Annotated in this window: 40 protein-coding genes (2 of these 40 cut by a window edge); 13 read left to right on the forward strand and 27 right to left on the reverse strand. The window is 62.1% G+C overall.

All coding sequences use genetic code 11. The features are described 5' to 3' along the window. On the forward strand, nucleotides 1-586 hold the 3' portion of the coding sequence (locus tag IF199_RS13900; RefSeq protein ID WP_192560781.1) for a hypothetical protein. The gene continues 389 nt to the left of window position 1, outside the view; the window shows 586 of its 975 coding nt (coding positions 390-975); its start codon lies off the left edge, out of view; its stop codon occupies nucleotides 584-586. Nucleotides 587-628: 42 nt separating this feature from the next. Here IF199_RS13900 and IF199_RS13905 read toward each other — a convergent pair whose 3' ends face one another. Beyond that, entirely contained in the window at nucleotides 629-2,977 is a 2,349-nt protein-coding gene (locus IF199_RS13905; protein ID WP_192560782.1) for a tetratricopeptide repeat protein, read from the reverse strand. A gap of 212 nt (nucleotides 2,978-3,189) precedes the next feature. On the opposite strand from IF199_RS13905, the gene IF199_RS13910 reads away from it, so the two are divergent. Beyond that, nucleotides 3,190-3,861: a DUF3313 domain-containing protein gene (locus IF199_RS13910; RefSeq protein WP_096820241.1), complete on the forward strand. Its 672-nt coding sequence runs from the start codon at nucleotides 3,190-3,192 to the stop codon at nucleotides 3,859-3,861. Nucleotides 3,862-3,911: 50 nt separating this feature from the next. Here IF199_RS13910 and IF199_RS13915 read toward each other — a convergent pair whose 3' ends face one another. The 13 genes from IF199_RS13915 to IF199_RS13975 all read right to left on the reverse strand — a co-directional run bounded on the left by IF199_RS13915 (nucleotide 3,912) and on the right by IF199_RS13975 (nucleotide 19,605). Continuing rightward, on the reverse strand, nucleotides 3,912-6,416 hold the full coding sequence (locus IF199_RS13915; protein WP_192560783.1) for a fused MFS/spermidine synthase: 2,505 nt from the start codon (nucleotides 6,414-6,416) through the stop codon (nucleotides 3,912-3,914). A 107-nt stretch (nucleotides 6,417-6,523) separates the two neighbouring features. Next, nucleotides 6,524-8,110, reverse strand: a complete 1,587-nt coding sequence (locus IF199_RS13920; protein ID WP_096820242.1) for an arylsulfatase — start codon at nucleotides 8,108-8,110, stop codon at nucleotides 6,524-6,526. Between the two features lie 72 nt (nucleotides 8,111-8,182). Next, on the reverse strand, nucleotides 8,183-9,205 hold the full coding sequence (locus IF199_RS13925) for an HAD family hydrolase (RefSeq protein WP_096820243.1): 1,023 nt from the start codon (nucleotides 9,203-9,205) through the stop codon (nucleotides 8,183-8,185). After that, complete coding sequence (locus tag IF199_RS13930) at nucleotides 9,202-10,506, reverse strand: BatD family protein (protein WP_192560784.1); 1,305 nt, start codon at nucleotides 10,504-10,506, stop codon at nucleotides 9,202-9,204. Before IF199_RS13930 ends, IF199_RS13925 begins: the two co-directional genes overlap by 4 nt. Next, entirely contained in the window at nucleotides 10,503-12,068 is a 1,566-nt protein-coding gene (locus IF199_RS13935; protein ID WP_192560785.1) for a VWA domain-containing protein, read from the reverse strand. Before IF199_RS13935 ends, IF199_RS13930 begins: the two co-directional genes overlap by 4 nt. Nucleotide 12,069: 1 nt before the next feature. Then, nucleotides 12,070-13,062, reverse strand: a complete 993-nt coding sequence (locus IF199_RS13940; RefSeq protein WP_192560786.1) for a vWA domain-containing protein — start codon at nucleotides 13,060-13,062, stop codon at nucleotides 12,070-12,072. After that, on the reverse strand, nucleotides 13,049-13,537 hold the full coding sequence (locus IF199_RS13945; protein WP_192560787.1) for a DUF4381 domain-containing protein: 489 nt from the start codon (nucleotides 13,535-13,537) through the stop codon (nucleotides 13,049-13,051). The genes IF199_RS13940 and IF199_RS13945 overlap by 14 nt, the downstream gene beginning before the upstream one ends. Further along, nucleotides 13,534-14,472 carry a DUF58 domain-containing protein gene (locus tag IF199_RS13950; RefSeq protein WP_192560788.1) on the reverse strand — a complete coding sequence of 313 codons (939 nt, stop codon included), beginning with the start codon at nucleotides 14,470-14,472 and terminating at the stop codon, nucleotides 13,534-13,536. Before IF199_RS13950 ends, IF199_RS13945 begins: the two co-directional genes overlap by 4 nt. An 8-nt stretch (nucleotides 14,473-14,480) precedes the next feature. Next, complete coding sequence (locus IF199_RS13955) at nucleotides 14,481-15,461, reverse strand: AAA family ATPase (RefSeq protein WP_192560789.1); 981 nt, start codon at nucleotides 15,459-15,461, stop codon at nucleotides 14,481-14,483. A 15-nt stretch (nucleotides 15,462-15,476) separates the two neighbouring features. Continuing rightward, nucleotides 15,477-16,520 (reverse strand): hypothetical protein, encoded by a 1,044-nt coding sequence (locus IF199_RS13960; RefSeq protein WP_192560790.1) that lies wholly within the window; start codon nucleotides 16,518-16,520, stop codon nucleotides 15,477-15,479. A 13-nt stretch (nucleotides 16,521-16,533) separates the two neighbouring features. Continuing rightward, nucleotides 16,534-17,484: a SphA family protein gene (locus IF199_RS13965; protein ID WP_096820251.1), complete on the reverse strand. Its 951-nt coding sequence runs from the start codon at nucleotides 17,482-17,484 to the stop codon at nucleotides 16,534-16,536. A gap of 12 nt (nucleotides 17,485-17,496) precedes the next feature. Further along, a complete protein-coding gene (locus IF199_RS13970; RefSeq protein WP_192560791.1) occupies nucleotides 17,497-18,873 on the reverse strand; it encodes a DUF1254 domain-containing protein in 1,377 nt (458 codons plus the stop codon). A 306-nt stretch (nucleotides 18,874-19,179) separates the two neighbouring features. Then, nucleotides 19,180-19,605, reverse strand: a complete 426-nt coding sequence (locus tag IF199_RS13975; protein WP_096820252.1) for a YciI family protein — start codon at nucleotides 19,603-19,605, stop codon at nucleotides 19,180-19,182. Between the two features lie 132 nt (nucleotides 19,606-19,737). On the opposite strand from IF199_RS13975, the gene IF199_RS13980 reads away from it, so the two are divergent. The 8 genes from IF199_RS13980 to IF199_RS14015 all read left to right on the forward strand — a co-directional run bounded on the left by IF199_RS13980 (nucleotide 19,738) and on the right by IF199_RS14015 (nucleotide 33,099). Then, the gene (locus IF199_RS13980; RefSeq protein ID WP_192560792.1) at nucleotides 19,738-20,181 is read left to right on the forward strand and encodes an SRPBCC family protein; all 444 of its coding nucleotides are present in this window, start codon (nucleotides 19,738-19,740) and stop codon (nucleotides 20,179-20,181) included. Nucleotides 20,182-20,313: 132 nt separating this feature from the next. Continuing rightward, complete coding sequence (tpx, locus tag IF199_RS13985) at nucleotides 20,314-20,814, forward strand: thiol peroxidase (RefSeq protein WP_102621372.1); 501 nt, start codon at nucleotides 20,314-20,316, stop codon at nucleotides 20,812-20,814. 188 nt (nucleotides 20,815-21,002) lie between these two features. Beyond that, a complete protein-coding gene (locus tag IF199_RS13990) occupies nucleotides 21,003-22,310 on the forward strand; it encodes an MdtA/MuxA family multidrug efflux RND transporter periplasmic adaptor subunit (protein ID WP_096820255.1) in 1,308 nt (435 codons plus the stop codon). Continuing rightward, entirely contained in the window at nucleotides 22,307-25,411 is a 3,105-nt protein-coding gene (locus IF199_RS13995; protein WP_102621371.1) for an MdtB/MuxB family multidrug efflux RND transporter permease subunit, read from the forward strand. The genes IF199_RS13990 and IF199_RS13995 overlap by 4 nt, the downstream gene beginning before the upstream one ends. Continuing rightward, the gene (locus IF199_RS14000) at nucleotides 25,408-28,515 is read left to right on the forward strand and encodes an efflux RND transporter permease subunit (protein ID WP_192560793.1); all 3,108 of its coding nucleotides are present in this window, start codon (nucleotides 25,408-25,410) and stop codon (nucleotides 28,513-28,515) included. Before IF199_RS13995 ends, IF199_RS14000 begins: the two co-directional genes overlap by 4 nt. Continuing rightward, on the forward strand, nucleotides 28,512-29,981 hold the full coding sequence (locus IF199_RS14005; protein ID WP_192560794.1) for an efflux transporter outer membrane subunit: 1,470 nt from the start codon (nucleotides 28,512-28,514) through the stop codon (nucleotides 29,979-29,981). The genes IF199_RS14000 and IF199_RS14005 overlap by 4 nt, the downstream gene beginning before the upstream one ends. Nucleotides 29,982-30,186: 205 nt before the next feature. Beyond that, nucleotides 30,187-32,268, forward strand: a complete 2,082-nt coding sequence (locus IF199_RS14010; RefSeq protein ID WP_192560795.1) for a putative bifunctional diguanylate cyclase/phosphodiesterase — start codon at nucleotides 30,187-30,189, stop codon at nucleotides 32,266-32,268. An 84-nt stretch (nucleotides 32,269-32,352) separates the two neighbouring features. Further along, nucleotides 32,353-33,099, forward strand: coding sequence for an SDR family oxidoreductase (locus IF199_RS14015; RefSeq protein ID WP_096820260.1), 747 nt, complete (start codon nucleotides 32,353-32,355; stop codon nucleotides 33,097-33,099). A 67-nt stretch (nucleotides 33,100-33,166) separates the two neighbouring features. Here IF199_RS14015 and mapR read toward each other — a convergent pair whose 3' ends face one another. The 4 genes from mapR to IF199_RS14035 form a co-directional block, all read right to left on the reverse strand. Then, nucleotides 33,167-34,576, reverse strand: coding sequence for a GntR family transcriptional regulator MpaR (mapR, locus tag IF199_RS14020; RefSeq protein ID WP_096820262.1), 1,410 nt, complete (start codon nucleotides 34,574-34,576; stop codon nucleotides 33,167-33,169). A gap of 85 nt (nucleotides 34,577-34,661) precedes the next feature. After that, nucleotides 34,662-36,092 (reverse strand): cytochrome c oxidase accessory protein CcoG, encoded by a 1,431-nt coding sequence (gene ccoG, locus IF199_RS14025; protein WP_192560796.1) that lies wholly within the window; start codon nucleotides 36,090-36,092, stop codon nucleotides 34,662-34,664. Between the two features lie 195 nt (nucleotides 36,093-36,287). Then, complete coding sequence (locus IF199_RS14030) at nucleotides 36,288-36,521, reverse strand: DUF3203 family protein (RefSeq protein WP_096820264.1); 234 nt, start codon at nucleotides 36,519-36,521, stop codon at nucleotides 36,288-36,290. Nucleotides 36,522-36,601: 80 nt separating this feature from the next. Further along, nucleotides 36,602-36,760 carry a hypothetical protein gene (locus IF199_RS14035; protein ID WP_173861372.1) on the reverse strand — a complete coding sequence of 53 codons (159 nt, stop codon included), beginning with the start codon at nucleotides 36,758-36,760 and terminating at the stop codon, nucleotides 36,602-36,604. 218 nt (nucleotides 36,761-36,978) lie between these two features. Here IF199_RS14035 and IF199_RS14040 point away from each other — a divergent pair, with 218 nt between their 5' ends. Genes IF199_RS14040 through glgB form a run of 3 tightly spaced genes read left to right on the forward strand, consistent with a single transcriptional unit; the run spans nucleotide 36,979 to nucleotide 44,591 of the window. Beyond that, nucleotides 36,979-38,976: an alpha-1,4-glucan--maltose-1-phosphate maltosyltransferase gene (locus tag IF199_RS14040; protein WP_192560797.1), complete on the forward strand. Its 1,998-nt coding sequence runs from the start codon at nucleotides 36,979-36,981 to the stop codon at nucleotides 38,974-38,976. Nucleotides 38,977-39,015: 39 nt separating this feature from the next. Beyond that, entirely contained in the window at nucleotides 39,016-42,357 is a 3,342-nt protein-coding gene (gene treS, locus IF199_RS14045; protein ID WP_192560798.1) for a maltose alpha-D-glucosyltransferase, read from the forward strand. A 2-nt stretch (nucleotides 42,358-42,359) separates the two neighbouring features. Then, entirely contained in the window at nucleotides 42,360-44,591 is a 2,232-nt protein-coding gene (gene glgB, locus IF199_RS14050) for a 1,4-alpha-glucan branching protein GlgB (protein ID WP_102621365.1), read from the forward strand. Nucleotides 44,592-44,645: 54 nt separating this feature from the next. Here the strand turns inward: glgB and IF199_RS14055 are convergent, their stop codons facing one another. The 9 genes from IF199_RS14055 to glgA form a co-directional block, all read right to left on the reverse strand. Then, nucleotides 44,646-45,716, reverse strand: coding sequence for an autotransporter domain-containing protein (locus IF199_RS14055; RefSeq protein ID WP_192560799.1), 1,071 nt, complete (start codon nucleotides 45,714-45,716; stop codon nucleotides 44,646-44,648). Nucleotides 45,717-46,147: 431 nt separating this feature from the next. Continuing rightward, nucleotides 46,148-46,945 carry an endonuclease/exonuclease/phosphatase family protein gene (locus tag IF199_RS14060; protein WP_096820269.1) on the reverse strand — a complete coding sequence of 266 codons (798 nt, stop codon included), beginning with the start codon at nucleotides 46,943-46,945 and terminating at the stop codon, nucleotides 46,148-46,150. A gap of 87 nt (nucleotides 46,946-47,032) precedes the next feature. Continuing rightward, nucleotides 47,033-47,794 carry a PIG-L deacetylase family protein gene (locus IF199_RS14065; protein WP_096820270.1) on the reverse strand — a complete coding sequence of 254 codons (762 nt, stop codon included), beginning with the start codon at nucleotides 47,792-47,794 and terminating at the stop codon, nucleotides 47,033-47,035. A 251-nt stretch (nucleotides 47,795-48,045) separates the two neighbouring features. Continuing rightward, nucleotides 48,046-50,205 carry a glycogen debranching protein GlgX gene (glgX, locus tag IF199_RS14070; protein WP_192560800.1) on the reverse strand — a complete coding sequence of 720 codons (2,160 nt, stop codon included), beginning with the start codon at nucleotides 50,203-50,205 and terminating at the stop codon, nucleotides 48,046-48,048. A gap of 103 nt (nucleotides 50,206-50,308) precedes the next feature. Beyond that, a complete protein-coding gene (locus IF199_RS14075; RefSeq protein WP_192560801.1) occupies nucleotides 50,309-50,629 on the reverse strand; it encodes a DUF2934 domain-containing protein in 321 nt (106 codons plus the stop codon). Between the two features lie 29 nt (nucleotides 50,630-50,658). Then, nucleotides 50,659-53,433, reverse strand: coding sequence for a malto-oligosyltrehalose synthase (locus IF199_RS14080; RefSeq protein WP_192560802.1), 2,775 nt, complete (start codon nucleotides 53,431-53,433; stop codon nucleotides 50,659-50,661). Continuing rightward, a complete protein-coding gene (gene malQ / locus IF199_RS14085; protein ID WP_192560803.1) occupies nucleotides 53,430-55,508 on the reverse strand; it encodes a 4-alpha-glucanotransferase in 2,079 nt (692 codons plus the stop codon). Before malQ ends, IF199_RS14080 begins: the two co-directional genes overlap by 4 nt. Continuing rightward, the gene (treZ, locus tag IF199_RS14090; RefSeq protein WP_192560804.1) at nucleotides 55,505-57,307 is read right to left on the reverse strand and encodes a malto-oligosyltrehalose trehalohydrolase; all 1,803 of its coding nucleotides are present in this window, start codon (nucleotides 57,305-57,307) and stop codon (nucleotides 55,505-55,507) included. Before treZ ends, malQ begins: the two co-directional genes overlap by 4 nt. 18 nt (nucleotides 57,308-57,325) lie before the next feature. Further along, nucleotides 57,326-57,671 carry the final stretch of a glycogen synthase GlgA gene (gene glgA / locus IF199_RS14095; RefSeq protein WP_096820276.1) on the reverse strand. 1,241 nt of this gene lie beyond the right edge of the window, so 346 of the gene's 1,587 nt are visible here — the last part of the coding sequence; its start codon lies beyond the right edge, outside the window; it ends in the stop codon at nucleotides 57,326-57,328.

Genomic DNA, 57,671 nt, shown 5'->3' on the forward strand with positions numbered 1-57,671 from the left:
CAAGAGTGCCTTCGCTCAACTCGAATCGCGCCCGATCGGCGTTCAGGGGCGGGTCACCGAGTTTCCTTTCGACACTTATCGCTACGGCTACAAGCCAGTCCTGTACTACCTCAAGGGCAACGAGCGTGTCGACCTGCGCTTCAAGAACATCACCACGCTGATGGAGATGTCCAACACCTTTACGCCGATCCAGAAGTACAACCGCGCCGACTACATCAACGAGAAAAACGTGTTGGTCCGCGACGAGGACTACAAAGCCTACGGCCACCACGAATGCGCCTTCAGCGTCGAGCGCAAAGGCGCGTTCAAGGTTGTGGTGTTGTTGATGCTGCTGGTGTTGTGCCTGCCGTTGCTGCTGGTGTTCTACCGCGATGAGCCGGGGATCGACTTCCTGGCCACGCTGGTGGGGATCGGCGTGGTGCGCACGGTGCTGGTGGGGCCGGTGCAGGATTTCCAGCTGTACAACATCGACTTCCTGTTTGGCGCGGCGCTGCTGCTGGTGGGCACGGTGTCGCTGATCAAGGCGATGCGGATTAACAGTCGGCGGGAGATGGCGTTGCGCAGTGGAGAGACTTCGACCTGGTAACGCAATCAGGCGGGAGCAACCAAGCGTTGCTCCCGCCCGTTTTCATTTCAACGCCGGATCCCCCATATTCATCCTCTTCCACCCCTGCAACAGCACCTGCGCCTTCGGCTCCTGCCCACTGTCCAGATACCACTGAATCAGCGACAACCGCGCATTGCGGTTCGCAGGCTGCACCTTGAGCAGTTTCTCCAGTTGCTCGCTCGCCTGATCCACCTTGCCGCTGTCATGCAGCGCCACCGCCAGCACGTAACCGTATTGCGCGTTCTGCGGTTCCAGTTGTGCGGCTTTGCCAAGCGCCGACATGGCCTCGGCGGTCTTGCCCGCGCGAATCAGTGACAGGCCTCGGGTGTGCTGCAGCAGGGCCGTGTCAGGGTGTTCCTTGAGGCTGGCATCGAGCAGTTGCTGCACCTCCGAGCCACGACCGTTGGCCTCCAGCCATTGCACCAGCGTGACCAGCGCCGGGTAGAAGTCCGGGTCACGTTTCAGGGCTGTCCGCAACGAGCCTTCAACCTCCGAGCCGCGACCGCTGGCCTGGTAGAGCATCGCCAGGTTCAGGTTGGCTTCGGCGCGTTCGGCCAGGCTCTTCTGCACGGCTTCGTACTCGGCAATCGCCGCGTCCCAATTGGCCTGAGCCGGGCCCAGGCCATTGCGGGCGACACTCAGCAGATCCCGCGCAGCGACGATTCGTACTGCTTTCACCGGATCACCGAGCAACGGCGTCAACAGCGGCAAGCGCTCTGGCGGTGGCAGGAACGCGCTGATCGCCCGTACCGCGCTTTCGCGTACCTGTGGCGCCGGGTGCTTCAGGTCCGTGGTCGCCAGTTTAAGCGCCTGTTCACTTGGATAGAGTGGCAATTCCGCGAGCAATGTCGCTCGCTGGATTGCCGGCAGGTTGCTGCGCTGCAATTGCTCGTACAACGCTTGTGCGGCGCCGGGCTGGCCGTTGCGAATCAGCCACAGGCTCTCGTCGTAACGCGGCGCTTGAGGTTCGGTCGAGGCAGTCCACAGTTTGAATTGCGCGGTGACCTTGTCGCCGGCCTTGCCCTGATGACAGGTCAGGCAGGCGTCTGGCGTGCCGAGCTTTTGCGCACGCTCCGGGTTGGGGATGCTGAAGCTGTGGTCATGCCGGAAGTCGTTGCCCATGTAGAACTTGCCGGGCATGTGGCAATCCACGCATTGCGAGCCGGGCTGACCCATGGTGTGGCGGGTGTGTTCAATACTGTCGTAGTTCTTCGCTTGCAGGCCCTGGCCATCGACGCCTTCGACCGAGGTCTTGCCGGCGCTGTTGTGGCATTGCAGGCACACCGCGTTGCCCGGCGCTTTCAGCTCGGTGCTGTGGGGGTTGTGGCAGTTGCTGCAGCGCACGCCCTTGTCGAACATTTTGCTTTGGGCGAAGGAGCCGTGTTCGAACACTTCGTCCTTGATCTTGCCGTCCAGCGCATACAGTTCGCGGGTCAGGGTGCTGGGCAGGTAATCGTCCATCAGCCGTTTGCCGACGGTGTAGCCATCGCCCAGCGGCGCGCGGCGAGCGTGGCAGCGGGCGCAGGTTTCGATCTCGACGGTGGCGTTCTTGTCCTTGAGATCGACGTCGAAGCCGGCGTGGATCAGGTCAGTCTTTTTCGCAGTCCACTCCAGGTGATTCGATGCCGGCCCATGACAGGCCTGGCAACCGATGCCGAGGCTGTTCCAGTGGCTGGCGAAGGTGTTGCTGGCCGCGTCGAAATTGCGCTTGAACCCGGTGGTGTGGCACTCGACGCACATGAAGTTGGCGTTCTGGCTCGGCTTGCTCCAGTGCAGCGGATTCTTGAAGTTCACGCCCTGGCCGGGGTAGAGGTGAAACCAGCGGTTTTTCTCGGTATCCCAGGCGACGCCAAGGGCCTGCAAGCGGCCTTCACCGACTTCGATCAGGTATTGCTGAAGCGGCGCGATGCCGAAGGTGTAGGCGACTTTGAAGTCGGCGTTCCTGCCGTCGACGCCAGGTGTATTGACCCAGAACTCGTCGCCCTTGCGCGCGAAACGGGTGGATTCGTTTTCGGCCTTGAAGGTGACATTGTTGAAGTCACCGAGCATGGTTTCGGCATTCGCCGGTTGCATCGCCAACTGATGATGGGAGCCTTGCCAGTCCTTGACCTGTTCCTGGTGACAGCCCTGACATTGCTGTTCATCAACCATGGTCGCGGGCAGTGTTGCTGCAGGTTTGGCCGCTACTGCAACAGGCGTGCTGACCGGCACGACTTTGACCGGAGCTGGAGCGGGGCTGAACAGAAACCAGCCGATCCCCGCCACGGCCGCGAGCAGCAGACCAATGGTGACAGGAAACAGGTAGCGTGAAATCGAGGTCGGTGAAGCATCAGGCTGGCGCGGTGCATCGTTATTTTTATGCTTGGGCATTGCGACTTCCGTAGTCCAGGTGCATTTGCCTTCTGGCGTGCGTTCAAGCTCGATGCAGCTTTGCCGGATGCCCGGCATCTGTCAAATGACCGTTGTGAACCGGTACACGGCACCGCGCCAATATTGTGTGTTCTGATCGCAATTCGCGGGTTTTTAGCTATACCTGTAACTCCCCAATGCAACAAATCAGGCCTTCTGACAGGAGTTACAGCATGAAGCTAGCCGTGATGATGAGCACCCTGTGCATTGCCACTCTTGGCGTGGTGGGTTGCTCCAGCAAAACCGTCGCTCCAGATGAGTACTCCGGGTTTCTCAAGGACTACAGCCAACTCAAGGAGGCCAAGTCACCGTCCGGGGCCGAGGTGATGCGCTGGGTCGATCCCAAGCTCGATATCAACAAGTTCACCAGCGTCTATATCGAACCGACGCAGCTCTACCCAAAACCTCAACCGACCGTGAAGATTCCGCAACAGACCCTCAATGGCATCACCGCTTACTACGATCAGGCGCTCAAGCGTGAAGTGGGCAAATCCTTGCCTTTGGCCAGTGGCCCCGGCCCGGGCGTGATTGTGGTGCGTGCGGCGATCACCGCCGTGAGCAGCAAGACCGAAGGCCTGCATGCCTATGAAGTGATCCCGATTGCGCTGGTGGCGGCAGCGGTCAGTACCGCCAGCGGTATCCGCGATCAGGAAACCACCCTGGCCACCGAAGCGGTGTTCCTCGATGGCGGCAATAACAAGGTCGTGGCCCAGGTCGTGCGCAAAGGCACCGGCAAACCGCTGCAGAACGACTCCCAGGTGATGAAGGCCGATGACGTGAAAGCCGTGATCGATGGCTGGGCGTCGGACATGCATCAGTCGTATCTGAAGATGAAAGCCAAATAGTCCCGGAAATCATTCCCACGCACCGCGTGGGAATGATCGGATGACGAGAGTCACTGCCCGACAAACCAGCGGAAATACGGATTCCCTCCATCTCTCTGCATCACCTCGCGAATATCCCGGCCCCAGGCATCCCGATCTCCGTCATAGGCGTGCAGGCTTGCGCGATAGAACTGCATCAGGCGCTGTCTGTGCCCCTGCATCCGTTCAGCGAACCCGGCATCGGCATTCACCAGCGGCGGTGCGACATACAGATCCAGCAGCGCAGGCAGCACCCGGGTGATCTCTTTGGACCGGACCCACGGCGCGTATTCGATGCGCGGCTGATCGTCAGTCACCGCCGGTGCGTCGGCGGCAAAACGTTCCAGACCGGCGCGATCGGTGACCCAGGTCGACAGCAACGCCGGCGCCGAACCGATGCCGACGTCCTGCAAGGTGCTGCGTACGCTGTCCTGTTGCAAGCGTCGGGTGATTTTTTCGGCATCCAGTTCGATGGGTGTCAGCGAGCCTACCAGCAGCATCTCGTGGAACTCGCTGGTCCACAGCGTCGCGTACGGGAAGACGTCGAGGAAGCTGCGCACCAGTGAACGCGAGTCGTCGATGTTCTGGGTCGGCAGCGGCAGCCACTGTGCGACCAGACCCTGTTTCTCCAGACGGCTGGCGGCCAGTTGATAGAAGTCCCGGGAATACAGATTCACCACGCCGGCCGCGGAGGGTGGTGGCGGCTCGAGGGTGATCAGGTCGTAGGTCTGCGGGCTGCGCAGCAGTTCCTGACGACCGTCGCGCAGCCGCACATCGACGCCGGGATCGCTGGCGGCGTTGAAGTTGCCCTTGAACAACGGCGCAGCCTTGATCACCGACGGCAGCAGCTCGGCCACGACCCGATGTTCAAGCCCCGGATAGCGCAGCAACGCGCCGGCAGTGATGCCGGTACCGAAACCGATGACCAGCGCCGAGCGCGGCTCGCCGTTGTGGATCAGCAGTGGCAGCAGCGCCTGAATCCGCATGTAACGCAGTGACGGCATGGCATCGCCGGTATTCGACACGCCCTGGATGTACAGGCGCTGGAACGCGTTCTGGCCCCGGCCTTGAGTGACCACCGCGACCGTGCCGCCGCGTCCTTCCTCGTAGAAGGCCAGCTCGCCGTTGCGCGCACCGGGGAGCAGGCTGGCGAGTTTGTCGACCGGCGTCAGCACGGCCAGTGCAACGGACAGCAAGCCCAGCGCGGCCACTGCCTGACGCCGGCCTTTCTTCACGCCATGGCCCTTGCGCACGGCGAACCAGCCGACGCCGGCGGCAATGATCGCCAGCAGGCCCAGCGTGCGTACCAACCCCAGCAACGGAATCAGCAGGAAACCGCAGAGCATCACGCCGATGATCCCGCCCAACGTGTTGAACGCCACCACCGCGCCGACATCGCGGCCGACATGCTCGTGGCCGACACTCAAACGCAGGGCCAACGGAAACGCCGCGCCCAGCAGCAAGGTCGGCAGGAACACAATGCACAACGCCGCAACAGCGAAACGTGCGCTCATGCCGGCCAGTTCACTGGCGCCTTGAGTCACGAGCCAGATTTCCGCCTGACTCTGGGCGATCACCAGCCAGCGACCGAGCAGGGCGATTTCCAGCAGGGCGATCAGTCCCGCGCCAGCGATCAGCAAGCCGAACACGCCCCACGGATCGCGAATTCGTTCGACCCGGCGAGCGAGCAGGGCGCTGCCGATAAACAGCCCGGTCAGGTAGGTCGCCAGCACCACGGCGAACGCGTAAGTGCGGGTACTCATGAATTGCACGATTGACTGCGACCACACCACTTCGTAGCCGAGGGCCACGCCGCCGGCGATGGAATACAGCCAGAGGGCGGTGCGATCCGGAGCTTTTTCAGTGTGATGCTTGAGCGGGGCTTTGACCGGCATCGGATGCTGGCGCTGCCAACCCAATGCGCCGGCGGTGGCCAGCAGATTGAGCATCGCTGCGGCCAACGCACTGCCGCGCACGCCGAGGGTGGCGATCAGCACGAACGCCGCGAGCAGGGTGCCGACAATCGCTCCCAGGGTGTTCGCCGCATACAACTGGCCGCCGCTCTTGCCCGGCGTACTGCCCAGCGAGCGCACCAGCACCGGCAGCGTGCCACCCATCAACACGGCTGGAGCGCCCACCAGCATGAACGGCAGCAACCAGGCCAACAGGCCGACGTGATCCTGCAACCAGGCAAACGGACTGGCCGCAACGCTCATGGCAAACGTCGCACCGACGCCCAGCACGGCCACCAGCACTTCCAGCCCGGCATACAGCAAAACCGGTTGCGCCAGGCGATCCGCCCAACGCCCGAACAGCCAGCCACCGATAGCCAGCCCGGCAAAGAAGGCACTGATGCCGGTGGTGATCGCGTAGACCTCGACCCCGACCACCAGCGACAGCTGCTTGATCCACAACACCTGATACACCAGCGCCGCCGCGCCGGAAATGCACAGCAGCAGGGCGGGGATCAGCAACGCCGGGGCGGCGGTGTGCGGGAGGGGATGGGCCGACGACTTGCTGGCGACACGTGAGGACATTGCGACTGCCTTGTTCCGGTTCATGAATGATTGTTCCCATGCATAGCGTGGGAACAATCACTAAAAAGGGCCGCTCGCCAATGACGGCGAGCGGCGGTCCAGCGGCCTTACTGTGCAGGCTGGTTCTTCATTTTTTCTTCGATCTTCGCGTCCACCGCCGCACGGATCTGGTCGATGCTGAAGCTCGCCGGTTTCTGGCTTGGCGGATACTCGATGAAGGTCTGCAGGAAGCGCGCTGCCTTGGTGGTGGCGACGGCGACCAGATACACGTTCTTGGTCGACCAGTCGTAATACTGATCGGACACCACGTCGGCCCGCTCATACGGGTCCATCCTCAGGTTGAAGATTTTCGGTACGCGCAACGGTGTGAACGGGTTGCTCCACACCGCGAAGCCACCGGGTGCACGCTGCTCGGCGAACACGGCTTTCCAGTTGCCGAAACGCATCGACACCAGCATGCCGTCGTCGTTGAAGTAGAAAAATTCGTTGCGTGCACCGTTCGGTTGTTGGCCGGTCAGGTAAGGCAACTGGTTGTAGCCATCCAGATGCACCTTGAAGTTGGTGCCGCCGCTGGTGGGCGCCCAACCCTTGAGCAGCTTGCTGGCGACATCGGTATCACCGGCCGCCGCGAGCAAGGTCGGGAACCAGTCGAGCCCGGAGAACATCTCGTTCGAGACCTCACCCGGTTTGACCTTGCCCGGCCAGCGGATCATCGCCGGTACGCGGTACGCGCCTTCCCAGTTGGAGTTCTTCTCGTTGCGGAACGGCGTGGTCGCCGCGTCCGGCCAGGAGAACTGGTTCGGCCCGTTGTCGGTGGTGTAGACGACGATGGTGTTGTCGGCGATTTTCAGGTCGTCGAGGGTCTTGAGCAGTTTGCCGACGTCGCCGTCGTGCTCGACCATGCCGTCCGCGTACTCGTTGCCGGGCATGCCGCTCTGGCCCTTCATCGAGTCACGCACGTGGGTGAACAAGTGCATGCGGGTGGTGTTCATCCAGACGAAGAAAGGCTTGTCGGCCTTGGCTTGTTTCTCGATGAACGCCTGGGCGGCGGCGGTGGTTTCGTCGTCGATGGTTTCCATGCGTTTGGTGGTCAGCGCGCCGGTGTCTTCGATCTTGCCGTCGGCGAAGCTGTGGATCACGCCACGCGGGGAGTTGGCCTTGACGAACTCCGCATCGTCTTTCGGCCAATAAGGACGTTCCGGTTCTTCTTCGGCGTTGAGGTGATAGAGGTTGCCGAAGAACTCGTCGAAGCCGTGGTTGGTCGGCAGGTATTCGTCCTTGTCACCGAGGTGGTTCTTGCCGAACTGGCCGGTCGCGTAGCCCTGGGACTTGAGTGCCTGGGCAATCGTGATATCGCGCTTTTGCAGCCCGACCGTGGCGCCCGGTGCGCCGACTTTCGACAGGCCGGTACGCAGTGGCGTCTGACCGGTGATGAAGGAGGATCGTCCTGCGGTGCAGCTGTTCTCCGCATAGTAGTCGGTGAACATCATGCCTTCCTTGGCTATCCGGTCGATGTTCGGCGTCTTGTAGCCGACCACGCCCATCGAATAGGCGCTGATGTTGGTCTGGCCGATGTCATCGCCGAAGATCACCAGAATGTTGGGTTTTTCAGCGGCTGTGGCAGTTGCAGACAGCGCCATCACCGACGTTGCCACGAGGGCGAGTTTCGGTAGCCACTTGCGTATGCGAGTCATCAGACTTGCTCCTTTTGCGCGGGGGTGGTGTGGTGCGTCAAACGTTTCTTGCAGTCCTGCGTCACGCTTTTGTTATTTCACTTGCTCGGGGGCGGGTGGATCGAACGGGTAGATCCGGCGCCAGTCGCTCGCCATGTCCACAACGGTCCAGCCACGGGAATTCGCTTCGTCGAGGGCCTTGTCCAGGCGCCCGATCTCGGATTTTCGGTCATAGGCCCATTCGCGTTTGGCGTCGGTGTGGTGCACCAGGCCCATGAAGCGTTTGCCGGGGCCTGCCGCCGTCCACTGGAGCATTTGCAGGTCGCCGTCGGAGTTGCCAAACGCCAGGATCGGCCGGCGACCGATTACCGCATCGATGCTTTCCGGTTTGCCGGGACCGTCGTCGTTGTGCGCCAGTTTGGCGGTGCGCACGATCGAGGCCTTGCCGTCCTTGTAGCTGAACGCCGTCACGAAGGTGGTGCCGATCACTTGCTCCGGCGGGATGCCGTAGACCTTCTCGGCGAAGGCACGCATGAACGCCGTGTCGCCGCCGGAAACGATGTAGGTCTTGAAGTCCTGGCTGCGCAGGTAGTCGAGCATTTCCAGCATCGGCTGGAAGATCATCTCGGTGTACGGTTTGCCGGTTTTCGGATGCCGGGCCTGGGTCAGCCAGGTTTTGGCGTAGTCATCGAAGGCGTCGGTGGTCATGCCGGTGTGGGTGGCGGCGAAGATCTTCAGGATGCCGTCCATGCCGGCGGCGGCGAGCGCCTTGTGGTCATTCTCGATCACGGCCTTGAACGGTTGCGTGGTCTTCCATTCCGGGTGCTGCGGCGCGGTGCGCTTGACCTCGTCGAAGGCGAACAGCAACTCGAAATACGCGGGTTGCTCGCTCCACAGCGTGCCGTCGTTATCGAACACCGCAATGCGTTCGGCGGGTTTGACGAAGTCCTTGCCGGACTGATCAGTGATCGCCTGGACGAATTCGATGATGTGCTTTTTCGCCGGTCCGTCGTTCCATGACGGCAGCGGCTCGCTGGCCTGGGCCAGCAATGGCAGTGCGAGGCTGAACAACAGGGCCAGACCAAAACGTTGGCGGTGCAGCATCGGGTTCGTCATGGGAAATCCTTCTCGTGGACGGGGTTGAGCGGGCGCAAGGCCGGGGCCGAACGGGCCTGCTGCTGTTCGGCCTGACTGTGAAGCGTAGACAACGATTGGCGCAGTTGGCCCAGTGTTTGTTCGGTGGCCGGTTCGCGGCCGTAAAGGCCACGCAACAGTCCTTGCAAGCGTTGCCCTGAGTCGACCAGTTTCAAGCCCAGCCCACGGCGGCGCAGCCACAGATAAACAGCGCTCAACTGCGCAGGCTTGGCGTTGAGTTGCGGGGTGATTTGCTGCCATGCGCTTTCGGCTGATTGCTGCCAGGCCAGCGCTCGTTTGTGCTTGCGGGTTTGCCACTGCTGGCGGGCACGGCTGAGCGCTGGCCAGCCCAGATACCCGCCAACGACCAGTGCGACGAGCAAGGCCAGCCACGCCAGCCAATGGGTGGAAAGGTGCAGGCGATTGTTCTGGCCGAGTCGTTTGAGGTCTTCGGTGATCGAGAACACCGGCTTGTACGCACTGTTGGCGGCGGCCTCGAAAGTGATCGCAGGAACCTGCGCGGTGCGACTTTGCTGCGCGCGCGAATCCCACCATTTCACCTCGATGGCCGGCAGGGTGTGGGCGCCGGCCGTGTCGATGCGATAGCTGACGCTGTCGATGCGCTGACCGCCGAGGATATCGCCGCGACCGTCATCCAGATTGCTGATCTGCGGGGTCTTCACATAGCGACTCAGTCCGTTGACCTCCACCAGCGCTGGAGCGGGCAGCGCCATGGCGAGTGCGCCGTCGGCCTGCAGCGTCAGTTGGCGGGTGATGCTGTCGCCGACTTTCAGCGGCGTCGCCGAGTTGATGAGGGTTTGATTGAAGCGCAGCCCCGTGGCCACCAGCGGCGTTTCACCGGGTTTGAAACCGGGTGGCTGGGCGGCGCTGAACTGTAGCGGCTGGCTCTGGGCACTGATCTCGCTGGTGGCTTGACCGGGGCTGGCGCGCACGGTCAGGGCCGGAATGTTGAAACCCCGGGCAGCGTTCGGCGTGATCAGATAGCTGTAGCGCAGGCCCGTGAAATTCTGGCCGTCGAAGGTCTGGTTCAGGTGCTGGGCCTGACCGTCCGGCGGCATGACCAGCGCGCCGTCGAGCTTCAGGTCGGGCAGGGTGGGGGCGCTGGTGAACCAGGTGTCGGTGAGAACATCGAGTTGCAGCGCCAGCAGGCCGCCGACCATGGCGCCTTCGGCGGGTTGCAGGTGAGCCTGCACACGCAGCTGCGGTTCAGCGGCTGCTATCTGGGCGCTCAAAAGGCACACAAGCCCTATCAACCGGTTCATGGCTTGGCCTCCGCCTGATCCTGCAAGCTGAATTTCTGCTTGAGGAATTTCGCCGGGGAGGTCGTGAGGTTCTGCAACCACAGCGCATCCGACGCCGCTTGTTCGGTCTCGACCGTTTTGCTCTGGCCCTTGCCCGGTGCCTTGTCGAACTTGACCTCATCCGGTTTGGTTTGCGGCGCGTTCTGTTCGGCGCTCGCGGTGTCTTTCTGCAAGGCAATCGCCAACGCCAGATTGGCCGTGGCTTCGGGGAATTGCGCTTGCAGCTTCAGGGCCTGGGTGTACGCCGCGATGGCTTCGTCGAACTTGAAGCGGCGCACGTAAATGTTGCCCAGATAGAAATACGCCTGCGGCGTGTCCAGCCGCGCGAAGGTCACCAGCGCCAGGTCGTAGTCAGCCGCGTGATAGGCCGCCACGCCTTTCCAGTACGGATCGACAAACAGCGCCGCTGCCTGCGGAAAATGCTCATGCTCGAAGGCCCAGCGCCCTTGCTGGTCGCGGGTAAAGAAAGCGTCGGTCAGCGCGTTTGCCTGAGCCGGCGCTGCTGGCCAGCCAAGGCCCACGGCGAGTACCAGCGCCGGCATCCAGTTCACGCTCCAACCCTTGCGCACGTTTAACAGCGCCAGCAACACCAGCGGCCAGCACAGCCAGTAACCGGCGTCTTTCCAGTGCAATTCCCGCTGTTCGGCGCTGGCGCTCTGGAAGTGCTGCTGCGCGTGCAGTTCGATCCAGTCCAGGTCGTCGTCATTCAGAGTCAGGCTGCCGAGCGGAGCATTGAGCGCCGAGGCCAGTTGCTTGATGGCGGCCGGATCGAAACTGCCCAGGGTCGGGCGACCGTTGGCATCGATGCGCGGCTGGCCGTTGGCGTCCTGAATGATGCCGCCATCCTGATTGCCCACCGCGAGCACCAGTACTTGCAACTGCTCATCCGGTTTTTCAAGCGGTGCGGTGTCGGCACCGTCGGTGATCAGCAGCAGGCTACCCGGGACCTTTTCAGCGTTGAGCAAGCGCCTGGCCTGATCGATCACCGCGCTGACGTTCTTGCCCGGTTTGTCGATCAGTCCGGTACCCAAGGCTTGAATGAACGTGTCGAGCAGCACCGGATCATCGGTCGGCGGCAACACCAGATGCGCACTGCCGGCGTAGGCAATCAGCGCGGTGCGGGCACCGGCGCGGCGCTGGATCAGGTCATGCAGCTTGTGTTTGACGGCCTCAAGGCGAGTGGGCTGCACGTCGTTGGCATCCATCGACGGAGACAGATCGACAGCCACGATCAGCGGCGCGCGATTCTCCAGAAAGTCCGGGCGATCCTGCTCCCAGGTCGGCCCGGCCGCTGCCACCGCGCCGAGCATCAGCAGCGCACACAGCCAGTGCACCGGGCGCAGGCGCTGGTGATCCTGCGGGGTGACCAGCAAGTGCGGCAGCAGATGCCCGGCGATGTTGCCGCGCAGCCTGCGTTGCAGGTCACGGCCACGGCGCCAGAGCCACGGCAGCAGGGCGCCGAACAGCGCCAACAGCAGCCACAGCGGGCGCAGGAAGTGGAAGTCACCGAGATTGATCTCCATCTCAGGCCTCCTGCCGCTGACGTGCAACCGCCAGCCGTGGGCGCAGCAGGGCGCCGAGGTGATACAGCGTCAGCACCACCAGCGCCGCACCCAATGGCCAGTAGAACAACTCGCGTTGCGGCTGATGACTGAGGGTTTTCACTTGATGCGGCGTGAGACGGTCGAGGGTGCTGTAGACCTGATCCAGCGCGTTGCGATCTTCGGCGCGGAAGAACTGGCCGCCGGTGGTTTTGGCGATTTGCTCCAGCCCCGGCAGATTGACCTTGGCCTCGCCGGAGGCGCTCGGGTCGCCGATGCCGATGGTGTGAATCACCACGCCTTTGGCAGCGGCCATTTCGGCAGCATGATCCGGGGTGATCGCGCTGCTGGTGTCGTTGCCGTCGGTGAGCAGGATCAGGACTTTTTCCTGTTCATGGGCCTTGTCCAGCAACTTGAGGCTGAGACCGATGGCATCGCCAATCGCGGTGTTCGGGCCGGCCATGCCGATGCCGGTGTCGGCCAGCAGCAGCGACAGGCTGGCGTGATCAAGGGTCAGCGGCGCCTGCGGATAGGCGCCGCTGCCGAACACGATCAGGCCGAGGCGGTCGTCCTTGCGCTTGTCGATGAAGGTCTGGACGACGTCTTTGACCGCAGCGAGGCGATTGATTTTCTGGCCACTGGCGTTGGTGAAATCTTCGGTTTCCATCGACTGCGAAATGTCGATCGCAAGCATCAGGTCGCGCACCGGTTGCTGGCGCTCGATGGGTTTTTCGACGAACACCGGACGGGCGACGGCCAGCAGCAACAAGGCCCACACCAGGAAATTGAGCAGCAGTTGCCAGTGATTGCGCCGGTTGCCGGCGGTGCCCGGTGTTTCACCCACGGCGCGGCTCATGGCGTTGAAGAACGGCACACGCACGGCGCTGCGGGTTTCCTGATACGCGGGCAGGTAACGGTAGGCCAGCCAGGGCAGCGGCAGCAGGAGCAACAGCCACGGGTAATCAAGCTGCCACATGATGGTGCTCCACCCAGTGTTGGCAGGTGTCGAACAGCGCCTGCCGTTGCGAAGCGGGCAGGGAGCGCAGGACGTCGTCGGGGGCGTAGGCCAGTCGGGCCAGTTGCTGGCTGAAATCGGTGGGCAGCGTTTTTTTGCTGTGTTGCTGCAAGAAGTGTTGCCAGTCTTCCTGTTCCGAGGCAGCAACGGATTGCGATTGCGGCATGGAAATAGCCACACGCTTGAGCAACTCCGGCAATTCGCGCAAGGCATTCAGGTCATCACTGCGATCACGCAACTGCGCCAGTCGCATCAGCGCTTCCCGCCGATACCGGTCGCGCCGCCATTGCCGGTACCGCCGCGCCCCGATCGCCAGCGCTGTCAGTAGCAGAACCGCCAGCAATACCCACCAGCCCCAGGTCTGTGGCGCGTAACTGATTGGCGCGGGCAGGCCCAACTCCTTGAGTTGTTCGATGCTCGGAATGTTCGGGTTCACCGCCGGGGTCCGGCGCTTTTGCCAAGCTCGGCGCGCAATTGCTGATGGGCTTCTGCGGCGGTGCTGAACATCATCAGCGGCACCTGACTGCGGCGCAGCAGGGTGGCGACGTCCTTGAGCCGGCCACCGAGAAAATCCCCCAGCGGCTGATGCACGTTGCGTTTCTCCACCGCCAGTTCTACTTGCAGCTGGCCTTGGGTCACCAGCAATCGGCCGTCGTTCGGCAACTTCATCGCCAATGGGTCGTAGACCTGCAACGCAATCACATCGTTGTGCGCCGACAGTTGCCGCATCAACTGCAAGGTGCGTTCGCCGGCCCCGGCAAAGTCGCTGACGATGCAAATCAGATGGTCATGCCCGGCCAGCGCCAGGCAACGCTGCAAGGCCTTGTCCAGTTGATCCTCGTCTTCGGCGTCGGGGTTGCCGGCGTTCAGCGCCTGGTTCTGTTCGGCGATGCGACTGAGCAAGACCTCGACCCGTTTGCGGCTGCGCAGCGGCGCGATGCAGTCGATGCGCCGGTCGTTGAACACCAGCCCGCCGACCCGGTCCCCGGCATGGAACACCATCCACGCCGCCAGTGCACCGAGTTCGGCGGCGATAGCGGATTTGAAGCTGCGCTGCGATCCGAAAAACATCGACATGCGCTGGTCGACCACGATCAGCGCCGGGCGATCGCGTTCCTCGGTGAAGGTGCGCACCACCGGTTTGCCGGTGCGCAGCGAGGCGCGCCAGTCGAGGTGGCGCAAGTCGTCACCGGGCTGATAACGGCGCAACTCATCGAAGTTCAAACCCCGGCCACGCAGGCGCGAGGCGTGGTTGCCGGCGAGGATGCTGCCCTGTGGCTGGCGGGCCAGGAAACTCAGATCACGGGCCTTGAACTCCAGCGCCATCAACTGCGCGAGAGAGACATAGACCAGCCCGTCGGTGCTTTCCATATCAGGCCTCAGGCGGGAATCGCCACCTTGTCGAGAATCCGGTCCAACACCTGATCGGCGCTGACGCCATCAGCCACCGCGTCATAGCTCAGTTGCAGGCGATGGCGCAGCACCGGGTGCACCACGGCGCGCACGTTGTCCGGCGAAACGAAGTCCTGGCCCTGCAACCACGCATCGGCGCGGGCGCAACGGTCCAGCCCGATGCCGCCACGCGGACTGGCGCCGATGGCGATCCAGCGGCCGAGGTCTTCGTCGTAATCGGCCGGATGGCGGGTGGCGTTGATCAGGTCGATCAGGTAACGGTCGATGGCAGGGGAGACGTGCACCGCGCTGACTTCCTTGCGCGCGGCGAAGATCACTTCCTGCGCCAGTTCGAAGCCCTTGGCCGGCGCGGTATTGGCGCCTTGGGCAAACTCTTCGGCGCGCAGCAGTCGCAGCACCTGGCCCTCGTTGTCGGCGCTGGGATAATCGAGCAGGACTTTCATCAGGAACCGGTCCATCTGCGCTTCAGGCAGCGGATAGGTGCCTTCCTGTTCGATCGGGTTTTGCGTCGCGACGACAATGAACAACTCCGGCAGCACGTGGCTGTTACCGGCCACGGTGATCTGCCGTTCTTCCATGGCTTCGAGCAATGCCGCTTGCACCTTGGCCGGCGCACGATTGATTTCGTCGGCCAGAATCAAATTGCCGAACAGCGGGCCGGGCTGGAAACGGATCTCGTTTTTGCCTTCGACCTGATGCAGCACCTCGGCGCCGGTGATGTCCGAGGGCAGCAGGTCCGGGGTGAACTGGATGCGGCTCATCTTCGCGTCCAGATGCCTGGCCAGCGCCTTGACCGTGCGGGTCTTGGCCAGCCCCGGCAGGCTTTCCAGCAGCAAGTGCCCGTTGGCCAGCAGGCCGAGCAGGATCTGCCGGATCACCTGATCCTGGCCGAGCACCGTTTCAGCGATGCTGGCCTGCAGGGCGTTGAGGTCGGTGAGTGCGGTCATGGCGCGAGTCCTTGCTCAAAACATGAAGGTCGGGATGACCGGAACGAACGACAGCCGGAAATTCCAGCGGCTGCTGATCTGGTCTTCGGGGTGGATCGCCGAGTACTGGATCTCGCCGGAAATCCGCACCGGCAACTTGCCGAAATTGAAAATCCGCCCGGCACCGATGCCGACGGGAAAGGTGACCTTGTTGCCGCCGTCAGCCTTCCAGTTGACCGTGACGTTGGGCGTCATGCCGACCCGCCATTGGGCCGGGCCGGGAATCACGCGCTGGATGAAGTACTGCACGTTGGTCAGGCTGACGTCCTTGCGCTGGCTGTCGCCGCCGACCGACCACCAGTGCTGCGGGAAAACCCCCAGTGTCCAGTCTTCGCCCAGATAGGCAGCGACAAACGCCGGGCCCAGTGAGTATTTGCCGGTGCCGAGCACGTCCTTTTCAGCGGTAGGGAACATCGCCGTCGGGCCGAAGCCCCAGACCATCTTGCCGCCGCCGGCAAAGCGCACCGGTTGCTTGGGCGAGAACACGCCAACGTAGGTCAGGTCGCCGAAGCCGCTGGTGCGGTCAAACGGATCCTCGACCACCGAGGCGAAATCGTCGCGGTCACTGAGGATTTCATTCGGCCCCATGCCGATCAGGTTGCCGGCCCTGTGGTTGACCGGAGCGCTGACGTAGCTGATCGGCACGCGGTTGATCAGATTCCAGTCTTCGCCGAGGGAGATCGGGAAGGTCGGCATGAAACTGTACTTGCCGAGCATCCGTGTGCCGTTGCTGTTCGGGCCCTTGAGCGCGGTGTAGTCGAACTGGTTGACCAGCAGCACCAGATTGCCCACCGGGTTATCCATCAGTTTGGAGATCTGCTCGGTGGACGGGTCGCAACCGGCCTTCACGACGTCCTTCAGGTCGATGTCGAAGTTCTGTTGCAGGCGATGGCAGGTTTCCGGATCGCCTTTGCTGACCGAGTTGGCGGGGGCGCTACCGAGCCCCGGTAAATCACCGCCCGCGCAGGCCAGGCTGCTGAACAATGCGCTGCATAAGGTCAAGCGGCGAGCGATAGCCATCCCTGGCGCCTCCTTAGAAAAACGCCAGGGTCAGGTTGACGGAAACGCCATTGCCTTCAGGACGGTTCTTGGTGTCGAACTCCGGCACCCAACGGGCACTGACGCTGGCCTGGGCGTCGGCGAACTTGCCGCTCCAGCCAACGGTCGGGCCGGCACCGACCGAGCGACCGCGAAAGCCGTTCAGGGTGTCGGCGGTGTCGCCCTTGTCGTCGCTCACCTGCTGGATGTAGCCGGCGACCAGCCCGGCATTCCAGCCGTTGCCAAAACCGTGGGTCCACAGGGCTTCGAGGGAAAAAATGTCGCCCGTGCGGTAATCGGTGGCCTTGTTCTCGGTGTAGAACTGCAGGTTGCCGGACAGCGTGAACTCGCCACCCTTGCCGTCCAGATGCGAGAACGCCACGGTGGGCATGAACGTGTAGTTGTTCTGGCCGGGGTTGGCCAGGCGATTGTCGTTATAGGCACCGGTCGGTACGTAGATCGGCAGCGAAAACGAGATGTGGTTGAGCTCGTCGAAGTGGTAGCCGGCGGCGATCGGCGTGATCAGCGCGTCGGCAAACTGGGTGCCGGAATCGCTGGTGCCGAGGGTGCGTCCACGGGGGCCGGTGATGGCCGCATCGATGTCGGTGTATTGGACCGGTATGCCGATGGCCGAGGCATAGTTCCAACGGCCTTTGCCGGTGTCCCAGACGTGAGTGACGTTGGCCATGGTGTAGGAAACTTTCATCTTGATCCCGGCGCTGACCGCTCCGGAAATCGGCGCGCCACGACTGCCCTTGAGCTCGCCGTCGTACCAGATGCTGGTAAACGACGTCACCCAGCCCGGTGCCGGCGGGACGACCCCGGCATTGGAAAACACCTGCTGGCCGGTAATCGGTCGCCCGACACCGCCCTCGGCGGCGTACAGCGCAGGGCTGCCGAGCATGCACAGCGCCAGCAACGGGCGCACAACGGAAGGCTTGACCATCACTGACTCCGCTTATTGTTTTGTGTCGACCGGGTTGAGCAACGGCATTTTCCATTCACCGCTGGCGACTTCCGGTCTTGGCAGATACAGGCGCAAGACCCCGTAGAACGGGCCGTCCGGCGCAGGCAGCCAATTGGCTTGCTTGTCTTTCCCCGGATTCTTGTGCTGCACGTACAGGGTCAGACCGCCATCGGCATCGAGCTTCAGGTCCGGCAGCATCCGCGAGTTGATCAGGTAGCGGTTGAGCGGGTTGGCCACCAGCAGTTTGGTCTTGCCGTCGTACATCGTCAGTGACCAGAACGCATCGGCGGGGGGCAGGGCGCCCTTGTCGAAATGCAGGGTGTAGTCGTGTTTCGAGGCATCGGCGTGCTGCCCGTCCATGTCGACGAAGTAACCGATGTAGTTGGCCTCTTCGGCGGAGTTGCCGAAGATTCCCATGTTGGCGCCGGCGTAGCGGTACAGGTAATTGCCCTTGAGGTGATCGCGGGTGCCGAACAGATCACCGCTGGAAACCTGATGGGTATCGACCTTGTCTTTCTGAAACGCGGCGAACTCGGCTTTTGCATCGGCAATGCCGACTTCCAGAGCCTTGCGTTGCTCGGCGCTGAGGGCCTTCAGATCGAAGGGTTGGCCGGCACCGATACCGATTTTGGCGAAGCGGGCCAGCAAGTCTTTCTCGACATCCTGCGGCGGCGTGAAGGCCAGCATGAAATTCAGGTAACGGAACAGGTCCGGGGTTTCGCTCATGGTCGGCGTCGGTTTCGGCCAGCTGACTTTCGGCGCTGGCGCCGGGGCTTTCTGTTTCACGTAATGGCTGAGGGGTTCGACCTTGTAGCCTTTCTGGATCTGCTTGACCTTGGCCAGGTCCTTGTCGTCGAACAGTTGCGTGCGGTACAGCGCGTAGGTGATGTTGCTTTCGCTGCGCAGCAGGCGGTCGATGTTCAGCGGTTGCTGGCCCTGCCAGTCCGGCCCGGCAATCATGAAGTGGCCGCCGTTGTTGCCGGTGCTGCGGGTGCCCAGGTAAGCGAAATTCTGCGTGTAGGCGTCGATCAGTTGCACCGAGTAATAACGGTGCTCCTCGATGGGCGGCAGGGTGAGGATCAAGGGTTCGGCGCGCAGGTCCATCCAGACGAACGAGTAAGGCGTGTCGGCGTTGGGCGTGACGAATGCGGTGTCTTTGGCGGTGAAGGCTTTGGCGGTGTTGCCGATCCTGTTCAGTGGCGCCTTGTAGTTCGGGCTCTTGGTGTCGATGGCCTGGGTGTAGAGGGTCTTGTACATCTCCACGACCGGGAAACCGTACAGGTAGGCTTCCTTGGCGATGGCCCGGGCTTCATCGGGGCTGGCGGTGAAATCCTGAGCACCGACGCCACAGCTGACAAACGTGGCCATGACGCTGTATGCCGCCACCTTGAGGGCTGGTTTCGACCGGTTACAGAGGACGGACGTCAGCGAGCGCGCCGACGAAAAGGCGTGAACTTCCGTTTTATTCGACATGATTCCCCGATTCCCTGGTGGCTCAGTGGACGACTCGGCACTTCGCGGCCGTTAAGGCGTAATCCTTTTCTTATCAAGCCTGTAGGACATGTCTGTTGAAGCTAGCAGTTAATCGAGGGTTAGCCAGTCAGAGGGATTAATTCTTTGGTTTTGTGCGCAGGATCACGCCAGTTTGTGTACTGGCGCGAGCCCTGTGCAAAGTCAGTGTTTTTTTGCCTGCTCGCGTACCCGTTCTTCCTGTTCGCGCAGTTCCGGGGTGAACTCGGCGCCGAAATCTTCCGGGCTGAACACCTGGCGAATCTCGATCTCGGCTTCGGTGCCCGGCATGGGATTAGGGCAGCGCTTGACCCACTCGATGGCTTCTTCCTTCGACTTCACGTCCCAGATCCAGTAACCGGCGATCAGCTCCTTGGTTTCGGCGAAGGGGCCGTCGATCACGCTGCGTTTTTCACCGCTGAAACGTACCCGGGCGCCCTTGCTGCTGGGGTGCAGGCCATCGGCGGACACCAGAATGCCGGCCTTGGCCAGTTCCTCGTTGTAGTTGCCCATGTCGGTCAGCAATTGTTCGCTGGGCATTACGCCGGCTTCGGAGTCCTGGCTGGCTTTGACAATGATCATGAAACGCATGGTGTTTCTCCGCTGGAAAGTGAGGGATTCACTGCTTTGTCGAATGGCGGGGGCTTGAATCGACAGGTCGTTAAATAAAAGATGCAGACTCGCGTTTTAACAAGCATCGCCTCCATACGGAATGTGTCCGCCATGCCCACACTGGAACTCACGACCCTGATCCCCGATCGCACCCCGAGCGAGGTACTCGACTTCTGCCTGGAAGGCGTCAATTTCCCGAAGATCTTTCCCGAACGCGTCACGCCGCTGGGGGTTATCGACCTGAACAACTTGCGTATCGAAGCCGGGCGGCAATTCCGTTTCCGGCACTGGATGTTCAATCTGATCCCGTCGAACTGGACGGTGACGATCCGCGAAGTCGGCGACACGCATTTTGTCGATGAAATGCTCAAGGGACCGCTGCGTGCCTTTCGTCATGAACATCGGGTGGCGGCGGGTGAGGGCGGTACGCTATACACCGACCGCGTGACGTATTCGGCGATTGGCGGGGCGTTCAGCGAGCGATTGCTGGTGAACGGCTACATGCGGCGGATATTCGAGGCCCGCCATCGCAACATGCTGCAATTGCTTGGGTAGCGCTCAAGGTTGTATCCAATCTTGCGTGGTGGCACATGACAATTTCGGTTCAGGCATAGGTCGTCGGACAATTTCGTGGTTAACTTCCGCCTCTTGCATGCTTTCCCAACAACGTTAAGAAGGACTCCGTTCATGGCTCAAGTCACGCTCAAAGGCAACCCGGTTCAAGTCAACGGCCAATTGCCACAAGCCGGTTCCAAGGCACCAGCCTTTTCCCTGGTAGCCGGCAATCTGTCCGACGTCACCCTGAAAGACTTCGCCGGCAAGCGCAAAGTGCTGAACATTTTCCCAAGCGTCGACACCCCGACCTGCGCTACCTCCGTGCGCAAGTTCAACGCTCAGGCCAACGAACTGGCCAACACCGTGGTGCTGTGCATCTCGGCTGACCTGCCATTCGCCCAGGCCCGTTTCTGCGGCGCCGAAGGCCTGGAAAACGTACAGAACCTGTCGACCCTGCGTGGCGCCGAGTTCATCCAGAACTACGGCGTGGCCATCGCTGACGGCCCGCTGAAAGGCCTGACCGCCCGTGCGGTAGTCGTGCTGGACGAAAACGACAACGTGCTGCACAGCGAGCTGGTCAAGGAAATCGCTGAAGAGCCGAACTACGAGGCAGCTCTCTCGGTTTTGAAATAAGTGTTCTGAAACAAGCGCTTTACAATTGTTAACGGCCTGGCCCTGTCCAGGCCGTTTTCATTTGTGTATCAGTGTTTTGGCTCACACCTTGAAACGTAAGTTGAAGGTAAATTGCCGGTAAAGCTGCTTTGCTTTACCCCCACCAGTGCTTATCGTTCAGCCTCCCGTAAAAGAAGCCCACGCGCCCAATGGTTAATCACTCCATGCAATCGTCTTCCCGAAACTCTCGTCGCTGGCTGCTCAGCCTGCTTGTCCTGCTGGTCATCGCCGGTCTGTGCTGGAAATTCTGGCCCGCCGGATCGACCCACAAAGAGGGCGGCGAGAAAGCCGCGGCCGGTCATACCGGTCGTTCGGGGATGATGCGTCCGGGCTTCGGCGGCGCGGCAGGTCCGATCCCGGTGCGCGTGGCGCCGGCCGTCACCGGTGACTTCCCGCTGTATTACAAGGCGCTGGGTACCGTGACCGCGCTCAACACCATCAACGTGCGCAGCCGGGTCGGCGGCGAACTGGTGAAGATCTATTTCGAAGAAGGGCAGATGGTCAAGGCCGGCGATCTGCTGGCGGAAATCGATCCGCGCTCGTACCAGAACGCCTTGCTCCAGGCTGAGGGCACCTTGCTGCAGAACCAGGCTCAGCTGAAAAACGCCCAGGTCGACGTCGAGCGCTATCGCGGCCTGTTCAAGGAAGACAGCATCGCCAAGCAGACCCTGGACACCGCCGAAGCGCTGGTCGGCCAGTACCTCGGCACCGTGAAGACCAATCAGGCGGCGGTCAACGACGCCAAGCTCAACCTCGAATTCACCAAGATCCGTGCACCGATTGCCGGTCGCGTCGGCCTGCGTCAACTCGACGTCGGCAACCTGGTGGCGGCGAATGACACCACGTTCCTCGCCGTGATCACCCAGACCCAACCGATCAGCGTGGTCTTCACGCTGCCGGAAAACACCCTCGAAACCGTACTCGCCCGCTACCACAGCGGCGCCAAGCTGCCCGCCGAAGCCTGGGACCGTGGCGACACCAAACTGCAAGCCAGCGGCGTGCTGCAAAGCCTCGACAACCAGATCGACGTGACCACCGGCACCCTGAAGTTCAAGGCACGCTACGAAAACCGCGATCAGTCGCTGTTCCCCAACCAGTTCGTCAACGTCCACCTGCTGGCCGACACCCTCAAAGGCGTCGTGCTGGCTCCGTCGGCCGCGATCCAGTTCGGCACCAACGGCACCTTCGTCTACGCGCTGGACGGCGACAAGAAAGTCACCATCCGCCAATTGAAGATCGGTGCCAGCGATGGTCAGAACACCGTGATCACCGAAGGCCTGGCCGCCGGCGACCGCGTGGTGCTGGAAGGTACCGACCGTTTGAAAGAAGGCAGCGAAGTCGAAGTGGTCAACGACAGCCAGGACGTGCCGGCCACGCCGACCGAACACCTGCAAGGCAAGTCAGCCGCCACCGCGCCTGACGCCGCTGCCACCAACAAGGCCAAGAAGGGCGCATGAACATTTCGCGTCTGTTCATCCTCCGCCCGGTCGCCACCACGCTGAGCATGCTGGCCATCGTGCTGGCCGGCCTGATCGCCTATCGCCTGCTGCCGGTTTCGGCTCTGCCGCAGGTGGATTACCCGACCATCCGGGTCATGACGTTGTACCCGGGCGCCAGTCCGGACGTGATGACCAGCGCCGTCACCGCGCCGCTCGAACGCCAGTTCGGGCAGATGCCGGGCCTGACGCAAATGGCCTCGACCAGTTCCGGCGGTGCCTCGGTGCTGACCCTGCGTTTCAGCCTCGACATCAACATGGATGTCGCCGAACAGCAGGTACAGGCCGCGATCAACGCCGCGACCAATCTACTGCCGACCGACTTGCCAGCGCCACCGGTGTACAACAAGGTCAACCCGGCGGACACCCCGGTGCTGACCCTGGCCATCACTTCGAAAACCATGTTGCTGCCCAAACTCAACGATCTGGTCGATACGCGCATGGCGCAGAAGATCGCTCAGATCAGCGGCGTGGGTATGGTCAGCATCGCTGGCGGTCAGCGTCAGGCGGTGCGGATCAAGGTCAACCCGGAAGCGCTCGCCGCCAACGGCCTGAACCTGTCGGACGTGCGCACGCTGATCAGCGCGTCCAACGTCAACCAGCCCAAAGGTAACTTCGACGGCCCGACCCGGGTGTCGATGCTCGATGCCAATGACCAGCTGACTTCGCCCAAGGATTACGCCAACCTGATCCTGGCCTACAAGAACGGCGCGCCGTTGCGGCTCAAGGATGTCGCGCAGATCGTCGACGGCGCCGAGAACGAGCGTCTGGCCGCGTGGGCCAACCAGAATCAGGCAGTGTTGCTGAATATTCAGCGTCAACCGGGCGCCAACGTGATTGAAGTGGTCGACCGGATCAAGGCGCTGTTGCCGAGCATCACCGACAACCTGCCGGCCGGCCTTGAAGTGACCGTGCTGACCGACCGCACCCAGACCATCCGCGCCTCGGTCACCGACGTGCAGCACGAACTGCTGATCGCCATCGCTCTGGTGGTGATGGTGACGTTTCTGTTCCTGCGTCGCGCCAGTGCCACCATCATTCCGTCCGTCGCGGTGCCGCTGTCGCTGATCGGTACGTTTGGCGTGATGTACCTGGCCGGTTTCTCGGTCAACAACCTGACGTTGATGGCACTGACCATCGCCACTGGTTTCGTGGTCGACGATGCGATCGTGATGCTGGAGAACATCGCTCGTTTCATCGAGGAAGGGGACAGTCCGATGCAGGCCGCGCTCAAGGGCGCGAAGCAGATCGGTTTCACCCTGATTTCCCTGACCCTGTCGCTGATTGCGGTACTGATTCCGCTGCTGTTCATGGCCGACGTGGTGGGGCGGCTGTTCCGCGAATTCGCCATCACCCTGGCGGTGGCGATCCTGATTTCCCTGGTGGTCTCGCTGACCCTGACGCCGATGATGTGCGCCCGTTTGCTCAAGCGTGAGCCGGAAGAACATGAACAGGGCCGTTTCTACCGGGCCAGTGGTGCGTTCATCGACTGGATGATCGCCGCTTACGGGCGCAAGTTGCAGTGGGTGCTCAAGCACCAGCCGCTGACGTTGCTGGTGGCCATCGGCACGCTGGCGCTGACCGTGTTCCTTTATATGGTGGTGCCCAAGGGCTTCTTCCCGGTGCAGGACACCGGGGTGATCCAGGGGATTTCCGAAGCGCCGCAGTCGATTTCCTTTGCCGCCATGGGCGAGCGTCAGCAAGCGCTGGCCAAGGTGATTCTGGAAGATCCGGCGGTGGAAAGCCTGTCGTCCTACATTGGCGTCGACGGTGACAACGCCACGCTCAACAGCGGTCGCCTGCTGATCAACCTCAAGCCTCACGGTCAGCGCGACCTGACGGCCGCCGAAGTGATTACCCGCCTGCAACCGCAACTGGACAAACTGGTAGGCATCCGCCTGTTCATGCAGCCGGTGCAGGACCTGACCATCGAAGACCGTGTCAGCCGCACCCAGTACCAGTTCAGCATGTCCTCGCCGGACGCCGAACTGCTCAGCCTGTGGAGCGGGCGGCTGGTGGAAGCACTGGCCCAGCGCCCTGAACTGACCGACGTCGCCAGCGATTTGCAGGACAAGGGTTTGCAGGTGTTCCTGGTGATCGACCGTGACGCGGCCTCGCGCCTCGGCGTGTCGGTGGCGAATATCACCGATGCGCTGTACGACGCCTTTGGCCAGCGGCAGATCTCGACCATTTACACTCAGGCCAGCCAGTACCGCGTGGTGTTGCAGGCTCAGGCCGGGGAGAAGATCGGCCCGCAGGCGCTGGATCAGATTCACGTCAAGACCACCGATGGCGGTCAGGTGCGGTTGTCGAGCCTGGCCCATGTCGAGGAGCGTCAGGCGCAACTGGCGATCACCCACATTGGCCAGTTCCCGGCGGTGATGATGTCGTTCAACCTTGCTCATGGCGTGGCGCTGGGGCATGCGGTGGACATCATCGAGCAGGTGCAGAAGGACATCGGCATGCCGATCGGTGTGCAGACTCAGTTCCAGGGCGCGGCCGAAGCGTTCCAGGCCTCGCTGTCGAGCACCTTGCTGCTGATTCTGGCGGCGGTGGTGACCATGTACATCGTGCTGGGCGTGCTCTACGAGAGTTACATCCACCCGATCACGATTCTTTCGACCTTGCCGTCGGCGGCGGTCGGCGCCTTGCTGGCGCTACTGCTCAGCGGCAACGACCTGGGCATGATCGCGATCATCGGCATCATCCTGCTGATCGGTATCGTGAAGAAGAACGCGATCATGATGATCGACTTCGCTCTCGACGCTGAACGCACCCAGGGCATGGCCCCGGAACAGGCGATCTATCAGGCGGCGCTGTTGCGCTTCCGGCCGATTCTGATGACCACGCTCGCGGCGTTGTTCGGCGCGGTACCGCTGATGCTGGCCACCGGTTCCGGCGCTGAATTGCGTCAGCCGTTGGGTCTGGTGATGGTCGGCGGTTTGCTGGTGAGCCAGGTGCTGACACTGTTCACCACCCCGGTGATCTACCTGTACTTCGACCGCCTTGGTCGGCGCTGGGGCCGTGCGCCTTCGGCCGTGGAGCCGGTAGAACAGCCATGAACCTGTCCGGTCCTTTCATCAAGCGCCCGGTGGCGACCATGCTCCTGAGCCTGGCGATCATGCTGCTGGGCGGCGTGAGCTTCGGCCTGCTGCCGGTGTCGCCACTGCCGCAAATGGACTTCCCGGTGATCGTGGTGCAGGCGAGCCTGCCCGGCGCGAGCCCGGAAGTCATGGCCTCGACCGTGGCGACGCCGCTGGAACGCTCGTTCGGCGCCATCGCCGGCGTCAACACCATGAGCAGCCGCTCCAGCCAGGGCTCGACCCGGGTCATTCTGCAATTCGACCTCGACCGCGACATCAACGGCGCGGCGCGGGAAGTGCAGGCGGCGATCAACGCTTCGCGCAACCTGTTGCCAAGCGGGATGCGCAGCATGCCGACCTACAAGAAGGTCAACCCGTCGCAGGCGCCGATCATGGTGTTGTCGCTGACGTCGGATGTGCTGGAAAAAGGCCAGCTCTACGATTTGGCCTCGACCATCCTGTCCCAGAGCCTGTCCCAGGTGCAGGGCGTGGGCGAAGTGCAGATCGGCGGCAGCTCATTGCCGGCGGTGCGCATCGAGCTCGAACCCCAGGCGCTGAACCAGTACGGCGTGGCGCTGGACGATGTGCGCAAGACCATCGCTGGCGCCAACGTGCGTCGGCCGAAGGGCTCGGTCGAGGATGACCAGCGCTTGTGGCAGATCCAGGCCAATGACCAACTGGAGAAAGCCAAGGACTACGAGTCGCTGATCATCCACTACAACGGCGGTGCGGCCCTGCGTCTGAAGGACGTGTCCAAGGTCACCGACGGCGTGGAAGACCGCTACAACAGCGGTTTCTTCAATGACGACGCGGCGGTGTTGCTGGTGATCAACCGGCAGGCCGGCGCCAACATCATCGAGACGGTCAACGAGATCAAGGCGCAGCTGCCGGCGTTGCAGGCCGTGTTGCCGGCCAGCGTCAAGCTGAACCTGGCGATGGATCGTTCGCCGGTGATCAAGGCCACCCTGCATGAAGCAGAGATGACCCTGCTGATCGCCGTGGCGCTGGTGATCCTGGTGGTGTTCCTGTTCCTCGGCAATTTCCGCGCTTCCCTGATTCCGACCCTGGCAGTGCCGGTGTCGCTGGTCGGCACCTTTGCGGTGATGTACCTCTACGGCTTCTCGCTGAACAACCTGTCGCTGATGGCGCTGATTCTGGCCACCGGGCTGGTGGTGGACGACGCCATCGTGGTGCTGGAGAACATTTCCCGGCACATCGACGAAGGCGTCAAACCGATGAAGGCCGCGTACCTCGGGGCCAAGGAAGTCGGTTTCACCTTGCTGTCGATGAACGTGTCGCTGGTGGCGGTGTTCCTGTCGATCCTGTTCATGGGCGGGATCATCGAGAGCCTGTTCCGCGAATTTTCCATCACCCTGGCCGCGGCCATCGTGGTGTCGCTGGTGGTTTCCCTGACCCTGACCCCGATGCTCTGTGCCCGTTGGCTGAAGCCGCACACGCCGGGCCAGGAGAACCGTCTGCAGCGATGGAGCCGGCGCACCAACGACTGGATGGTCGGCAAGTACGCCACCAGCCTCGACTGGGTGCTGCGTCATCGGCGCCTGACGCTGTTGAGCCTGATCATCACGGTCGGCGTGAACGTCGCACTTTACGTGGTGGTGCCGAAAACGTTTCTGCCGCAACAGGACACTGGCCAGTTGATCGGTTTCGTGCGCGGTGACGACGGTCTGTCGTTCAGCGTGATGCAGCCGAAAATGGAGACTTTCCGCCGCGCCGTGCTCAAGGACGAAGCGGTCGAGAGTGTCGCCGGGTTCATCGGTGGCAACAACGGCACCAACAACGCCTTCATGCTGGTGCGTCTGAAGCCGATCAAGGAGCGCAATATCTCGGCGCAGAAAGTCATCGAGCGTCTGCGCAAGGAAATGCCCAAGGTGCCCGGCGCACAGTTGATGCTGATGGCCGACCAGGACCTGCAATTTGGCGGTGGTCGTGAGCAGACCACGTCGCAGTACACCTACATTCTGCAGAGCGGTGATCTCGGCGCTTTGCGCGAGTGGTACCCGAAAGTGGTCACCGCGCTGCGAGCCTTGCCGGAACTGACCGCCATCGACGCCCGTGAAGGACGCGGTGCGCAGCAAGTGACACTGATCGTCGACCGTGATCAGGCCAAACGCTTGGGCGTGGACATGAACATGGTCACCGCCGTCCTGAACAACGCCTACAGCCAGCGGCAGATTTCCACGATCTACGACAGCCTCAACCAGTATCAGGTGGTGATGGAGGTCAATCCGAAATACGCCCAGGACCCGGTCACGCTTAATCAGGTGCAGGTGATCACTGCTGATGGCGCGCGGATTCCGCTGTCGACCATTGCGCACTACGAAAACAGCCTGGAAGACGACCGGGTCAGCCACGAAGGCCAGTTCGCCTCCGAAAGCATTTCGTTCGACATGGCCGAAGGCGTGACGGTGGAGCAGGGCAGTGCCGCCATCGAACGGGCGATTGCCAAGGTCGGTCTGCCGGAAGACGTGATCGCGAAAATGGCCGGCACCGCCGACGCCTTTGCGGCCACCCAGAAGAGCCAGCCGTTCATGATCCTCGGCGCGCTGCTGGCGGTGTATCTGGTGCTGGGCGTGCTGTATGAAAGCTACATTCACCCGTTGACGATTCTGTCGACGCTGCCGTCGGCCGGGGTTGGTGCGTTGCTGTCGATCTATGCGCTGGGCGGCGAGTTCAGCCTGATCTCGCTGCTCGGGTTGTTCCTGTTGATCGGCGTGGTGAAGAAGAACGCGATCCTGATGATTGACCTGGCACTGCAACTGGAACGTCATCAGGGCATGGCGCCGCTGGAGTCGATCCGCAGCGCCTGCCTGCAACGTCTGCGACCGATCCTGATGACCACGCTGGCGGCGATTCTCGGTGCCTTGCCGTTGCTGCTGAGCCGGGCCGAAGGCGCGGAAATGCGCCAGCCGCTGGGCCTGACGATCATCGGCGGGCTGATTTTCAGTCAGGTGCTGACCCTTTACACCACGCCTGTGGTTTACCTCTATCTCGACAAGGCCCGCCACCGCTTCAACAAGTGGCGTGGCGTACGTACCGATGCCGCTCTGGAAACTCCGCTATGAATGACCGTTCGCTTATCCAACTGGCCAGTGTCCGCGGCTCGCGTTTGCTGAGCCTGTCACTGTGCGTGGCGATGCTCAGTGCGTGCGCCGTCGGCCCGGACTACCAGCGCCCGCAGACCGCCGAAATTGCCCAGTACAAAGAGGCCGAAGGCTGGCGTCAGGCCAGTCCTGCCGACTCTCTGGCCCGTGGCGCCTGGTGGGAGCTGTACGGTGATCGTCAGCTCAACGAGTTGATCGAGAAGCTCAACAGCGCCAACCAGACTGTCGCCCAGTCCGAGGCGCAATACCGTCAGGCTCAGGCCCTGGTGCGTGATGCACGCGGGGCGTTTTACCCGAGCATCGACTTGAGCGCGGGCAAGACCCGTTCCAGCCAGGGCACCGGCAGCAGCAGTTCAAGCCTGAGCAGTTCTTCCAGCGGGATTCGTGACACCTACAACGCCCAGTTGGGCGTCAGTTGGGAGGCCGATGTCTGGGGCAAGCTGCGTCGTGGTCTGGAGGCCAATGAAGCCAGCGCCCAGGCCAGCTTCGCCGATCTGGCGGCGATGCGCCTGAGCCAGCAGTCGGAACTGGTGCAGAACTACCTGCAATTGCGCGTGATCGATCAGCAGAAGCGCCTGCTGGAGTCGACAGTGGCGGCCTATGAGCGCTCGCTGAAAATGACCCAGAACCAGTACAACGCCGGGGTCTCCGGGCGTGACGCGGTAGCCCAGGCGCAGACACAACTCAAATCCACCCAGGGTGATCTGGTGGACCTGATCTGGCAGCGGGCGCAGTTCGAAAACGCCATCGCGGTACTCACCGGCCAGCCTCCAGCGCAATTCAAGCTAGCCGAAACCCAGGACATCCCGAAGCTGCCGCAGATTCCGCTGAGCCTGCCGTCGCAATTGCTGGAGCGTCGCCCGGACATCGCTTCGGCGGAACGCTCGGTGATCGCGGCCAACGCCAACATCGGCGTGGCCAAGGCCGCGTATTACCCGGACTTCAGCCTGAGCCTCAGTGGCGGCTACAGCAGCAGTACTTCGCGGGACCTGATCAGCCTGCCGAACCGGTTCTGGTCGGTGGGGCCGAAAATGAGCCTGCCGCTGTTCGACGGCGGCCGACGCTCGGCGGAAGTTGATCGCACCGAAGCGAAGTACGACGAAACTGTGGCCAAATACCGGCAGACCGTGCTCGACGGCTTCCGTGAAGTGGAAAACTATCTGGTGCAGTTGAAGGTGTACGAGGACGAGGCGGCGGTACGCCAGGAAGCCCTCGATGCTGCGCGCGATTCCTTGCGTCTGACCCAGAACCAGTACAAGGCCGGGCTGATTGCCTACATCGACGTGGTGGTGGTGCAAGCCACGGCGTTGAGCAACGAGCGGACGGTGCTCAATATCCTGCAGAGTCGACTGATTGCCAGTGTGCAATTGATCGCGGCGCTGGGCGGTGGCTGGGACGGGCAGATGGAAACCAGCCAGAATCCGTAACCCTGAATTCCCACGCAACGCGTGGGATCGATCAGTACTGCGACTGCCGGGCTAGAGCCTTGTCGAACGATCAAACAAGCGTTTCATCGGCTTGATGGCCATTTGATTACTTTGTCAGTGCGTTCTTCTGTGCAATCAGTACAATCGGCGCATTTGGCCCCGCTGAGAACGGAAGCAGTACGGTGGGGTGGTCACGAGAATTCTCATGCTCATCGGTAGTTATTCCTTCACGCTGGTTTTCATTTCGCTGTGTGTGGCGATCCTCGCGTCCTATACCGCGCTCGACCTTACAGGGCGCATCGCCACCGCCAAGGGTCGCGCCGTGCATTTGTGGACGGCCGGCGGGGCGTTCGCCATGGGCATCGGCGTCTGGTCGATGCACTTCATCGGCATGCTGGCCTTCAAACTGCCGATCAGCCTGGGTTATGACATTCCGATCACGGCGCTTTCATTGCTGATCGCCGTGCTGTCCTGCGGTTTTGCGCTGTGGCTGGTCAGCCAGCCGAAACTGCCGGCCTGGCAACTGGCCTTCGGCGCCTTGATCATGGGCGCCGGCATCAGCGCCATGCACTACACCGGCATGGCCGCGATGCGCATGCAACCGGGCATCGATTACGATCCGTCGCTGTTCGGCGCTTCGCTGCTGATCGCCGTCGGCGCGTCGGCCGCCGCATTGTGGATTGCCTTTCGTCTTCGTCAGCATTCGCCTTACGTGCGCCTGTTTCGTGCCGGCGCAGCCATCGTCATGGGCATCGCGATTGTCGGCATGCACTACACGGGCATGGCGGCGGCGCGGTTTCCCGAAGGCAGTTTCTGCGGCGCAGCGCTCAGCGGTCTGAATGGCAATGGCCTCGATAATCTGGTGCTGATCACCACGCTCGCGGTGCTGAGCATTGCACTGCTGACCTCGATTCTCGATGCCCGCCTCGAAGCGCGCACCGCTGATCTGGCCCATTCGTTGACCGTGGCCAACCGCGAACTCACCCAACTGGCCCTGCACGACACCCTGACCGGCCTGCCGAACCGCATGCTGCTGGACGACCGGATCAATCAGGCGATGAAAAAGGTCAACGAGCAGGGCGGTTGTTTTGCGCTGATGTTCATCGATCTGGACGGCTTCAAACCGGTCAACGACGCTTTCGGTCACCACATGGGCGACCAGTTGCTGCGCGAAGTGGCGGTGCGTCTGCGCGAAGACTTGCGCAGCCTCGACACGCTGGCGCGGATCGGCGGCGATGAATTTGTCTTGCTGGTGCGCCTGACCGAGCCCAACGATGCACTGGGTCTGGCGGCGCGTCAGGTCGGCTTGATCGCGCAGTCGTTCCGCGTGGCCGAACATGACCTGCAGATTTCCGCCAGCGTCGGCATCGCCCTGTACCCGGGTAACGGCCAGAACGCCCAGGAACTGCTGATGAACGCCGACGCCGCGATGTACCACGCCAAGGGCGGCGGTAAGAACGGCTACAGCTTCTTCGACGCCTCGATGAACAGCAACGCCCGCAAGCAGCTGCAACTGTTGCAGGACCTGCGTGCGGCGCTGGAACACAGTCAGTTCAGCCTGCATTACCAACCCAAGTTCCACGCGGCCGACGGGCGTCCGGTCGGTGCCGAAGCGTTGCTGCGCTGGGAGCACCCGCTCCACGGCATGCTGATGCCGGACAAGTTCATCGATCTGGCCGAAAAGACCGGGCTGATCATTCCGATCGGCGAATGGGTACTCAACGAAGCCTGCCGGCAGATGCGCGAGTGGTACGTGCTGGGCTACACCGACTGGCGAATCGCAGTGAACCTGTCGGCGTTGCAGTTCTGCCACACCGGGCTGGTGCAAAGCGTCGCCAAGGCCTTGGCCACTCACCACTTGCCGGCCAACAGTCTGACCCTGGAAATCACCGAAACCACGGCCATGAGCGATGCCGACGCGAGCATGACGGTGTTGCAGGAACTGTCCGACATGGGCGTCGATCTTTCCATCGATGACTTCGGCACCGGTTATTCGAGCCTGATGTACCTCAAGCGCCTGCCGGCCAACGAGTTGAAGATCGATCGCGGTTTTGTCCGCGACCTGGAGCATGACAGCGACGACGCCGCCATCGTCTCGGCGATTGTCGCGCTCGGTCAGGCGCTGGGCCTGCGCATCGTGGCCGAAGGCGTGGAGACCGGCGTGCAGCAGGACTTTTTGACGCAACTGGGCTGCGATTCGCTGCAGGGTTATCTGCTCGGCCACCCGATGCCGGCGGATCGCTTCCTGCAGGACATCGTGCGTGGCAAGCCATTGGCGGTGAACTGAACGACTGACACAGGCCATGCAAAACCCCGCAATGACGGTTATTCTTCCTGCGACTGTTACGTGTGCATTGGGGGGAAAGCCTGCATGGATAAAGTCATTGTGATCACTGGCGGCGGTCGCGGAATCGGGGCCGCCACTGCGCTGTTGGCTGCCGAGCAAGGCTATCGGATCTGCATCAATTACCAGACGGACGAACAGGCAGCCCACCACGTACTCGACCAGGTGCGTGAACGCGGCGCCACTGCCATTGCCGTGCGCGCCGATGTCAGTATCGAAGACGAAGTGATCGGCCTGTTTCATCGGGTCGACACGGAGCTGGGCCGGGTCACCGCACTGGTGAACAACGCCGGCACCGTCGGGCACAAATCGCGGGTCGACGAAATGTCCGAATTCCGCATCCTCAAAATCATGAAAACCAACGTTCTGGCGCCGATCCTCTGCGCCAAGCATGCGATCCTGCGCATGTCGCCCAAACACGGCGGGCAGGGCGGCAGCATCGTCAACGTCTCCTCGGTCGCTGCGCGCCTGGGCTCTCCGAATGAGTACGTCGACTACGCCGCGTCCAAGGGCGCGCTCGACACATTCACCATCGGTCTGTCCAAGGAAGTGGCGGGCGAGGGGATTCGGGTCAACGCGGTGCGCCCGGGCTACATCTACACCGATTTCCACGCCTTGAGCGGCGATCCGGATCGGGTCAGCAAGCTGGAGTCGGCGATTCCGATGGCCCGAGGCGGGCGGCCGGATGAAGTGGCGGAGGCGATTGTGTGGTTGCTGTCGGACAAGGCTTCGTATGCCACCGGGACCTTCGTCGATCTCGGCGGCGGGCGTTAAGCTTAATGATCGTTGAAAGATCGTTCCCACGCAGACGGTGTGGGAACGATCAACACGACAGTGATCCTCAGAACGACCGCACAATCCGCCCCAACGTCTCCATCGCCTTTTCCGAACTCTCGGTCCACGGGCTGCCGTAGTTCAGCCGGATGCAATTCCTGAATCGTTGAGTCGGCGAGAAAATCGGCCCCGGCGCAATGCTGATGCCTTGCGCCAACGCCATCTGAAACAACTTCAACGAATCCATCTGCGGTGGCAGTTCCAGCCACAGGAAATAGCCGCCGGCCGGTTGGCTCACGCGGGTCTGGGCCGGGAAGTAGCGGGCGATGGCCGCGAGCATGGCGCTTTGCTGTTCTTCCAGGGCATAGCGCAATTTGCGCAGGTGACGGTCGTAGCCGCCGTGTTGCAGGTAGTCGGCAATGGCCGCCTGGGCCGGCATCGAGGCGCAGAGTGAGGTCATCAGTTTCAGGCGTTCGATCTTCTGCGCGTAGCGTCCGGCGGCGACCCAGCCGATGCGGTAGCCGGGAGCCAGGCTCTTGGCAAACGAGCCGCAATGCATCACCAGTCCTTCGGTGTCGAAGGCTTTGGCCGGTTTCGGCGCCTGCTGGCCGTAATAGAGTTCGGCGTAGACGTCGTCTTCGATCAGCGGCACTTGATGGCGTTTCAGCAGTTCCACCAGTTCCTGTTTCTTGGCCTCGGGCATGGTCGCGCCCATCGGGTTCTGGAAACTGGTCATGCACCAGCAGGCCTTGATCGGATGCCGCTCCAGGGTCTGGGCGAGCACACCTAGGTCGATGCCGTCGCGGGGGTGCACGGGGATTTCCACGGCTTTGAGCTTCAGCCGCTCGAGCACTTGCAGGCTGGCATAGAACGCGGGGGCCTCGATGGCCACCAGGTCGCCGGGTTCGGTCACCGCTTGCAGGCACAGGTTCAGCGCTTCGAGGGCGCCATTGGTGATCAGCAGTTCTTCCATCGGCAGCATCAGCCCGCCGACCATGTAGCGCAGGGCGATCTGCCGGCGCAGTTGCGGGTTGCCCGGCGACATGTCGGTGACCACCATGCGCGGGTCCATTTCCCGGGCGGCGCTGGCCAGCGAACGTGACAGGCGTTGCAGCGGGAACAGTTCGGGGCTGGGGAAAGCCGAGCCGAACGGTACGGTGCTCGGATCCTTGATCGATTCCAGTACCGAGAACACCAGTTCGCTGACGTCGACCTTGGTGGATTCGTTGACCTGGCTGCTGATCACCGGCTCCGAGAACGGGCTCGGGGCGTGGGTGTTGACGAAATAGCCGGAGCGCGGCCGGGCGCGGATCAGGCCGCGACGTTCCAGCAGGTAATAGGCCTGGAACACCGTGGACGGGCTGACGCCATAGGTCTGGCTCGCGTAGCGCACCGACGGCACCCGCTGACCGGGGCCGAGGACGCCGGAGCGGATCAGTTCAGCGATGTCGTCGGCGAATTTTTCGTAGCGTTTCATCGGTGTCCTGCAATGGATGGGATTTGGAAAACGGTTGTGCCAATGGGCGCAGCGCCATTGGCACAAAGGGTTGCATCTTAAAGGTTCAACGATTCATCGGCGCAACAAACCGGCTCTTCGCCACGCTATAAACCTCGGGCTCATCGCTGTCGGCAATCTTGAAGCTCAAGGTCTGCGAGCTGCTGGCCGGGCGTTCCGTGATCATCGCCACCGACACCGGCACATCGATGATCTCGCCTGCTGCCAGGCTCAGCTCGGTCTTGCCTTGCAGCTGGAAGCCGTCGCCATCCACCAGGCTCAGGTTGTAGTCCTGGCGCTGTTGGGTCTTGTTGATGACTTTGAGGGTGTAGATGTTTTCGATCTGGCCCTGGCCGTTCTCGCGGAACAGGCCACGGTCCTTGGTCACGTCCAGCGACACCATCGGCCGTTCGACCAGGGCCAGGGCGAGGGCACCGATCATCAGCACCAGCACCGCGACGTAACCGATCAGCCTTGGACGCAGCAAGTGCGTCTTGCCACCCTGCAACTCGCGCTCAGAGGTATAGCGGATCAGGCCTCGGGCGTAATTCATCTTGTCCATGATCGAATCGCAGGCGTCGATGCACGCTGCGCAGCCGATGCATTCCATTTGCAGGCCGTCGCGGATGTCGATGCCGGTCGGGCAGACCTGCACGCACAACTGGCAGTCGATGCAATCACCGAGGCCGGCTTCGGCCGGCTTCACGTCACGTTTGCGCGGGCCACGGTTTTCGCCACGGGCCACGTCGTAGGAAATTGCCAGGGTGTCCTTGTCGAACATCACGCTCTGGAACCGCGCATACGGGCACATGTGCATGCACACCGCTTCGCGCAGCCAGCCGGCGTTGATGTAGGTGGCGCCGGTGAAAAACAGCACCCAGAACAGACTGACACCGCCGATCTGCAGGGTCAGCAGTTCTTCGGCCAGTGGGCGGATCGGGGTGAAGTAGCCGACAAAGGTCAGGCCGGTCAGCACGCTGATCGCCAGCCACAGTGTGTGCTTGGCTGCACGCCGTGCCAGTTTGTTCAGGCTCCACGGTGCAGCTTGCAGCTTGATCCGCTGGTTACGTTCACCTTCGGTGATCTTCTCGCACCACATGAAGATCCACGTCCACGAGCTCTGCGGACAGGTGTAACCACACCAGACCCGGCCTGCGAACACGGTGATGGCGAACAGGCCGAACGCGGCGATGATCAGCAGCGCCGACAGCAGAATGAAGTCCTGCGGCCAGAAGGTCGCGCCAAAGATGTGGAACTTGCTTTCGGAAAGGTCCCAGAGAACCGCCTGACGTCCGCCCCAGTTCAGCCACACGGTGCCGAAAAACAACAGGAACAGAAACCCCGCGCCGCTCATGCGCAAGGTGCGGAACAGGCCGGTGAAGCTGCGGGTGAAGATCTGGTTGTCGCTGCTGGCGTTCTTCGCCTTCATTGGGCGCGCCGGTACTTTTTTTATGTGAGGCGTTGCTTCTACGGTTCGGACGGGGATTCGTTCGCTCATGGTCGTTCGCTCATCAGCCTCCATCAGGCCAGTGAACTATGAGCGCCGATCTGTTTGCATAACAGACTCAGGTATTTCAATAAAAAGCGTATCAGATGGGTTTTGCGCCCGGCCCTGCGACAACTTGAAGCAGTTGACGGGGCGGGGCGCAGACGCCTATCCCAGACGTCTGCGCAGGATCTTGACCGGGGTCAGTCAAATCACCGAATCACTGTCGGTGGCCTTGAGGTGTTTGCGTCCGTCTCGGGCGCCTGCGACGGTCAGCGCATCGGCTTCAGCTTCTGTGATGTAAATGCGCCGGCCTTCGATTTCCACGGCTGACATCGATTTTTCACTGTCGGTGATTATTGTCAGGTCACCGCACAGGCGAATCTGCTCACCGTTTTCGGTGGCGAAAAAACAGGTCTGGTTTTCGATGCGCACGGTCATGGGGCTGTCCTTTTTCCAAGGGTGTTGAAAGGTTAGGGCGCAGCCCCGAGTGATCGTTCTGCGCAACCGATTAATGGTCGCTAGACGATCACTGGCGGCATGGTCGTCGGTGGCTCTTCCTTGGGCGGCGGCGTGGTGCCCGGTGGCTCCTGTTCGGGGATCGGCTGCGGCTCGGTTTCGGGCAGGACGGGTTTGTCGATGTTCGGATCGGGCGTTTCAGCGGGGATCGGAATACTCATCAGATGAACCTCCGTGTGGCACATGGCGTGAGAAGTGCTTAAGTGGGTTGACCACTTCACCGCGAATTCGATCCGATTTTGTGGCGGGGCAAATCCCTGTGAACTTTTGCCGGCGAGGGTCGCTCGGAACCTGAGAGAGTTCATCGTCGGGCGCAGGCCCGGCCGTGATCGCCAAACAGGCAAGCGAGCGTCCTTGGGGCGTTAAGGAGAGATGCTCAATGACTGCTGAAAAACCCTCCGAACAGAGCTACAACCCGCACATCCCGCTGTCGCAGGCGTTGCTTCTGCCACGCATCGTCATCGAAAACACTCAGCCTTCGCTGGAGGGCGGGCAGTTTGCCGTCAAGGCTGTGGTCGGGCGCGAAATCGTGGTCACCAGCAAGATCTTCGCCGATGGTCACGACAAACTGGCGGTGCGCATCCGCTGGCGCGAAGAAGGCGAGGAAGTCTGGCAAAGCGAAGTCATGGCCGATCAGGGCAACAATGGCTGGGAGGGCCGGTTCCGGCCCCAGCGCATGGGCCGCTATCTGTACCTGATCGAAGCCTGGATCGACCTGTTCGCCAGTTTTCAGTACGAGCTGGAGAAAAAGCACACCGCCGCCGTCCCGGTCAGCCTGGAGTTGCAAGAGGGCCGCACGATGGTGCAACAGGCGGCCGAACGCAGCGAAGGCCCGCTCAGTGAGCGGCTGGCGGCGCTGCACCACGAATTGTCCGGGCTGCTCGAAACCGAGCAGGTGGCGCTGTTTCTGCACCCGCAGAGTGCACAACTGATGACTGAGGCCGATCACCGCCCGTATCTGAGCATCAGCAATGAATTTCCGCTGGACGTCGAGCGCGAACTGGCCGGGTTCGCCAGTTGGTACGAGCTGTTTCCCCGCTCGATCACCGACGATCCCGCCCGTCACGGTACCTTCAATGATGTGCATGCGCGGTTGCCGATGATTCAGGACATGGGCTTCGACGTGCTGTATTTCACGCCGATCCACCCGATCGGTCGTAGCCACCGCAAGGGCCGCAACAATTCCCTGATTGCAGGGCCGGACGATCCGGGCAGCCCGTATGCGATCGGCAGCGAAGAAGGTGGGCACGAAGCGATTCATTCGCAGCTCGGCACTCGCGAGGACTTTCGTCGACTGGTGGCGGCTGCTGCTGATCATGGTCTGGAAATCGCCCTCGATTTCGCCATCCAGTGTTCCCAGGATCACCCGTGGCTCAAGCAACATCCGGGCTGGTTCAACTGGCGGCCGGACGGCACGATCAAATACGCGGAGAATCCGCCGAAGAAATACCAGGACATCGTCAACGTCGACTTCTATGCGCCGGAAGCGATTCCGAGCCTGTGGGTCGAGCTGCGCGACATCGTCGTCGGCTGGGTCGAGGAGGGCGTAAAGATCTTTCGCGTCGACAACCCGCACACCAAACCGCTGCCGTTCTGGCAATGGCTGATCGCCGATGTGCGCACGCTGTACCCGGAAGTGATCTTCCTCGCCGAAGCGTTCACCACCCCGGCGATGATGGCGCGGCTGGGCAAGGTCGGTTACACCCAGAGCTACACCTATTTCACCTGGCGCAACACCAAGGCCGAATTGGCGAGCTATTTCAGCGAACTCAACGAATCGCCGTGGCGCGAATGCTACCGACCGAATTTCTTCGTCAACACACCGGATATCAATCCGGCGTTCCTGCATGAGTCGGGGCGTCCGGGGTTTCTCATTCGTGCGGCGCTGGCGACCATGGGCTCGGGCCTGTGGGGCATGTACTCGGGGTTCGAACTGTGCGAATCGGCGCCGGTGCCGGGCAAGGAGGAATACCTCGATTCCGAGAAGTACGAGATCCGCGTCCGCGACTTCAATGCGCCCGACAACATCATTGCCGAGATCGCCCAGCTCAATCGCATCCGCCGGCAGAACCCGGCGCTGCACAGCCATCTGGGCCTGAAGATCTACAACGCCTGGAACGACAACATTCTGTACTTCGGCAAGCGCAGCGCCGATGGCAGCAATTTCATTCTGGTGGCCGTCAGTCTCGATCCGCACCACGTGCAGGAGGCCAATTTCGAATTGCCACTGTGGGAGATGGGCCTGCCGGACGACGCCACCACCCACGGCGAAGACCTGATGAACGGCCATCGCTGGGACTGGCACGGCAAGTACCAGTTCATGCGGATCGACCCGGCTTATCAGCCGTTCGGGATCTGGCGGATCACCGCCCCTTGATCCGGGCCGACGCATTCATGCATCGAACAGGAGTTTCACATGGCGAAGAAACCCAAGTCAGCCACCTTCATCAAGGACCCGCTCTGGTACAAGGACGCGGTTATCTATCAAGTCCACGTCAAATCCTTTTTCGACTCCAACAACGACGGGATCGGCGATTTTCCCGGCCTGATCGCCAAACTCGATTACATCGCCGATCTTGGCGTCAACACCATCTGGCTGTTGCCGTTCTACCCCTCGCCACGGCGCGATGACGGTTACGACATCGCCGAATACCGTGGCGTACACAGCGATTACGGGACGATGGCCGACGCCAAACGCTTCATCGCAGAGGCGCACAAGTGTGGCCTGCGGGTCATCACCGAACTGGTCATCAACCACACCTCGGATCAGCACCCGTGGTTCCAAAGAGCACGCAAGGCCAAGCCCGGTTCAGCGGCCCGCGACTTCTATGTGTGGTCCGATGACGACCAGAAGTACGACGGCACCCGGATCATTTTTCTCGACACCGAAAAGTCCAACTGGACCTGGGACCCGGTGGCCGGCCAGTACTTCTGGCACCGTTTCTATTCGCACCAGCCGGATCTCAATTTCGACAACCCGCAAGTCATGAAAGCCGTGCTGTCGGTGATGCGCTATTGGCTGGACATGGGCATCGACGGCTTGCGGCTGGATGCCATTCCGTACCTGATCGAGCGCGACGGCACCAACAATGAAAACCTGCCGGAGACCCACGACGTCCTCAAGCAGATCCGCGCCGAGATCGACGCCAACTACCCGGACCGCATGCTGCTGGCCGAGGCCAACCAATGGCCGGAAGACACCCAGCTGTACTTCGGTGACACCGACGCCGAGGGCGTCAACGGCGACGAATGCCACATGGCGTTTCATTTCCCGCTGATGCCGCGCATGTACATGGCGCTGGCCCAGGAAGATCGCTTCCCGATCACCGACATCCTGCGCCAGACCCCGGAGATCCCGGCCAACTGCCAATGGGCGATTTTTCTGCGCAACCACGATGAACTGACGCTGGAGATGGTCACCGACAAGGAACGCGACTACCTGTGGAACTACTACGCCGCCGACCGTCGTGCGCGGATCAATCTCGGCATTCGCCGGCGTCTGGCGCCGCTGATGGAGCGCGACCGCCGGCGTATCGAATTGCTCAACAGTCTGCTGCTGTCGATGCCCGGCACGCCGACCCTGTATTACGGCGATGAGATCGGCATGGGCGACAACATCTACCTCGGCGACCGCGATGGCGTGCGCACGCCGATGCAATGGTCGATCGACCGCAACGGCGGATTCTCCAGGGCCGACCCGGCCAGTCTGGTGCTGCCGCCGATCATGGACCCGCAGTACGGCTATCAGTCGGTCAACGTCGAAACCCAGGCCGGTGACCCGCATTCGCTGCTGAACTGGACCCGTCGCCTGCTGACCGTGCGCAAGCAGTCCAAGGCCTTCGGTCGCGGCACCTTGAAGATGCTGTCGCCGGCCAACCGTCGCGTTCTGGCCTACACCCGCGAATACACCGGGCCTGACGGCAAACACGAAATCATCCTGTGCGTGGCCAACGTCTCGCGCAGCGCCCAAGCCGTAGAGCTGGACCTGTCGGCCTATGTCGGCATGGTGCCGGTGGAGATGCTCGGCGGTAATGCGTTTCCGCCCATCGGTCAGTTGAATTTCCTGCTGACCCTGGCGCCTTACGGCTTCTACTGGTTTGGCCTCGCGGCGGAAAACCAGATGCCGAGCTGGCACGTCGAACCGGCGCAGAGCCTGCCGGACTTCACCACGCTGGTGCTGAAAAAACGCATGGAGGAACTGCTCGAGGCGCCGTCCCGGGTCACCCTCGAACAGGGCATCCTGCCGAACTGGTTGCAGAATCGCCGCTGGTTCGCCGGCAAGGATGCGGCGATCGAGCAAGTACGGCTGGCCTATGGCGTGCGTTTCGGCGACGCGCAGCATCCGGTGTTGCTCAGCGAAATCGAAGTCAGCAGCGGCGGGCAGAGCAGTCGTTACCAATTGCCGTTCGGCTTCATTTCGGAAGATCAGGTCGGACCGGCCTTGCCGCAGCAACTGGCCCTGGCGCGGGTGCGTCGGGTACGTCAGGTCGGGCTGATCACCGATGCCTTCAGCCTTGAAGCGTTCATTCGCGCGGTGCTGCAAGGTATGCAGAGTGGCACGGTGCTGGAATCGAGTGACGGAGACATCCGTTTCGAAGCCACGCCGCAACTGGACAAGCTCGGCCTCGGCGCCGAGTCCGAAGTGCGTTACCTGTCCGCCGAGCAATCCAACAGTTCGGTGGTGATCGGCAACAGTCTGGTGCTCAAGCTGATCCGCAAAGTCGCGTCCGGCGTACACCCGGAACTGGAGATGAGCGCTTACCTGACCGCCGCCGGGTTTGCCAATATCTCCCCGCTGCTCGGTGCGGTGATTCGTCGCGACGGGGAGGGCGAAGACAATTTGCTGATGATTGCGCAGGGCTATTTGAGCAATCAGGGCGACGCCTGGGAATGGGCGCAGAACAACCTCGAACGGGCGTTGCGCGACGAGCTGGCGGATGCCGTTTCCGAACAGTCGCAACACTACAACGCGCTTGGCGAACTGAAGGATTTCGCCGGCATGCTGGGTCAGCGCCTGGGGGAAATGCATCAGGTGCTGGCGGCTCCGAGCGACAACAAGGACTTCGCACCGCAGGTCAGCTCGGCCAAGGATGCGCAGGCGACCGGCAAGGACGTGGGCGCTCAGGTCGAGCATGCGCTGAAGCTGCTCAAGCAGCATCAGGGCGAACTTGATGCGGCGGATCAGAAGCTGGTCGGTCGTCTGCTCGACCACAAGAAAACCATCCTCGCCCATGTGCAGGAGCTGGCGAAAAAATCCGCCGGCGGCTTGCGCATCCGCGTCCATGGCGACCTGCATCTGGGCCAGGTACTGGTGATCAAGGGCGACGCGTACCTGATCGACTTCGAAGGCGAACCGGCGCGGCCACTGGCCGAGCGCCGTGGCAAGCACAGCCCGTACAAGGATGTCAGCGGGGTGCTGCGCTCATTCGATTACGCCGCCGCGATGACCATCAATGTGCACAACGTCGACAACAGTCCCGAAGCAGAGGCGGCGCGTCGCCGGGTCGCCGAACGCTATTTGCGTGAGGCCCGCGAAGCATTTGTCGAGGCATATCGCCGGGCGGCAGCTAGTCTTGATCATGCCTGGCAAGATCCTGAAGGTGCCGACGCCGCACTGGCGTTGTTCGGCCTGGAGAAAGCGGCCTACGAGGTGGCCTATGAAGCCGAAAATCGCCCCACCTGGCTGCCCGTGCCGTTGCACGGTCTGTATGGGTTATTGACGGGGCTTGAACCCTTTTCCGATCTTGGTGGAGAGTAGTCATGAGTTTCTCGAACAAGGAACAGGGTCACGTTAAAGAACGCTTGCTGCCCAGGGCGAAGGACATCGATGCCTTGGTACGCGCAGAACATCAGGACCCGTTTTCCATTCTCGGACCCCACGGCGATGGTGCCGGCGGGCAGTTCATCCGGGCGTATCTGCCCGGTGCATTGAGTGTCACGGTGCTGGACAAGGACACCGGCGAGGAGCGCGGTCCGCTGGAGGCGACCGAAACGCCGGGGCTGTTCGTCGGGCATTTCGAGCCTTCGCGGCCGTATCAGTTGCGCACCCGCTGGGCCGGTGGCGAACAGGTCGCGGAAGACCCCTACAGCTTCGGGCCATTGCTCGGTGAAATGGATTTGTACCTGTTCGCCGAGGGCAATCATCGCGACCTCAGCGGTTGCCTCGGCGCGCAGCTGAAAACCGTCGATGGCGTCGACGGTGTGCGGTTTGCCGTGTGGGCGCCGAATGCCCGACGGGTGTCGGTGGTCGGTGACTTCAACGTCTGGGACGGGCGTCGGCATCCGATGCGTCTGCGGCATCCGTCCGGGGTCTGGGAGTTGTTCATTCCGCGCCTGCAGGCGGGCGATCTGTACAAATACGAAATCCTCGGCGCTCACGGTATCCTGCCGCTCAAGGCTGACCCGATGGCGCTGGCCACCAGCCTGCCGCCGGACACCGCTTCCAAAGTCGCCTCGCCGCTGCAAGTCGACTGGCAGGATCAGGACTGGATGAACGGACGCAGCGAGCGCCAGCAACACAATGCGCCGCTGTCGATCTATGAGCTGCATGCCGGATCCTGGCAGTGTGAACTCGACGATCTGGGTGAAGTGGCGCGCCAGTACACCTGGCCGGAGCTGGCCGAACGGCTGATTCCCTACGTCAAAGAACTGGGCTTCACCCACATCGAGCTGATGCCGATCATGGAGCATCCGTTTGGCGGTTCCTGGGGTTACCAGTTGCTGTCACAGTTCGCGCCGAGTGCGCGTTACGGTACGCCGGACGAGTTCGCGGCGTTCATCAATGCCTGCCATCAGGCGGAAATCGGCGTGATTCTCGACTGGGTGCCGGCGCATTTCCCGACCGATACCCATGGCCTGGCGCAGTTCGACGGCACCGCGCTGTACGAATACGGCAACCCGCTGGAAGGCTTTCATCAGGACTGGGACACGCTGATCTACAACCTGGGCCGCACTGAAGTGCATGGCTACATGCTGGCGTCGGCGTTGCATTGGCTGAAGCATTTCCACGTCGATGGATTGCGGGTCGATGCGGTGGCATCGATGCTGTACCGCGACTATTCGCGCAAGGCCGGGGAGTGGGTGCCCAATCGCCACGGCGGTCGGGAGAATCTGGAAGCCATCGACTTCCTTCGCCATTTGAATGATGTGGTGGCGCTGGAAGCACCGGGAGCTTTAGTGATTGCCGAGGAATCCACGGCGTGGCCCGGCGTCAGTCAAAGTACCCAGCAGGGCGGCCTCGGTTTTGCCTACAAGTGGAACATGGGCTGGATGCACGATTCGCTGCATTACATCCAGCAGGATCCGGTGTACCGCGCCCATCATCACAACGAGCTGAGTTTCGGTCTGGTCTACGCCTGGTCCGAGCGATTCATCCTGCCGATTTCCCATGACGAAGTGGTGCACGGCAAGCACTCGCTGATCGACAAGATGCCCGGCGACCGCTGGCAGAAATTCGCCAACCTGCGGGCTTACCTGAGCTTCATGTGGACCCATCCGGGCAAGAAACTGCTGTTCATGGGTTGCGAGTTCGGCCAGTGGCGTGAGTGGAATCACGATCAGCAGCTGGATTGGTATCTGCTCCAGTATTCCGAGCACAAAGGCGTGCAGAAACTGGTTGGCGATCTGAACCGTTTGTACCGCGAAGAACCGGCGCTGCACGAACAGGACGACGCGCCGCAAGGGTTTCAGTGGCTGATCGGTGACGATGCGATCAACAGCGTCTACGCCTGGCTGCGCTGGAGCAAGGACGGTTCGCCGGTGTTGGTGGTGGCCAACTTCACGCCAGTGCCGCGTCAGTCGTATCGGGTGGGTGTGCCGTTTGCCGGGCGCTGGAGCGAGTTGCTCAACAGTGATGCCGACACCTATGCCGGTTCCAATTACGGCAATGGTGGCGGGGCGTTCACCGATGATGTGCCGAGCCATGGCCAGGCGTTGTCGCTGGAGCTGAATCTGCCGCCACTGGCGGTGTTGATCCTCAAGCCCGAACGTTGATGAAGAACCTGCGGGAGCGAGCGGCTCGCTCCCGCAGGGCGACCGGAAGTGTCCTTACCAGCGCATCCGGATTCCCAGACTGCCGATCAACCCGTTCAGATCATTGTCATCCACGTCACTGCTGTAGTCGGCGCTGACATACAGGCTCACCGACGGCGTGACCTTCGCCACCAGACCCAGACCCAACTCCACCGTCGATGACTTGCGGCTGCTGCTGATCTTGTCCACCTGATCGAGGGTCACCGTGTTGCCGGTGTACACCGTGTGCCACAAGTTGGTGCGAACGTAGGGTTCGACCGGCAGACCGCTCAGGTCGTAACTGCCTTTCAGCCGAGCGCCGACCCGGCCGCTCCAGGACGAAATGTCACTCGATGAAGCGTTGCCCGAACCCGCGTAGGGCGTGTCGAGGGTGATCCGCTGATTGATCAACTGCGCCTGTGGCTCGACAACCCAGTTTTCGCTCAAGCCGATCGGGAACCCGCCCTCCACCGAGAACGTCATCGCACTGCCCTCAGTGGCCAGGCGCGCGCCCTGTTCATTACGGCTGAAGCCACTGACCCGGCCACCGCTGGCCGACAGGTCGACGTGCCAGCCTTCAGACCCGGTCAGGCTGTAGTAGGCGCCGAGGCTCTGGCCTTGCAAGTTGAGGGTGTCGGTGGTCGGATCGACGAGGGCGCGGTTGACGATCAGACCGTTGCCGTTGCCCTGGATCTGGTACGTGCCGCTGATCAATCCGATCCGTTGGGTCTGGCCGCTGCTGCCTTGCAGGGTCAGCACTGGCGGTCCTTTGAGCGCTCCGCCGCCGGGTGTCGCGAACCCGGGGTTGAGGAGGTCGGTCTGTGCCTGGCGAGAGGCTTGTCCGTAGAGTTGATCCCAGGCCGAGGGAGCAAGGTCTTCGGTGATCAGGTAGTTGCCGCGCAGGTCGGGGCGCGGGCTCAAGCGTTGCGGGTCGGGGGTGATGACGGTCGCGGGCAGCGTCAGGATCGGTACGTCCTGGCGATACCAGGGCGTGGTCTCATCCGCCACAGGACCCGCCTGCGCCTCCATGGATGAGCACAGCAAGATAGAACTTGAAACGGTGCAAAAGGTGATTTTGATCTCGTGTGGGGTGAGTGAGGTTTTCATGAAGATCTACCTTGCTAGCGCATGTGGTATCTCGCCTTGGCGTCTCTCCTACCCCGAACGAGGGGCGACCGAATGGAGCGAGGCGAACCCGCAGCCACCCGTTTTTACAAGTGTCCGAAGGCCCGCCCCGGGTAGTGTTTCCGGGGGTAGTAAGGTAGAGCTAAGAAGACCGATGTCCCTGCGTCAAGAAATTGGACGATGAGCGGTATGGCTAAATCAGAGGTTGCAAGCGTTTGTTTTTCTGCACATATCTAAGTTGTTGTTTGCAGGGAAAAACACACCTGAAACCGCGAAACAGAGCGTTTGCTTAGCCTGCTATCGGCTTGCCAACTGATGCGAACGCCCAGATTTCCTGCCAGGCCACGCAGGTCATTGCTGTCAATATTGCGACTGTAGTCGGTGCTGGTGTAGACACTCGTGGCGCGGTCGAACTACAGATGCACCTCGACCGCCAGCGGCAAGTGATCCGACAAATGCGTCCAGGGCTTGTTGCCGAGTATCTGCGGATCATGGCTGCTGGCATTGCGCAGGTAGACCCGGTCCAGCCGCAGCAGCGGGAAGCGCGCCGGGTAGGTCTTGGCGGGCCGGCCGTGATGACGCTCGAAGGCTTCGTGCAGGTAGTCGCGGCGGGAGAGGGTGAGGTTGCCCTGCATCTGCCAGTCATTGAAGTCGCCGGCGATGATCACCGGCGCGTCCTCCGGCAGGGACTCGAGCAACTGACAGAGCAGTTGCAGCTGCAATTGACGGTGGCTTTCGAGCAGGCTCAGGTGCACGCAGATCGCATGAACCTCATCGTGCCCCGGTACATCCAGTACGCAGTGCAGCAGACCGCGGCGTTCCGGGCCGGTGATCGAGACATCGAGGTTGCGGTATTCGCGGATCGGGTACTTCGACAGCAGGGCGTTGCCGTGGTGACCGTCGGGGTAGACGGCGTTGCGGCCGTAGGCGAAATCGCTCCACATGCTGTCGGCGAGGAATTCGTACTGCGAGGTTTGCGGCCACTCGTTGTAGCGATTCGAATGCCGTTCGTGTTCGCCCACCACTTCCTGAAGAAACACCAGGTCGGCGCGGGTACTGCGCACCGCTTCACGCAGCTCCGGAAGAATGAAACGGCGGTTGAGTGCGGTAAAACCCTTGTGCGTGTTGACCGTCAACACCCGCAGGCGATGGATGGTCGACGGGTTCAAGGGCTGTGCGTCGATGACGTGACGCTTGGGGTCGCTGGACACGGTCGCTCCTCTGAATCATGACTGCCTTTTCATGCGACTGATCCGGGCGCGGGCAGTTCACATTGAGTGACTGCCCGCGCCTGGCCTTCAATCCACGAAGACAATTTCATAAGGCAGGCGCATGCGCTCCAGAATAGCCCTGGGCAACAACGGTGCAATGCCGATGGCCGGTTCGCCGTTCAACTGGCTGGCGTAGGCGTGGGTGGCGTGGCTCTTGCGCGCGACGGTCCAGGTATCGAGGCGCAGCTTGCGCGCGCGGTGCCACGGAATCTGTGCCTGATCGCGCTCGGGCCAGTGCCAGGCCCAGACCGGCACATCGTGGTAGCTGGCACCGGCCAGTCGTGCGGCTTTGGCGCTGGCCCGACCGACCACTTCATGATCTTCGGTGCCGTCTTCGCACCAGGTGCTGAACACCACGTCACCGGGTCGCAGGTAACGCGAGATGAACTCGGTCAATTGGGCTTCCTGTTCAAACAGGGCATTGTCTGTGAAACCGCCACGCACCCATTTCAGGCTGTGCATCGGCAGGCCCAGGCGGCGCAAGGCTTCGACGCTTTCCTGGGGGCGGAACACGCTCAGGCGTTTTTCCGACCACTGGCGCGAGCCGGGATGGCTGGCGCTGCCGTCGGTGATCGAGAGCAATTGCAGGGGATGACCAAGGGAAGACAGCAGTTGCAGCAAGCCGCCGCAGGTCACCACTTCGTCACCGGGGTGTGGCGCAATGACCACCGCACGCGCGCCGGGCGGCACGAGGCTATGGGTGTTGATGACGGGGATGTTGTCGAGTTGCGCGGCGCTGTTCCAGATTTGCGCCGGCAGGCCGCTTTCGCTGAGAGATAACGGTTTCATGGGGCAGGACGTCCTTGTTGAGTCTGGCCTTCAGTCACCCACGGCAACGCGTGTCTGACCCGTGAAGGCTGGTTGATAACCCTGCAGCGCTCCGAACCCTGGATTGCCGCGATGCTGAGTATTGCTCAAGACGCACGGTTCGTCGCGTTGCAGATCAATCTGCTCCGGTTTTTTTTATTCAAGCTGTGCCGTAACTCTCAAGTCGTGATCGCAGACCCAGCGGTGGAGGCCGATGTGTCGGTGTCTTGCGCTCAGTCTTCTTCGTCGCGTTGCAGTTCAAACAACAGCAGCGAGCGCCCTGTAACCGAATATTGATGCCCGAAATCGAAGCGCTCCTGACCGCGGATCGACGGTTGGTTGGTGTCGACCATGCAGGTCCAGAAACTACCTTCAGGCACTTCCGGCAGCGTGAAGTTGACGATGTCGTGATGGGCGTTGACCACCAGCAGCAACGTCGCGTCGGCGCCCTTGCGGCGGATGCCGGTTTCCTGGGCGCGGCCATCGAGCAACATGCCCAGGCAGCGGTTATGTGCATCGTGCCAGTGTTCGGTGGTCATTTCCGTGGCGTCCGGTGCCAGCCAGGTCACGTCCTTGACCCCGATGTCTTCGTTGTATTCACCCACCAGAAAACGCCCGCGCCGCAGGATCGGGTAGGTCAGGCGCAGCTTGATCAGGCGTTTGACGAATTTGAGCAGCGCCTTGCCGTCCTCGCTCAGGTCCCAGTTGACCCAACCGATCTCGCTGTCCTGGCAGTAGGCGTTGTTGTTGCCGTCCTGGGTGCGGGCGAACTCGTCGCCGGCCACCAGCATCGGCGTGCCCTGGGCCAGCAGCAGGGTGGCGAAGAAGTTGCGCATTTGCCGGTGACGCAGCGCATTGATTTCCGGATCGTCGGTGGGCCCCTCGACGCCGTGGTTCCAGGACAGGTTGTTGTTGCTGCCGTCCTGGTTGTTTTCGTCGTTGGCCTCGTTGTGCTTGTCGTTGTAGGACACCAGATCGTTGAGGGTGAAACCGTCGTGGGCGGTGACGAAGTTCACTGACGAGTAAGGGCGTCGGCCGCGCTGATTGAACATCTCGCCGGAAGCGGTCATGCGGCTGGCGAAGTCGGCGAGCTGACCGTCGTCACCTTTCCAGAACGCACGCACGGTGTCGCGGAACTTGTCGTTCCATTCGACCCAACCCGGCGGGAAGTTGCCAACCTGATAGCCACCGGGGCCACAGTCCCACGGCTCGGCAATCAGTTTCACCTGGCGCAGCACCGGGTCCTGGCGGCAGGCGACGAGGAAGCTGTGACGTTCGTCGAAACCGTCGTGGTAGCGGCCAAGAATGGTTGCCAGGTCAAAGCGGAAACCATCGACGTGCATTTCACTGGCCCAGTAGCGCAGCGAATCAGTGACCATTTGCAGCACGCACGGGTGGCTCAGGTCGAGGGTGTTGCCGGTGCCGGAATCGTTGATGTAGAAGCGCTTGTCGTCCGGCATCAGCCGATAGTACGAAGCGTTGTCGATCCCGCGCATCGACAGAGTGGGGCCTTGCTCGTTGCCCTCGGCGGTGTGGTTGTAGACCACGTCGAGAATCACTTCGAGATTGGCTTCATGCAGGTGCGCGACCATCTCCTTGAACTCGGCGATCTTGCCACTGGCCAGATAACGCGGGTCCGGGGCGAAGAAGGCGATGCTGTTGTAGCCCCAGTAATTGGTCATGCCTTTGTGCAGCAGGTGCTGATCGTTGACGAAGGCGTGGATCGGCAGCAGCTCGACAGTGGACACGCCGAGTTTGCGGATGTGTTCCAGCACATCGTCGACCATCAGCCCGGCAAACGTGCCGCGCACGTTATCCGGCACGGCGGGGTGGCGCATGCTGATGCCGCGCACATGGGTTTCGTAAATGATGGTCTTGTCCCACGGCACGCTGACGCGATGGTCGTTGCCCCAGGTGTGCGCCGGGTCGATGACCTTGCATTTGGGCACGAAGGGCGCGCTGTCACGCTCGTCGAAACTGAGGTCGGCATCCGGGTGGCCGATGGTGTAGCCGAACAGCGCTTCGGACCATTTCAACTGGCCGACCAGTTGCTTGGCGTAGGGATCGATCAGCAATTTGTTGTGGTTGAAGCGGTGGCCGTAGGCCGGGTCGTAGGGGCCGTAGACCCGGTAGCCGTAAATCAGGCCCGGGTGCGCGTCGGGCAGGTAGCCGTGGAAGATTTCGTCGGTATATTCCGGCAGTTCGATGCGTTCGAGTTCGACTTCGCCGGCATCGTCGAAAATGCACAGTTCGACGCGGGTGGCGTTGGCGGAAAACAGCGCAAAGTTCACCCCCAGACCATCCCAGGTCGCGCCGAGCGGGAAGGGCAGGCCTTCACGGATTCGCGAGGGCTCGGCGTGTGCGGCGGGCTCGGCTTTCTTTGGACGGGTCATGATTGCTCCTGCAAATCGGGGTGGGCATTTTTAAAGGACGAGTGAACCCTCGGTGGCGAGCGAACCCGCCACACGGCCATTCAGTTCAACGGTTCGAAAAGCCTCAGGCTGCCGGGGGCTTGCGGGGTGCGCGGGGCTTTTTCTCGGCGGCTTTTTCGCCCGGTGGAATCACTTTCGCGGCACTCGCCGGTTTGGCTTTCGCCGTCGTGGCCTTGGGCTTGGCCGCAGGCGTCTTGGCCTCAGAGGCTTTGGTGGCTGCCGTTTTGCCAGTCGCCGCCTTCGGCGATTTCTTCGGTGCCAAAGCTTCGGCCTCGGCCAGTTTGCGCGCCATCTCCCAGTGGCGGGCTTCATGGCCTTCGGGCTTACCTTCCGATTCCCAGATCTGATAGGCGAATTCGCGGATGCGTTTATCGTCGGTACTCATCGCAATGCTCCTGAACTGAACTCATGCTTCTAGAAGTGTTGGATAAACAGATTGACCGGGACATCCCCCAGCGCAGCGCTGACCTCCAGCTCCCTGTTTTTTGTGACTGCGGTGCTCGAAAAAAGTCCCTTCAGATTTTCGTCCAAGGCGGCGAACGGTAATTCGACCCGCGTATCGCCCCAGCGCAGCGCATCGACCTGCGGGACGGCACCGTTTTCCAGCAGTGTTGCGCAACGGATCGGCACGATGACGATTGCCCGTTGCCCCCCATGCTCACGGGCAAACGCGAGCACGTTGTGCGCCTGGCTGCCCAGCACCTCGAGGGCCTGGTACGAGCCTCGGCGAAACAACTCGGTGTGTTCGGCGCGCAGGTTCAGTACCTGAGCGATCAACGCTTGCTTGATGCGCCCGTTGCGCCAGTTCGACAGCAGTTCCGATACGGGAGCAGGTTTCAGTGATTGTTCACGCAAGCTGTAGTCCACCGGCCGGCGGTTGTCCGGATCCACAAGGCTGAAATCCCAGCACTCGTTGCCCTGATACAGATCCGGTACGCCCGGTACGGTCACGTGCAGCAAGGTTTGCGCCAGACTGTTGAGGGCGCCGGCCGCGGCGATGCTGTTGACGCTCTTGGCCAGTGCCCCTCGCAGCAACTCACCTTCCGGAGCGAGTAACAACTGTTCGGTGAAGGATTGCGCGGCGTTTTCGTAGGCTTCGTTCGGCGCACTCCAGCTGCTTTGCAGCTTGGCTTCGCGCAGGGCTTTCTGCTGCCATTGCCAGATGCGTTTGGCGTAGTCGGCGAATCCATCCTGATCGTCGTTGTGCAGTTCCAGCGGCCAACTGCCGAGCAGCGCCTGATAGAGGATCAACTCGTCAGCAGCCGACGGCATCTGATCGTCGCAGCGCAACGGCCGGGCGAGGGCGCGCCACAGCTCGACCTGTTCGACGTACCAGTGGCTGCGCTCGCTGAGTACGGCCAGGCGCGCGCGGGTGTCTTCGCCGCGCTTGTGGTCGTGGGTGGCGGTGGCCAGCAGGTTGTCGGGGAATGTCGCCAGACGTTGCAGGTTTGTTGCGTGAAAATCACTGACCGGGGCGCTGAACTGTTCTGTGTTGTAGCCCACGTCATTGCGCGAAAGCAGCACCGCCGAGCGGTACAGCGCGGTGTCTTCCACGGCTTTGGCGGCGGCGGGTGAGGTCAGTTGCTGAAAGCGTACGCAGGCGTGGCGCAGGATCTTGCGCGACCGTCCGCGGGGTTTGCGCTGCCACGGCTGGCCGCCGAGCCAGGCGGACATGGACCCAAGCACCGGCCAGTCGCTTTCGTTCAATGTCTGGCGCGCACCTTCCATGGCCTGCTGGAAAAACACCTCGTCCTGCGCCGAACGGCCCATCGCACTGATGTAGGTGCGATACACCGGGAAATGCACGATCAACGCCTGTAACACCCGGCGGATCGAGCCGAGCGTGAGGTCGCGGGTCATCAGGTCGTCCCGCGCCACTTGCAACAGCGCCTGGGCAACGCTTTCGCAATCACTGGCCAGCGAGCCGTTGAGAATCTGCTGACGCGCCAGCCGTGCTTCTTCGATAAACGCCGCGGGGCGCTCGGTGCGGCGTTGCCACAAGTCGCCAAGTACGTGTTCACCGGCCGGGTCGTGTTGCAGCAGCGATAGCTGATTCATGAACTCGTAACCGGTGCTGCCATCCACCGCCCAGTCGGCGCGAAGGGTTTCACCGTCGCCGAGAATCTTCTCGACGTAGATCGGCAAGTGTCGCCCCGGCGCCAGAAAGTCGAGGCGTCGACGTAGCTTGCGGCAATAGCCTCGGGGATCGGCGAGGCCGTCGATGTGGTCGATGCGCAGACCGTCGATCAAGCCTTCTCCGATCAACTGGAAGATCTTGCCGTGGGTAGCTTCGAACACGGCAGGCCGTTCGACACGCAAACCGCCGAGTTCGTTGATGTCGAAGAAGCGTCGCCAGTTGATGTCGTCCGCCGCCGTGCGCCAACTGGCCAGGCGATAGCTTTGCTGCTCCAGTAGTTGATGCAGACGCTGGAAACCGTCGTCGGTCTTTGAGTCGTAGTGCGTCAAGTTGCGCTGGATGGTTTGCAGGATGTGCGGGTCGCTGGCCAGTTGCTGGAGTTCTTCCTTGAGCGGGAGGGCCAGCGAGCGGGCGTCAGTCTGGTAGCTGAGGGTGCTGAAGCGATCGGCCAGCGACTTGAGTGCTTCGTTTGTCGGCTCGTCGGGTTTGAGCAGTTCGCCGTAATCGCCGGGACAGATCGGGAAGTGATGCTCGTAATGTTCGACATGGAAGGTGCCGCACTCGGCGTTGAACACCAGCGGCAGCGTGCCGTCCTGCAACGCGACGCCGTAATCGCTGCCAAGAAAGGGCAGCAGCAACTGGCCTTCCATCAACGGATCGGGCGAGTGCCACTGGATATCGAAGAACTCGCCATAGGGGCTGAGCCGGCCCCATTCCAGCAAATCGAGCCACCACGGATTGTCACCGCCACCGACCGCCATGTGGTTGGAGACGATGTCGAGGATCAGCCCCATGCCGTGTTCGCGCAGGGCCGCGACCAGCCGGCGCAAGGCCGGTTCGCCGCCAAGTTCAGGGTTGACCCGGGTCGGGTCGACCACATCGTAGCCGTGCATGGAACCGGCGCGGGCGGCGAGCAGCGGCGAGGCGTAAACATGGCTGATGCCGAGCCGGGCAAAGTACGCCACCAGCGGCACCGCCTGATCGAGGGTGAAACCTTTATGGAATTGCAGGCGCACCGTGGCCCGCAACGACTGGCCTGGCGGTGCACTCATTGGTCACGCTCGGCCGCCTGAAGGCGGGCGCAGGCGAGCAGTTCCAGACGTCGCGCGGCATCGACCCCATCGAGCAACGTTTCGCTGGTGCCCGGCAGGCGCCGCGACCAGTTGGGGTGGGTGTCGATGGTGCCGGGCAGATTAGCCTGTTCGTCCAGGCCCAACGCGTCTTCCAGCGGCAGAAGCACCAGCGGCGCGCGGGTGTGGCCGAGGAAACGGACACTGGCGTCGACCACTTGATCGGCCTCGTGGGATTCCTCGCGAAAGTTCTGTGGATCCTGGCTCAAGGCACCCCGGAGGCCTTCGCGCTCGCGTTCGCGATAACGGCGCCAGTCGATTTCACCGTTGGCGTCGATCAGCCCGAGTCGCGCATTCCAGTCGATGTCCCGGCCATGCCACCAGCCATTGAGCGTCGGGAGGTCGTGGGTGCTGGTGGTGGCCAGCGCGTTGTCCGGCCAGTCGAGGATCGGTTTGAAATGGGTGTTGTCCTGCTCGAACAACAGCACGCGCATGCCGAGCATCGCGCGGGCGATCAGTTTTTCCCGCAGGCCATCGGGCACGGTACCGAGGTCTTCGCCCAGCACGATGGCTTGATGGCGGTGTGATTCGAGGGTCAGCAGACGCAGCAAATCGTCCACCGGGTAATACAGGTAAGCACCGTCCGCCGGTGCCGCGCCATTCGGGATCACCCACAGCCGTTGCAGGCCCATCACATGGTCGATGCGCAGGCCACCGGCGTGGGCGAAGTTGGCGCGCAGCATGTCGATGAAGGCACGAAAACCATTGCGTATCAGGCCTTCCGGGGAGAATGCAGAGATGCCCCAGCCCTGGCCGGAGCGATTGAGGATGTCAGGTGGCGCACCGACGGTCAGCGACGCCAGCAATTCGTCCTGAAAACTCCAGGCCTGACTGCCGGCGCCGTCGGCCCCCACCGCCAGATCAGCGATCAGACCGATGCCCATGCCGGCGCTGCGAGCGGCGTTCTGTGCACGCTCCAGGCAGCGGTGGATCAACCATTGGCAAAACGCGAAGTAGCCGATGCGCTCGGCGTATTCCTCGGCAAACGCACCGAGGGCGGCACCTCGCGGGTCGTGCCAGTGCTCCGGCCATTCACGCCAGTCGAGATTTTCGCCCCGGGCGGCGCGCATTTCCTGAATGGCTTCGAAGCGGCAGTGGTTTTCCAGCGCTTCGCCACCCGCATCGCGGTAACTGGAGAAGTCCGCCTGCAACGGATGCTCGCCACGGGTGAAGCCTTCGTACAACGCTTGCAACAGCTTTTGCTTGGCGTCGGCGGCGCTGGGCCAGTCGATCAGTTTCAGGTTTTCCAGTTGCTCGAATTGATCCGCCAGGCCGGCGGTGTCGATGGCATCACGCAGGGCGCGCTCGCCGAGAATCGTCCCCGGCGCGGCATACAGCGAATTGAGAAACAGACGGCTGGACGGCGAATACGGGCTGTAGCGCCCGGTATCGGCGCTGAACATCGCGTGCAACGGGCTGATGGCCAAGGCATCGGCACCGCGTTCGCCGGCGCTGCGGGCCAGTTCTTCCAACGCCTGGGTGTCGCCGAAACCACCGTCGCCGGGGCGGCGCAGGCTGTAAAGCTGCACGCTCAGGCCCCAGGCGCGAGGGATCGGGCTGTCCACGGCATCGCCCACGCTGTAGCAGCGCTCGGGGGCCACGGCCAGGGTGAATTGTTGACCGGCGATGTGAACTTGCTGATAACCGACCGGGATCTCACCGGGCAACACCGCATCGGCATCCAGCTTGAGCGACAGCCGCGTGCCGTCCTCCAGATGAATTTCACAGGGACTTTCAGGTTCGAAATAGCGCGCCAGATCCAGATCCGCGCCGACATCGGCAGTCAGCAAGGGCGGCAGTTGGCGGTCCTGTTGCACTTGTTGCAGTTCCAGCAGGCTGGCGTCGATTTCCTGGGCTGAGCCGGCCGGGTGACCGAGCCCGGTAAGGACATTGCGCAGCACGGCCGGCGCGACTCTCTGCGGGCGGCCATTGGCATCGATCCAGTCGACCGCAAGGCCGGCTCGGCTGGCGAGAATTTCCAGTTGCGCATCGCTCATAGGCGCTCTCCATCCAGGGGTGGCAAAGGGGTTGCGGCCGTGAGGCTGACGAGCGCGCAATACGGGGGCAGTCGGCCCGCGTCCTGCAGGTCGGCGGCGGGCGGTTGCTGCAAGAGCCACACCGCGTCGGCCTGTGGTGGGTTGACCACTGGCGTGTCACTGAGGTTCAGGTCGATTTGCAGCTCGCTGCCATCGCCCAGACGCCAGCGTGCACTCACGGCGCCAAACCCCAGCACCTGTGCACCGAGTGCCTGGGTGCCGGGCAAATGCGGGGTGATGTGTTGGTGGCGCAGCTGCAACAGGTGTCGATACAGCGCAAGCGTTGTCTGCTGTTTCGGCGTGCCGCTGCCGATCAGCCTCGGTTGCGAGGCGTGAAACGTCTGCTCGGCGTTGGGATCGGGAATCTGCTCGCGGCGTTGCGGATCGGCGAAGGCGCTGAACGCGGCGAACTCGTTACGCCGGCCTTCGCGCACAAGCTTCGCGAGCTCGCCGTGATGGCTGGTGAAGAACAGGAACGGTTGCTCGGCAGCGTATTCGTCGCCCATGAACACCAGCGGAATCATCGGTGACAGCAGCAACAACACCGTAGCGGCCTGAAGCGCGCGCGGATCGGCCAGTTGATGCAGGCGCTCGCCGAAGGCGCGGTTACCGATCTGGTCATGGTTCTGCAGGAACAGCACGAACGCGGTGGACGGCAGATGTTCGCTCGGCTCGCCACGGGGTGTGCCGTGGCGGGTCAGATGGCCCTGAAACACAAAACCCTGACTCAGGCAGCGGGCCAATTGCTCGGTGGGGTGTTCGGCGTAGTCGGCGTAATAGGCATCGGTTTCGCCGGTCAGCAGCACGTGCAGGGCATTGTGGCCGTCGTCGTTCCACTGGGCATCGTAGGCGTCTTCCAGCAGGCTGGCCTGATTGTGCTCGTTCTCCACGGTCAGCCAGACATGCCGCGCCGGGTCAATCTGCTGCCGTATGCGCTGCGCCAGTTCAGGCAGGAAGTCGGGGCTTTCTATGGCATGCACCGCATCCAGGCGCAGTCCGTCGAAACAGTATTCGAGCAGCCACATCAAGGCGTTTTCGACGAAGAAGTCCCGTACTTCGCGGCAGCGGAAATCAATGGCCGCGCCCCAGGGGGTGTGTTTGTCTTCGCGAAAGAAACCCTTGGCGTAGCGATGCAGGTAATTGCCGTCGGGGCCGAAGTGGTTGTAGACCACGTCGAGAATCACCGCCAGGCCATAACCGTGGGCGCTGTCGATCAGGTGTTTGAGTTGTTCCGGCGTGCCATAGGAAGCTTGCGGCGCGTAGTGCAGCACGCCGTCGTAGCCCCAGTTGCGCTCGCCGGGAAACTGCGCGATCGGCATCAGTTCGATGGCGGTGATGCCCAACCCGGCGAGGCGCGCCAGATGCTGCTCGACTTCGGCAAAACCGCCGAGGGCGCCGACATGCAGCTCGTAAATCACTGCTTCGTTCCAGGGCCGACCCTGCCACGTTGTATTCCGCCAGGCATAGGCGTGCGGATCGACGACCACGCTTTGGCGGTCGAGGTCGCCGTCCTGCGCCCTGGAGGCCGGGTCGGGCACCTCCAGTTCGCCGTCGATGTTGTAGCGGTAGCGACTGCCGGCGGGGCAGCGGCTCTTGATCACGAACCAGCCGTCAGCCTGCGGCAGCATGGGCAGAGACCGACCGTTGCCCAGCTCGACGCTGACGTAAAACGCATCCGGCGCCCACAACGCGAATTGCGTGTGGTCGGCATCCAGCATGATCGCGCCGTGGGGCCAGGTTTCAAGGGACCGTAACGGCATCGTTGAAAACCTCCCTGGTTATTTGTGGTGCGTTTTACCCAGCGCCTTGGCCACCAGTTGTTCGTAGAGTTCGGCGTAGGGTTCGACGGCCTTGCACCAGTTGAACGGGGCAGCCATCGCCCGGCAGCGCATGGCGTGCAGCAGATCCGGGAAGGCAAACACCTTGAACGCGCGACTCAGGGCTTCGCGGTAGCTGTCAGCCGTGGACTCGTTGAACAGGAACCCGGTGACGCCGTTTTCAATGGTGTCGGCCAGCCCGCCGGTGTTGCGCGCCACCGGCAGCGAGCCGAAACGCTGGGCGTACATCTGGCTCAAACCGCAAGGTTCGTAACGCGACGGCATCAGCAGGAAATCGCTGCCGGCG

Origin of the sequence: Pseudomonas allokribbensis, from assembly GCF_014863605.1 — a bacterium.
Lineage (GTDB): Bacteria > Pseudomonadota > Gammaproteobacteria > Pseudomonadales > Pseudomonadaceae > Aquipseudomonas > Aquipseudomonas allokribbensis.

Coding starts and splice junctions, on each gene's coding strand:
- IF199_RS13905 (WP_192560782.1), bottom strand. CDS start 2,977: ATGCCCAAGCATAAAAATAACGATGCACCGCGCCAGCCTGATGCTTCA.
- IF199_RS13955 (WP_192560789.1), bottom strand. CDS start 15,461: ATGACCGCACTCACCGACCTCAACGCCCTGCAGGCCAGCATCGCTGAA.
- IF199_RS13990 (WP_096820255.1), top strand. CDS start 21,003: ATGGTTAATCACTCCATGCAATCGTCTTCCCGAAACTCTCGTCGCTGG.
- IF199_RS13980 (WP_192560792.1), top strand. CDS start 19,738: ATGCCCACACTGGAACTCACGACCCTGATCCCCGATCGCACCCCGAGC.
- IF199_RS13960 (WP_192560790.1), bottom strand. CDS start 16,520: ATGGCTATCGCTCGCCGCTTGACCTTATGCAGCGCATTGTTCAGCAGC.
- IF199_RS13975 (WP_096820252.1), bottom strand. CDS start 19,605: ATGCGTTTCATGATCATTGTCAAAGCCAGCCAGGACTCCGAAGCCGGC.
- IF199_RS13920 (WP_096820242.1), bottom strand. CDS start 8,110: ATGACTCGCATACGCAAGTGGCTACCGAAACTCGCCCTCGTGGCAACG.
- IF199_RS13925 (WP_096820243.1), bottom strand. CDS start 9,205: ATGACGAACCCGATGCTGCACCGCCAACGTTTTGGTCTGGCCCTGTTG.
- ccoG (WP_192560796.1), bottom strand. CDS start 36,092: ATGAGCGAACGAATCCCCGTCCGAACCGTAGAAGCAACGCCTCACATA.
- IF199_RS14015 (WP_096820260.1), top strand. CDS start 32,353: ATGGATAAAGTCATTGTGATCACTGGCGGCGGTCGCGGAATCGGGGCC.
- IF199_RS13910 (WP_096820241.1), top strand. CDS start 3,190: ATGAAGCTAGCCGTGATGATGAGCACCCTGTGCATTGCCACTCTTGGC.
- IF199_RS13940 (WP_192560786.1), bottom strand. CDS start 13,062: ATGTGGCAGCTTGATTACCCGTGGCTGTTGCTCCTGCTGCCGCTGCCC.
- IF199_RS14055 (WP_192560799.1), bottom strand. CDS start 45,716: ATGAAAACCTCACTCACCCCACACGAGATCAAAATCACCTTTTGCACC.
- IF199_RS13915 (WP_192560783.1), bottom strand. CDS start 6,416: ATGTCCTCACGTGTCGCCAGCAAGTCGTCGGCCCATCCCCTCCCGCAC.
- malQ (WP_192560803.1), bottom strand. CDS start 55,508: ATGAGCGATGCGCAACTGGAAATTCTCGCCAGCCGAGCCGGCCTTGCG.
- IF199_RS13950 (WP_192560788.1), bottom strand. CDS start 14,472: ATGGAAAGCACCGACGGGCTGGTCTATGTCTCTCTCGCGCAGTTGATG.
- IF199_RS14065 (WP_096820270.1), bottom strand. CDS start 47,794: ATGAAACCGTTATCTCTCAGCGAAAGCGGCCTGCCGGCGCAAATCTGG.
- IF199_RS14080 (WP_192560802.1), bottom strand. CDS start 53,433: ATGAGTGCACCGCCAGGCCAGTCGTTGCGGGCCACGGTGCGCCTGCAA.
- IF199_RS13970 (WP_192560791.1), bottom strand. CDS start 18,873: ATGGCCACGTTTGTCAGCTGTGGCGTCGGTGCTCAGGATTTCACCGCC.
- tpx (WP_102621372.1), top strand. CDS start 20,314: ATGGCTCAAGTCACGCTCAAAGGCAACCCGGTTCAAGTCAACGGCCAA.
- IF199_RS13995 (WP_102621371.1), top strand. CDS start 22,307: ATGAACATTTCGCGTCTGTTCATCCTCCGCCCGGTCGCCACCACGCTG.
- IF199_RS14040 (WP_192560797.1), top strand. CDS start 36,979: ATGACTGCTGAAAAACCCTCCGAACAGAGCTACAACCCGCACATCCCG.
- glgX (WP_192560800.1), bottom strand. CDS start 50,205: ATGACCCGTCCAAAGAAAGCCGAGCCCGCCGCACACGCCGAGCCCTCG.
- treZ (WP_192560804.1), bottom strand. CDS start 57,307: ATGCCGTTACGGTCCCTTGAAACCTGGCCCCACGGCGCGATCATGCTG.
- IF199_RS14035 (WP_173861372.1), bottom strand. CDS start 36,760: ATGAGTATTCCGATCCCCGCTGAAACGCCCGATCCGAACATCGACAAA.
- mapR (WP_096820262.1), bottom strand. CDS start 34,576: ATGAAACGCTACGAAAAATTCGCCGACGACATCGCTGAACTGATCCGC.
- IF199_RS14010 (WP_192560795.1), top strand. CDS start 30,187: ATGCTCATCGGTAGTTATTCCTTCACGCTGGTTTTCATTTCGCTGTGT.
- treS (WP_192560798.1), top strand. CDS start 39,016: ATGGCGAAGAAACCCAAGTCAGCCACCTTCATCAAGGACCCGCTCTGG.
- IF199_RS14030 (WP_096820264.1), bottom strand. CDS start 36,521: ATGACCGTGCGCATCGAAAACCAGACCTGTTTTTTCGCCACCGAAAAC.
- IF199_RS13935 (WP_192560785.1), bottom strand. CDS start 12,068: ATGGAGATCAATCTCGGTGACTTCCACTTCCTGCGCCCGCTGTGGCTG.
- IF199_RS13930 (WP_192560784.1), bottom strand. CDS start 10,506: ATGAACCGGTTGATAGGGCTTGTGTGCCTTTTGAGCGCCCAGATAGCA.
- IF199_RS14005 (WP_192560794.1), top strand. CDS start 28,512: ATGAATGACCGTTCGCTTATCCAACTGGCCAGTGTCCGCGGCTCGCGT.
- IF199_RS14000 (WP_192560793.1), top strand. CDS start 25,408: ATGAACCTGTCCGGTCCTTTCATCAAGCGCCCGGTGGCGACCATGCTC.
- IF199_RS14075 (WP_192560801.1), bottom strand. CDS start 50,629: ATGAGTACCGACGATAAACGCATCCGCGAATTCGCCTATCAGATCTGG.
- IF199_RS13965 (WP_096820251.1), bottom strand. CDS start 17,484: ATGGTCAAGCCTTCCGTTGTGCGCCCGTTGCTGGCGCTGTGCATGCTC.
- glgB (WP_102621365.1), top strand. CDS start 42,360: ATGAGTTTCTCGAACAAGGAACAGGGTCACGTTAAAGAACGCTTGCTG.